The sequence below is a fragment of the Chromobacterium sp. Beijing genome (genome assembly GCF_021496765.1).
Taxonomy (GTDB): Bacteria; Pseudomonadota; Gammaproteobacteria; order Burkholderiales; family Chromobacteriaceae; genus Chromobacterium.
Genome location: NZ_CP053750.1, coordinates 110,450 through 168,120, shown reverse-complemented (window position 1 = coordinate 168,120; position 57,671 = coordinate 110,450). Strand labels below are relative to the sequence as shown.

Genomic DNA, 57,671 nt, shown 5'->3' with positions numbered 1-57,671 from the left:
ACACCGTGCGCGCATGGCCGCCCAGCTCCGATCCACGGCCGCCGTAACGCAGCGCCTGATAGGCGATGCCGCTGTCCGGCACGCCGCGCATCCGCTCCTTCACCGACTTCAGATCCCGCGGCAAGTCGCCGCTCAGCGGCAGCCGCAGCGGATACAAGCTGGTGAACCAGCCCACGGTGCGCGACACGTCCACGCCCGCCAGCCCGTCGCGGCCGTGGCCTTCCAGGTCCAGCACGCATTCCTCCGCGCCCGTCCATTGGCGCAAGGCCCGCGCCAGCGCGGCCAGCAGCAATTCCTCCGGACGCATCCGATAGGCCTCGCCCGCCTGCCGCAGCCAGCGTTCCGTCGTCGCCGCGTCCCATTGCAGCGACACCCGCGATTCCGCCGCCACCGTGTCTTCGCCCGCGCCGACGCCGGGCAGGGTCATCCCCGGCGCGTCCATCTCCCGCCAGTAGTCCAGCGTCGATTCCGGCAAGGCGTCCGCCCAGGCCCACAGCCGCTGCGACCACGCCTGGTACGACACCGTCTTGGCCGGCCACGACATCGCCTCGCCCCGGCTCAGCGCCGCGTAGGCCCGCCACAGGTCTGCCAGCAGAATCCGCCACGACACCCCGTCCACCGAGGCGTGATGCGCCAGCCACAGCAGGCGCCAGCCTTGCTCCAGCCGGTACAGCCGCGCCGCCCACAGGCCGGCGCCGTCCAGGCGCAGACCGGCCTGCAGTTCGGCCGCGTCGCGCTCCAGCACGGCCTCGGCGTCGGCCAGGCCGCGCAGCTCCACTATCTTCACTTCTGCCGGCGCGCCGGCGCCGCTTTCCTGAATCCAGCGCTCGCCGTCCCGCCGCCAGCCTATCCGCAGCGCGTCGTGCCGCTGCGCCACCGCCTGCAGCGCGCCAATCAGCGCCTCGGCGTCGAGCGGGCCGCTCAGGCCCAGATAAGCTCCCTGGCTGAACTGTTGCCAGTCCGTGCCCGGCCAATCCAGATACCAGGCCTGGATCGGGCCGGGCCTCACTTCGCCCCTCACCTCGCCCTGCTCCGCCGGCGCGCCGGCTTCTTCCGCCGCGCCGCTTTCCGCCGCCAGTTCGGCGATGGTCGGATAGCGGAACACTTGCTGCGGGCTGATGCGCAAGCCCCGCTCCGCCGCCCGCGACGCCATCTGTATGCTCAGGATGGAATCGCCGCCCAGCGCGAAGAAGTTGTCCCTCACCCCCACGCGCTCCAGCCCCAGCAGGCCTTGCCAGATCTCCACCAGCGCCGCCTCGGCCGCGTTCTCCGCCGCCGCCGCGCCCGCCTCGATCTGCGGCTCCGGCAGACGCTTGCGGTCCACTTTGCCGTTGGCGCTCAGCGGCACGCTGTCCAGCGCCATGATCGACGCCGGCAGCATGTATGGCGGCAGCCGCCGCGCCAGCGCGTCGCGAATCGCGGCGGTATCCAGGCTCGCGCCCGGCAGCAACAGCACATAGCCGGCGATGATCCGCCGCCCGTCGCGCTCGACCACCGAGGCCACGCCGCGCTCCACGCCCGGCGCCGCCGCCAGCGCGGCCTCGATTTCGCCGATCTCGATCCGGAAGCCGCCGATCTTGACCTGATCGTCCACTCGGCCCAGGAATTCCAGATTGCCGTCGGCAAGCACGCGCGCGCGGTCGCCGGTCCGGTACATCCGTTCGCCCGGCACAAAGGGATTGTCGACAAAGCGGTAGGCGCTGAGATCGGGCTGGCCCAGATAACCCAGCGCCACGCCCGCGCCGGCGATCCACAGATCGCCCGGCACGCCCACCGGCACCGCCTGCAGCGAGGAAGACAGCACATAGAGCCGCTGCCCCGGCAGATGGCGGCCGTAGGGCACGAAGGCGGCGTCGGGCGCCAGCCCCCGCGTGTCGTACCAGCACGACCAGATGGCCGCCTCGGTGGCGCCGCCCAGCGCCAGCACCTCCGGATCGGACGTCGCCGCCGCGCGGATCTGCGCGGGCAGCCCCACCGGCACGCGGTCGCCGCTCAACATCGCCAGCTTCAGCGAGGGCGGCAGCGCACGCCCGCTCTGCCGGCATTCCAGCAGCAGCAGCTCCATCACCGCCGGCACGGACTCCCAAACCGTCGCCCCCTCGCGCGCCATCAGATCCAGCCACGCCGCCGGCGCGATCGTCGACGACTCCGGCGCCAGCAAGACGGCGGCGCCCGCCGCGAACGCGCCGAAGAAATCGAATACCGACAGGTCGAAGCCCGCCGCCGACACGCACATCAAGCGGTCGGACGCGCCGATCTCATAACGGCGCAGGAAGACTTCCATCGTCAGCGCGGCCGCGCGGTGGCTGATCATCACGCCCTTGGGCTTGCCGGTGGAGCCCGAGGTGAACATCACATAGGCCAGATCGTCGGGCGCCGCCTCCGGCAGCGCGACCTCGGCCGGCGGCGTTTCGTCGATCAGGATCGCGCGCGCCGCGACGCCGTCCAGCAGCGACAGATGCTCGCGCGTCGTCAGCACATGACCGACCGTGGCCAGCAGATCGCGCAAGCGTCCCGGCGGCATCGCCGGGTCGGCCGGCACATAGGCGCAGCCGGCGCGCATCACGCCCGAGTAGGCGGCGACCGCGCGCGCGCTCCTCGGCAGCAGCACCGCCACCGGTTCGCGCCGCGCGCCCGCCGCCGCCACCGCCCTGGCGACGCGCAGCGTCTCGTCGGCCAGTTCGCGGTAGTTCATCGCCTCGTCCACGCCTATGATCGCCGGCGCCAGCGGCGTCAGCTCGGCGTGCCGCTCTATGCCGGCGTGCAGCAGATAGCCGTCGCCGACCGGCGGCGTCGCGTTCCAGTCGTGAATCAACCGGCGCGCCTCCGCCTCGTCCACCAGGCTCAGATCGCCCAGCCGCGCGTCCGGCTGCGCGGCGAGCTGGGCCAGCAGATGCAGGAAGCTCGCGCCCAGCCGGCCTATGCCCTCCTCGTCGTAGCGCGAGGCGTCGAAATCGACATAGAGCACGGTCTCCTCGCCCGGAATCAGTTGGCCGACCAGCGGATAATTGGTGCGCGTCTCGGCCGCCGCGAACTCGCTGACGTCGAAACCGGCGTCGCCTCGGGCCAACTGGCGGTCCACCGGATAGTTTTCCACCACGAACAGGCTGCTCAAGAGCTCGCCGCCCTCGTAGCCCGCCCAGCGCCGGATGTCGGTCAGCGAGGCGGCGCCCAGTCTGGCCCGTTCGCTCTGCTGTCCATGCAGTTGCTGCAGCCATTGCGACACGCGCGCGTCGTCGTCGATGCCGACGCGCACCGGCACCGTGTTGATGAACAGCCCCACCATCCGCTCGACGCCCGGCAGCGTCGCCGGCCGGCCGGACAGCGTGGTGCCGAACACCACCTCGCGCCCGCCGCCGGCGTAGCCCAGGGTCAGCGCCCAGGCGCCGGTCAACAGGCTGGCGCGGGTGACGCCGGCCCGCCGCGCGGCGCGGTCGACCTGCTCGTTCAGCCCCGCGTCGAACACGAAGGCGCGCCGGCCCTGGCCCCGCGCTCGCGCGCCGCGCGCCGGCGCGGCGAAGCCTATCGGCGTGGGCTCTTCTATGCCGGCCAGCACCTGTTGCCAGTACGCGGCCTGCTCGCTCTCGTCCCGCGCCGCCAGCCAATTGACGAAGGGCAGAAAACGGCTGCCCGGCAGCGGGGCCGCGTCGCCGGCGCCCAGCTCGGCGTAGCGGCCGATCACCTGCTTCAGGATCAAGGGCACCGACCAGCCGTCGACCACCGCGTGGTGGTAGCTCCACAGGAAGCGCCAAGTGTCGCCGGGTTCGCGGATCAGGGTGCCGCGCAGCAAGGGCCCGCGTTCCAGATCGAAGCCGCGTTGACGGTCCAGCTCGCGCAGCGCGTCGAAGCGGCTGACGCAGGCCTCGGCGGACAGCGCGCGCCAATCCAGCGTGTCCCAGTCCGGGTCCAGACGGGGATGGACGATTTGGACCGGGCTCTGCAACTGCCGCCAGCGGAAGGTGGTGCGCAGCGCGGCGTGCGCCGCCGCGACGTCGAACCAGGCTTGACGGAAGCGTTCCGCGTCGAAGACGCCGCTCATTTTCCAGTGCAGTTGTTCTATATAGAGCGGCGCGTCCTCGTCCGCGATGGAGTGAAACAGAATACCCTGCTGCAACGGCGTCACGCCGTACAAGGCCTCCAGCCCGGGATGCTCGCGCTCGATCGCGTCGATATCGCTCTGCTCCAGTTGGGCAAGCGGCAGGTCCGACGGCGTCAGGCCGCCCGACTGCGGCGACAGGCAATGCGCCAGCACCGCGTCCAGCTCGGCGCGGAAGCGCTCCGCCAGCGCCGTCATCGCGTCCGCCGCTTGCAGCGCCGCGTTGTACAACCAGTCCACCCGCAGCCGTCCTTCATGCACCTGCGCCACCACGTCCAGCGCGTAGCGCCGCCTCATCCCGCCCGAGCGCGCGCCGCCCGGCGGCTCGCCCAGCCAAGCCGCCTCCGGCGCGCCGCCTTCTTCCAGCCGCCATTGGCCCAGGTAGTTGAAGCACACCGTGCGCGCATGGCCGCCCAGCTCCGATCCACGGCCGCCGTAACGCAGCGCCTGGTAGGCGATGCCGCTGTCCGGCACGCAGCGCATCCGCTCCTTCACCGACTTCAGGTCCCGCGGCAAGTCGCCGCTCAGCGGCAGCCGCAGCGGATACAAGCTGGTGAACCAGCCCACGGTGCGCGACACGTCCACGCCCGCCAGTCCGTCGCGGCCGTGGCCTTCCAGGTCCAGCACGCATTCCTCCGCGCCCGTCCATTGGCGCAAGGCCCGCGCCAGCGCGGCCAGCAGCAATTCCTCCGGACGCATCCGATAGGCCTCGCCCGCCTGCCGCAGCCAGCGTTCGGTCGTCGCCGCGTCCCATTGCAGCGACACCCGCGATTCCGCCGCCACCGTGTCCTCGCCCGCGCCGACGCCGGGCAGGGTCATCCCCGGCGCGTCCATCTCCCGCCAGTAGTCCAGCGTCGATTCCGGCAAGCTGTCCGCCCAGGCCCACAGCCGCTGCGACCACGCCTGGTACGACACCGTCTTGGCCGGCCACGACATCGCCTCGCCCCGGCTCAGCGCCGCGTAGGCCCGCCACAGGTCTGCCAGCAGAATCCGCCACGACACCCCGTCCACCGAGGCGTGATGCGCCAGCCACAGCAGACGCCAGCCTTGCTCCAGCCGATATAGCCGCGCCGCCCACAGGCCGGCGCCGTCCAGGCGCAGACCGGCCTGCAGTTCGGCCGCGTCGCGCTCCAGCGCGGCCTCGGCGTCGGCCAGGCCGCGCAGGTCCACTATCTTCACTTCCGCCGGCGCGCCGGCGCCGCTTTCCTGAATCCAGCGCTCGCCGTCCCGCCGCCAGCCTATCCGCAGCGCGTCGTGCCGCTGCGCCACCGCCTGCAGCGCGCCGATCAGCGCTTCGGCGTCGAGCGGGCCGCTCAGGCCCAGATAAGCTCCCTGGCTGAACTGTTGCCAATCCGTGCCCGGCCAATCCAGATACCAGGCCTGGATCGGGCCGGGCCTCACTTCGCCCCTCACCTCGCCCTGCTCCGCCGGCGCGCCGGCTTCTTCCGCCGCGCCGCTTTCCGCCGCCAGCTCGGCAATGGTCGGATAGCGGAACACCTGCTGCGGGCTGATGCGCAAACCCCGCTCCGCCGCCCGCGACGCCATCTGTATGCTCAGGATGGAGTCGCCGCCCAGCGCGAAGAAGTTGTCCCTCACCCCCACGCGTTCCAGCCCCAGCAAGCCTTGCCAGATCTCCACCAGCGCCGCCTCGGCCGCGTTCTCCGCCGCCGCCGCGCCCGCCTCGATCTGCGGCTCCGGCAGGCGCTTGCGGTCCACCTTGCCGTTGGCGGACTGCGGCAAGGCGTCCAGCCACACCCAGGCGCGCGGCACCATATAGCCCGGCAGCCGCGTCTCCAGCCATGCCTGCACCGCCGCCGCGTCCGCGGCTTCGGCCGAATCTTGCCGCGCCACCAGATAGCCGACCAATTGCTTCTCGTCCGCGGCGCTGCGCCGCAGCGCGACGGCGCAGCCGCTCAAGCCGGGGTGATGGCCCAGCGTCGCCTCGATCTCGCCCAGCTCGATCCGGTAGCCGCGCAGCTTGATCTGCTCATCCACTCGGCCGAGGAACTCCAGCGCCCCGTCGCGCCGCCAGCGCACGCGGTCGCCGGTGCGATACCAGCGCCCGCCGTCCGGCGGCGGCGCCGCGACGAAGCGTTCCGCCGTCAAGTCGGCGCGGCCCAGATAGCCGAGCGCGAGCCCGTCGCCACCCGCCCACAATTCGCCGGGCACGCCGACCGGCACCAGCCGGCCGCCGGCGTCGACCACGCGCACCTCGGTATTGCCTATCGGCCGCCCAATCGGAATCGAACCGCGTTTCACGTCGCCGGCCGTCACCCGATGGCTGCAGGTGAAGGTGGTGTTTTCCGTCGGGCCGTAGCCGTTGATCAGCGCGACGCCCGGGCAGGCCTCGAGAAAGGCGCGGCAGCTCGCCACCGGCAGCGCGTCGCCGCCGGTCAGCAGTTCGCGCAGGCCGCCGAGCGCGGCCGGCTCCTCTTCCACCACCATGCGGAACAGGTCGGCGGTCAGCCACATCGTGGTGACGCCGTCGCGCGACGCCGCGTCCAGGAAGGGCATGCCGGGCTCGGCCAGCACCAGCCGCCCGCCGTTCAGCCAGCAGCCCCAGATTTCGAAGGTCGAGGCGTCAAAGCCCAGCGGCGATTGCTGCAGCATCACCGTCGACGCGTCCAAGCGCGCGTAGCCGCCGCCGACGGCGAGCCGGACCACCGCGCGATGCGGCACCGCCACGCCCTTGGGCCGCCCGGTGGAGCCCGAGGTGTACATCACATAAGCCAGGTCCTCCGCGCGCCGCGCCGCGGACGACACGGGCCGCGCGTCGCCGGCCTCGCAGTCGGCCAGGCTCAGCACCGGTCCGGCGTAATCGCCGAGCCAGCCGGCGTCCAGACCGTCGGCGACGATCATCAAGGCCGGCGCGGCGTCGGCCGTCATCGCGCTCAAGCGCGCGGCCGGATAAGTCGGATCCAGCGGCAGATAGGCGGCGCCCGCCTTCAGCGCCGCGAGGAAGGCGGCCAGCAGCCGCGGCGAGCGCTCGCCCGCCACGCCCACCACCGCGCCCGCCTCGACGCCGGCCGCGCGCAGCGCGCCGGCCGCGCGGTCCGACCACTGATCGAGCTCCGCGTAAGTCCAGCGCTCGCCGCCCTGTTCCAGCGCGACGCGTCCGGGATGGGCGGCCGCGCATTCGCGGAACAACGCGTCGATCGCGGCGTCCGCCCGATACGGCCGCTCATGCCGCCCCCATCCGCGCAGGCGCGCTTCTTCGGCCTCGGACAGGATGGGCAAGCCGCGCGCGTCCGCGTCCGGCGCGGCCAGCGCCGCGCGCAGCAGCGCCAGATAATGTTCGCCCAGCTGGCGGATGGTGGCCGCGTCGTACAGATCGGTGTTGTACTGCCACACCGCGAAAGTGCCGCGCTCGTCTCCCTCGATCGACAGATAAAGATCGAAGCGCGCGAACGGGCTGTCCAGATCGAAGGGCACGGCCGCGCCGCTCGCGGTGCGCACCGCCGGCAGGCGGACGTTCTGGAAGGCGAACACGGTCTGCGCCAGCTGCTCGTGCCGGGGGCCGCCGCGCGCGCGCAGCCGCTCCACGATGGCGTCCAGCGGCACGCCCTGGCGCGCGAAGGCCTGCGCGCTCGCGTCGCGGACCCGGTCCACCAGCGCGCCGAAGCTGTCGCCCTCGCCCACCTCGGTGGCCAGCGCCACCAGGTTGACGAAGTAGCCGGCGATGTCCTCCGCCGCCTGGAAAGGCCGGTTGGCCGCCGGCGTCAGCGTCAGCCCGCGCGCTTCGCCGGTGTAACGATGCTGCAGCAGCGCGAAGGCGCTGAACAAGGTGGTGAACAGCGTGGTGTTATGGCCGCGGGAGAACGCCGCCGCCGCATCCATGCACGCGGCCGGAATCTCGAAGCGCTCGGTGCCGCCGCGCCCGCTCAGCGCCGGCGGACGCGCGCGGTCGCCGCGTATCGCCGGCACCTCGTCCACCTCCGCCAGCGCCTCCGTCCAGGCGTCCAGTTGCGCGGCGTAGTCCGGCGACGCCATCCAGCGGCGCTGCCAGGCGGCATAGTCTCGATAACTGAGGCGGGGCGCCGAGGGCTCGGCCGCGTCCGGCGACGCGAGATAGGCGCTGAAATCGCGGATCAGCACGCTCATCGACCAGCGGTCGAAGATGGCGTGATGGATAGTCAGCACCAGCACCGCGGCGCGCTCGGGCGTCGAGAACAGATCGACGCGCCACATCGGCGCGCCGGCGGCGAAGGGCTGTCGCGCCAGTTCCGCGGCGCGCGCGCGCAAGGCGTCGTCGCCGTCCACCGCCCACGCTTGCAAGGCGACGAGCGGCTCGGGCAGCACCCGCTGCAGTTCCGGCTCGCCGTCGCTGAAGACGGTGCGCAGGATGTCGTGCCGGCGCGCGAGCGCCGCGAAGGCGCGGGCGACGGCCTCCTCATCGACGGCGTCCGCGAGTTCGATCGCCACCTGTTCGTTGTACATCGCCGGATCGCCCAGCCGCGTCGCCGCGACCAGACGGGCCTGCCCCGGCGACAGCGCCGCCGCGTCGCCGGCCTCGCCCGGCAGCGCCGGCGCCAGCGGCGCGGCGCGCGCGCCTTCGTCGTCGAGCACGCTCAGCAGCGCCTCCTTGGCCTCGCGCAGCCGCGCGACCAGCGCGGCGTCGAGCGCGCCCTGCGGCGCCTGTACCTGAAGCTGGTCGCCGCGACGATGCAGCGTGACGCCCGCGTCGGCAAGATCGGTCATGAGCCGTGCCATGGTCATAGCGTGATTTCCTCCGTGTCGGCGCCCGCGGCCGAATGTTGTTCCGTCACCAGCTTGCGCTCCAGTTGCGCCATCACCTGGTCGATCAGTTCGTCCAGCGAGGAGCCGTCGATCAGGTGCGAGATCGCGACGGACACCCCCAGCGCGCGCTCAAGCGCGTTGCGCAGTTCCGCACCGGTCAGCGAGTCCACGCCCAGATCCAGCAGCGAAGTCTGACGCGGCAAGGCGGCCGGGCTGGACAGCACCGCGCGCAATTCCGCGTCCAGATAGTCGGCGACCCGCGCGCGGCGCTCGCCGGCGGGACGGCCGCGCAGTTGGTCGAAAGACAGGGTCCGCGCATTCGCCGCCGGCGCGCGGCCGACCAGGCCTTCGATCAGCGGCGGCAGATCGGGCTGCGCCGCGATCCGCGCAAGATCGATCGCGGCCACCACCAGATGCGGCTCGCCGGTGAACGCCCGTTCCAGCGCGGCGAAGGCCTCGCCCTCGCTCAGCGGGTTCAGGCCGCCGGCGCGAATCCGTTCCGCCGTCTTCGCGTCGGCCGCGCCCATGCCGGCCGCCCACGATCCCCAGCCTATGGACAGCGCCGGCCGCGCGCGCAAGCGCCGCCGCTGCGCCAGCGCGTCGAGATAACCGTTGGCGGCGGCGTAGGCGGCCTGGCCGTGACGGCCGACCGCCGCGGAGATGGACGAATACAACAGGAAGAAGTCCAGCGGCTCGGCCTCGGTCAGCCGGTCCAGCAAGACCGCGCCGCCCACCTTGGCGCGCAGGGTCTCGGCGAAGGCCGCGGCGTCCAGCGCGTCCAGCGTCGCGTCGCGCACAATGCCCGCGCAGTGCGCGACGCCGCGTATCGGCCGGCCGGCCGCGGCGAGCGCCCCGCGCAAGGCGGCTTCGTCGGCGACGTCGGCGGCCGCCACGCGGACCTCGACGCCATCGCCGCGCAGACGGGCGCAAGCGGCCTGCGCCGCCGCGCCGGCTTCGCCGCCGCGGCTGATCAACAGCAGATGGCGCGCGCCGCGCCCGGCCAGCCAGCGCGCGGTGGCGAGGCCCAAGGCGCCGGTGCCGCCGGTCACCACATAGACGGCGTCGCCGTCCAGCGCGGGGAGCGCGCCGGCCGCGCCGGCGCCGGCGCGCCGCAGCCGCGGCGCCAGCACGGTGGCGCCGCGCACCGCCAATTGTTCCTCGGCGGCTTCATCGCCGAGCAAGGCCGCCAGCGCGTCGAAGGACGCCGGCGAACCGTCGATATCTATCGTGCCGCGCCAGCTCCGGCCCTGCTCCCGCCGCGCGACGCGCACCGCCGCGCTCAAGGCGGCGAGGACGGGATCGACCTCCTCCGCCGGCCCGGTGGCCGCCCCGCCGCGCGTGACAACCGTGATCGCCGCCGCCGACGGCGTCGCGGCGCGCTCTCGCGCCAGCGCGCTCAGCAAGGCGCCGCGGCGCGCGACGGCCGCCAGCGCGTCTTCGTCTCCGGCCGCGCGGTCGAAGGCGAGCACCAGGCCGGCGTCGCCCGCGCGGCGGATGGCGTCGATCTCGGCGGGCGCAATCGCGCAGCGCTCGCCGGCGGCTTCCAGCGCGCGCGCCACTTCCGCGCACAAGGCCGGATCGCCGGCGACGATGCGCTCGCCCGAGCGGCGCGCGCCGGCCGGGGCCGGCAGCGGCTGCCAGGCGATGCGGTACAGCGGCGACTCCGCCTGCGCCCGCCCTTCGTCCACCCAGTAAGGCTGGCGGTCAAATGCGTAGCTCGGCAGCCGCGCGACGCGGCGCCCGGCGCCGGCCGGCGCCGGCCAGTCGACCGGCAGGCCGGCCACATAGCGCCGCGCCAAAGCGTCCAGCCGCTCGGCCGGTTCGCGTCCCGCGTCCGCCGTCTCCGGCGACGCGTCGCGGCTGGGCGGCATCCCGCCGCACACGCCGCTGTGAACGGCGGCGTCCTCGCCGCGCGCGAAGCGGCTCAGCTCGCGCGCCATCCCTTCCGCGCTGACGGCCGTCAGCGCGAGCCGATGCGGGAAATGCGAGCGCGCCGCCCGCGAAGCGTGGCAGGCGGCCGCCCACGCCGCGGCGTCGAGCCCGGCCAGATGGGCGGCCAGCCGCGCCGCGTTGCCGCGCAGCGAGGCGTCGGATTTCGCGGAAACGACCAGCAATTGCGCGCCTTCGTCCGCGCCGGCCGCCGTTTCGCCGGCGGCCGCGCGCGGCGGCGCGAGCAGCACCGCGTGCGCATTGGTGCCGCTGAAGCCGAAGGAGCTGACCCCGGCGACGCAGGGCGCGCCGCCGGCGTCTATGCGTTCCGCGCCGAGCGCGAGGCGCAGCGGCAGCGTGTCCCAGTCGATGCCGCGGTTGGGCGTGCGCACATGCAGGGTGGCGGGCACCACGCCATGGCGCACCGTCAGCGCCGCCTTGATCAGCCCGGCAATCCCCGCCGCGCCTTCCAGATGGCCGAAATTGCTCTTGATCGAGCCCAGCAGCACGCGCTCCTCGCGGCCGCGGCCGGCGAACACGGAGGCCAGCGCCGCCGCCTCTATCGGATCGCCCAGCGCGGTGCCGGTGCCGTGCGCCTCGATATAATTCACCTGCGACGCGTCGATGCGCGCGGCGCGCAAGGCCGCCCGCACCAGCTCGCGCTGCGCGTGCTCGTTAGGCACCGTCAGGCCCGCGCTGCGGCCGTCGTGATTGACGGCCGAGCCGGCGATCAGCGCGTCTATGGTCCGCCCGGCGGCCTCGGCGTCGGCGAGCCGCTGCAGCACCACCACGCCGCAGCCCTCGCCGCGCACGAAGCCGTCCGCGCCGTCGTCGAAGGAGCGGCAGCGGCCGCTGGGCGACAGCATGTGCGCCCGGCATTCGGCGGCGGTGGACAACGGCGACAGCACCACATTGACGCCGCCGACGATGGCGATGTCGCACTCGCCGGCGCGCAGCGCGTTGCACGCCAGGTGCACGGCGACCAGCGACGACGAGCACGCGGTGTCTATCGTCAGCGTCGGCCCGTGCAGACCGAGCGCGTGCGACACGCGGCCCGCCAGCACGCTGGGCGCGTTGCCCGAGGCGGTGTAGAGGTCGACCTCCTCCGCCCGGCGGAAACGGTGCGCGTAGTCCTGATGCATGACGCCGGCGAACACCCCGGTGGCCGAGCCCTTCAGTTCCGCCGCCGTCATGCCGGCGCGCTCCACCGCCTCCCAAGCCACCTCGAGCAGCATGCGCTGCTGCGGATCCAGCATCGCCGCCTCGCGCGCCGAAATGCCGAAGAAGCCGGCGTCGAAGGAGGCGATGTCGTCCAAAAAGCTGCCGGTGCGGCAGTAGATGCGGCCGCTCGCGTCCGGGTCGGCGTCGAAGTAGCGCTCGACGTCCCAACGCTCGGCCGGCACCTCGCTCACGCCGTCCGCGCCGTCGAGCAGCCGCTGCCACAGCGCCTCCGGCGAGTCGACGCCGGCGAAACGGCAGCCCATGCCGACCACGGCGATGGGCGCGTGCCGGCGCTGTTCTGCGCCGTCCAGTTCGCGCTGCAGGCGTTCGATCTCGCGCAGCGCGTTCCGCATCAGCGCGGTCGTGTCGATCTGGCTCATCGCGCGTCCTTTCTATTCAATTCCTTCAGTTTCGCGGACAGCATTTCCACGATCTCCTCCTGCGACATCGCGACGTCCGCCGGCGCGTCGGGCTCGGCGGCGGGCGCGGCGGGCGTCGCCTCCGCCTCGGCCATGCCGAACACCGTCCGCGCCAGATGGTCCGCCAAGGCGGCTATGGTCGGATTCGAGAAAATCACCGTGGTCGGTATCGCGCGGCCGAAACGCTTTTCCAGCAGCACGCGCAGATCGGTGATCAGCAAGGAGTCCAGGTCGTAGTCGAACAGCGAGCGCTCGGGGTCCAGCGAGGCCAGCGGCGTGCCGGTCACCAGCGCGGCGTCCTCGGCCAGCAATTGGAACAGACGATGTCGTCTTTCCTCCGCCGGCAGCGCCAGCAGCTCGCTGACCGAGGAGGTGGAACCCGCGCCCGGCTGGGCGGTGGCGATGCCGGCGAAGCGGCTGGCCGGCACATGCGGCGGCCATTGCTCGATCAAGCGCCCCCAATCGATGGGCAGCAGCACGAGGTGGGCCGGCAGGTCCGCCCCCAGCGCGATCTCGAAAGTGGCGCGGCCGCATTCGGCCTCGATCTGGCCGATGCCCAGCTGCGCGAGCCGCCGCTTGGCGTTGGCGCTGGAGCGGGCCAGCATGCCCACGTCCTGCCACGGCCCCCAGGCGATGGACAGCGCGGGCAAGCCTTGCGCGCGGCGGCGCGCGGCCAGCGCGTCGAGGTAGGCGTTGGCCATCGCGTAGGTCGATTGCCCCGGCGCGCCGAAGGCGGCGGCGGCGGAGGAAAACAGCACGAAGTGTTCCAGCGGGTAAGCCTGGGTGCGCTCATGCAGCAGCCAGGCGCCGCGGGCCTTGCCGGCCAGGGTGGCGGCCAGCGAGGCCGGCGTGACGTCGCCGACCAGGCAGTCCTCCACCACGCCCGCCAGATGGCAGACGCCGCGCAGCGGCGGCATGGTCGCGTCGATCTCGGCCAGCAGCGCGTCGACGTCCGCCTCCGCCGCCACGTCGGCCTGCCACACCTTCACCTCCACGCCGTCGCGGCGCAGCGCGGCCAGCGCCGCCTCGGCCGCGGCGTCGGCCGGCCGGCGGCCGGTCAGCACCAAGGCGCGCGCGCCCAGCGCGGCCAGCCAGCTCGCGACGCGCAGGCCGAGTTCGCCCAGCCCGCCCGTGATCAGCCACGTGGCGTCCGCCGAGAGCGCGAGGTCCGCTCTGAGCGGCAGCGCGCGCTCGTCGAAGCGCGGCGCGGCGACCGCCTCGCCCTTGACCGCGACTTCGGTCTCGCGCTCGAAGTAATCCAGGCCGCGGCGGATCGCCCGCGCGTCGCCCGCGTGCAGCGCCAGCGTCTGCAGATGCGGCGTTTCCATCGCCACCGCGCGCGACAACGCCTGCAGCGGCGCCGAGGCCGGCTCGTCCGGCGCCAGCGCCAAGGCGATGCGGCAAGGCCGCTCGCGTCGCGCAGCCGTGGCGAACAGTTCCAGCGCCCCGGCGTAAACCGCCGGCGCCGGCGCGTCGCCGCGCGCCTCCAGCCCGCGGCAATCGACGATCAGGCCCGCCTTGTCGAAGGGAATATCGTTCACCGCCGCCACCACGACGGCCTCCTTGCCTTCGTCGCGCAGCATCGCCGCCAGCCCGGCCGCCGTATCCCCCGCTCCGCTCAGGATGGCGATGGTCGCCGGCAACTCGGCGGCCTCGCCGCCCGCCGCGTCGCGCCATTCCACCGCATAGCCCTCGCGCAGCGGTTCGACGCGCAGCAATTCATTGCGGGTCACCTCGCGCGACTCCAGGCCGGTCATTTCGAGCAGCACCTTGCCGGCGTCGAACAGGCTGGCCTGCCCCCGCTCGGCCGACGCGTGACAGCGCATCCCGGCGCCGGTCCGCCCGTGCAGCGCCAGCCGCGCGATGCGCGTCGGCACAAAAGCCTTGCTGCCCTCGGGCCGCGCGGCGGCGGCCACCAGTTGCAGCACCGAATCCAGCACCCCGGGGTGCAGCAACCAGCCGGCGTCGTCGGCGTCGTCCCGCATATCGCAAGACGCGTCGCCGTCCCCGACCACGATGTCCGACAGACGCCGGAAGGTCGGTCCCATCACCACGCTGCGCGCGCGCAGCCAGCTATCCATCAGCTCGGTGGAGATCGCTTCTCCGCGCACCGGCTCCGACGGCGCGGCGCCCGGCGCCTCGCCGGCGTCCACCCTGGCCGTCGCGTGGACGTCGGCGGACTCCAGCGTCAACACCGTGGCTTCGAAACCGTCGCCGTCGCGCACCAATTGCAGCTGGACCTTGCGCGCCGCGCCCGACGGAATCACCAGCGCGGCCGGGAAGCGCAGATCGCTCAGCACGCAGCCGTCCGAGCCGGTGAGCGCGCGCGCGCCGTCGGCCATCATCACCGCGAGCGCCGCGCCGGACACCACCACCTTGTCGTAAATCACGTGATCCTGCAGGAAGGGCAAGACGGCCACGCTCCATTCGGCGTCGAAGAAGGTCGCGCCCAAGGCCGGCGCGTCGGTGCGCCGTCCAAGGAAGGGCGTCGCGCCCGCCGCCAGGAAACGCGGCGCGCGGTCTATCCAGTGACGCTGGCGCTGGAAGGGATAGGTCGGCAGCGCCACCCGGTTGCCGTCGCGGTAATGCTGGGACAGCTCCAGCGTCAGGCCCGCGGTCCACAGCCGCGCCAGCGCGTCCGGCGAGGCCGGATCGAGCGAGACCATGCCGGCAGCGCCCGCGCCCAGCGCCGTGTCGCCGAAGTCCAGCACCCATTCCGCGCCGGCCGCTTCCAGCGCCTCGGCGGCGTCCGCCGCGCCTGGCGCCGTGCCCGCGCGGGCCAGTTCCTCGCGCACCGCCTCCGCGCTGTCCAGCGGCAGGCCCGAGACCGCGCTGATCCACAACAAGGACGGCGCGACGGCGCGCTCCGCGCGGCGCTGCCGCGCATCCTCAAGACTCAGCGCGCCCGCCGCGAAGGCCGCGGCGAACACGCCGCTCCCCGTCGCGCACACGCTGGCCGGCACGACGCCGCTCGCCTGCCACAGCTGCACGCGGGCCAATACCGCGTCCAGATCCTCGGCGCCGCCGAAGGCGAAGCTCAGTTCCGGCGCGCGCGCCGGAACTTCCGCCGCGATCGTCTCCGCACTCGGCTCGCCGGCAGCGAAGGCGCGCAGCGCGGCGATCAAGGCCTCGCGGGATTCGGCGCGGAACGCCGCGCGCTGCTCCCAATGCCGCCGCCCCAGCGCCGCCGTCAGGCAAACGTCTTCTATCCTCAGCTCGGGATGGCCGTCGAGAAAGTCCGCGTAGTCCGCGCACAGCGCGGGCAAGGCCTCGCCGCGCGCCGACAACAGCAAGAGCGGCGCGACGTCCGGCGCGCGCGGCGCGCGCGGCGGCGCCGCTTCTATGATCACGTGGGCATTGGTGCCGCCGATGCCGAAGGAGCTGACCCCGGCGCGCCGCTGCGGCGCGTCCCAAGGCGCGGTTTCCGTCGGCAGGTAGAAGCCGGCGTCGCCGCGCAGCGCGTCTATCGCGCGTTCCGCGCCGACGGCGGCCGGAATCCGCCCATGCTCCACCGCCAGCGCGGCCTTGATCAGCCCGCAAGCGCCCGCCGCCGCGTTCAGATGGCCGACGTTCGCCTTCAAGGTGCCCAACGCGCAGCGCGCGTCGGCGGCGGAACGCTGGCCCAGGGCCGCGCCCAGCGCCGCCAGTTCCACCTCGTCGCCGATCGCCGTGCCGGTGCCGTGCGTCTCCACATAGCCTATCGACGCGCCGTCCACCTCGCTGAGCGCCAGCGCCTGGCGGATCACGTCCTGCTGCCCGCGCCCGCCGGGCGCGGTGAAGCCCACCTTGGCCGCGCCGTCGTTGTTGACCGCGCCGCCGCGAATCACCGCCATGATGGGGTCGCCGTCGGCCAGCGCGTCCTCCAGGCGGCGCAGCACCACCACGCCCGCGCCGTTGCCGAAGACGGTGCCGCTGCTGTCTGTGGTGAACGGACGGCAGGCGCCGTCCGCGGACAGAATGCTGCCCTCCTCGTACACATGGCCCTGCCGCTGCGGCAAGGCGACGCTGACGCCGCCCGCCACCGCGAAGTCGCACTGGAAGCTCAGCAGTCCCTGCATCGCCTGAACCACGGCGACGAGGGAAGTCGAGCACGCGGTCTGCAAGCTGATGGCCGGGCCGCCGAAATCGAGCCGGTAGGCGACCTGGGTGGCCAGATAGTCCTTGTCCACGCCCACCCATTGCTGCAGATAGCGGTTGGGCGACGCGCGGTCCAGCCGGTCGCGCACGTGGTCGACGAGATAATCGACGCTGGCCGAGCCGGCCCAGACGCCGACGCGCGCGCCGCGCGCCGCGCCGTGACCGGCGCGCTCCAGCGCCTCGTGCACGCATTCAAGGAAAATCCGCTGCTGCGGGTCCATCGCCGCCGCCTGCGACGGCGGAATGCCGAAATAGGCCGCGTCGAATTGATCGACGCCGTCCAGCGGACCGCCGGCGCCGACGAAGCCGGGCTGGGCCAGCACCGTTTCCGGCACGCCCTCGCGGCGCGCCGCGTCCGCGCCGAAGCGTTCGATCGCGACCCGGCCGTCGGCTATCATCGACCAGAACTGTTCCAGGGTGCTGACGCCGGGCAGGCGGCAGCTCGCGCCGATGATCGCTACGGCGTCTACGGGTGTTGCATCAGTCATTACAAAGCCTCCTTGCGTGCGCGTACGCGCTGTCGATAGGCGCGCGCGCCGTCGACGTCCATCATTGGGGAAAGGTCCGCCTCGCCCGTATCGGCGCGCTCGGCGAGCGCCCGTATCGTGGCCAGCGAAAAGAAATCGACCAGCGGGGGCACCGCGACGCCGCGCGACGCCAGCAGCGCGCGCAGCCTCACGATGTGCATCGAGGTGGCGCCCGCGTCGAAGAAGCCCTGCCGCGGGTCTATCTCGACGCCGACCACCTCGGCGAAGGCGGCCAGCATCGTGGCCTCCAGCGAAGCGTCGCGCCGCGCCGCCGCGGCCGGCGTCGCCGGCGCGGGAGCCGGGGCCGCCAGCTCGGCGAGACGCGCGCGGTCCACCTTGCCGTTCGCCGTCAGCGGCAAGGCGTCCAGCACCATCACGTGATGCGGCTGCATATAGGCGGGCAGATGCAGCACCAGTTGGGTGCGCACGGCCGCGACCACGTCGCCTTGATGATCCGGCAGCGCCACCACGTGCAGCTGGATCACCGTCGCGTCCTTGCGCCGGGCCACCGAGGCCACGGCGCGCGCCAGGCAGCCGGCGCGCATCGCGGCCGCCTCGATCTCGCCCAGCTCGATCCGATAGCCCTGCACCTTGACCTGCCCGTCCATCCGTCCCAGCAGTTCAAGCTCGCCGTCCGGCTGCCAGCGCGCGAGATCGCCGGTGCGGTAGAGTCGCCGGCCCTCGGCGTCGATGAAGAAGCGGCGCTCGGTTTCCGCCTCGTTGCCCAGATAGGCGAGCGCGAGGCCGCGGCCGCCCAGCAGCAATTCGCCCACCACGCCGTCCGGCCGCTCCCGGCCGTCGGGCGCGCGCACGAAGCATTGCTGGTTGGACAGCGGCCGGCCGTAGGGAATCGACGCCAGCACGGCGTCCTCGGGCGCGATCGGATGCACCACCGACCAGATCGACACCTCGGTCGCCCCGCCCAGGCTGATCGGCCGCAGCGCCGGAAACGCGTCGCGCAGCCGCCCGGCCAGGCCGGGCGCGATCCAGTCGCCGCTCATCAGCGCCAGGCGCAGATGCGGCGAACGCGGCGCGGACACTTCCAGCATCAGTTCCAGCACCGCCGGCACGGAATTCCAGATGGTGACCCCGCCGTCGCTGAGCGCCTGGGCCATCGCGTCCGGATCGCGCGAGCGGGCCGGGAACACCACCTCGCCGCCGACCGCGAGCAGGCCGAAGATGTCGTAGACCGACAAATCAAAGGCCAGCGAGGACACGCACAGCGCGCGATCGGCCGGGCCGACCGCGAAGCGTTGGTTGATGTCGTCTATGGTGTTCGCCGCGGCCTCGTGCGCGATCAGCACGCCCTTCGGCCGCCCGGTGGAACCTGAGGTGAAGATCACATAGGCCGCGTCGCCGGCCTCGAGGTCCGCGGCCGGACCCGCGTCGCCGCGCGGCAGCGGCTGGTCCAGACGCAGCGCGGGCACCGGCAGCGCCGGGCCTGCCGCGCTCAGCAGCGCGAGACGGGCGCCGGCCTCGCCGAGCAGTTCTTCTATGCGCGCGGCCGGCCAAGACGGCTCTATCGGCAGATAGACCGCGCCCGCCATCACAATGCCCAGCAGCGCCGCCACCGCGCGCGGCCCCGGCGCGACGATGGCCGCCACCACCTCGCCGCGCTCCACGCCGCTTTGCCGCAGCGCGCCGGCGATGTCTTCCGCCTCGCGCAGCAGCGCGCCGTAGCTCAGCGTCGTCTCGCCCTGCCTGACCGCCACCGCCTCCGGCGCGATCCGCGCCTGCCGGACGATGGGGGTTTCCAGCCGGCGCGGCGCGCGCTCCGCCGCGGTGGCGTTGACCGCCGCGCGCCGCGCTGCCTGCTGCGGCGCGAGCCGGGCCAGCGTCGGCCGCTCCACGGCCGCGGCGTCCGTCGCCATCGTTTCCAGCGCGCCGAGGAAGACCTCGAACATCGCGTCCACCATGCCGTCGGGGAACAGCTGCGCGACGGACTCCCACATCAGCACCAACCTGTCGCCGCGCCGGCCCAGGATGGCGTGCAGCGACACCTGGGGCGTGGGATTGGCCATGTCGACCACGCGGCCGACGCCGTCCAGCAGGGCCAGATCGTCCGCCGGGTCGCCGGACAGCAGGCTGGTCAGCACCACCGGCATCAGCACGGGCGCGCCGTTGCGCCGGCTCAGCTCGCGCAGGATAGACACGCCGGAGCACCAGGGCGCGTCCAGATCGGCCCACACTTGCCGCTGCACCGCTTGGGCGAAGGCGGCGAACGAGGGGTGATGCTCGCTCAGCGACAGCAAGGTGTTGCTGGTGTAATCGCCTATCGCCAGCCCCGCCTGCTCCGCCCGCGTGTTGCAAGTCACGTTGAGCGTGAAGGCGTGCGCCGCCGTCCACAGCCGCAGCGTGTCGGCGAAGGCGGCGATGCACAGCGAAGTCAGCGTGACCCGAGCGCCTGCGCCCGCGCCGTCAGCGCCGCGGACAAGGCGGCGGGCAGCTCCCGGCGGCGGTTGGCGAAGCGCGGCTCGGCCACCTCGGCCAGCGCCATCTTCATCGGCAACTCCGGCGCCGGCGCGATGGCTTCGACCCGGCGCAGCCAGGCCTCGCGCTGCGCCTCGGTCGCCGCCGGCGGCGTCATCGGCGTGATGCATTGCGCGGGGGCCTCCTCGGCCGCGTCGCGCGCCAGCTCGGCCATCAGTTGCAGGAAGCTGCGCAGATCGCCGGCCAGCAGGCTGAGCCGCAGGTGCAGGATAGCCGCGCTCTCGGTCAGACGGGAGACGACGGCGAGCACGGGCGGGCCGTCGCGCTCGGCCAGGCTCTCGCGCGTCGCCTCCAGCCGTTCCGCCGCCTCCGCCGCGTCCAGCCCGCGCAAATCCTGCGGCGGCAGCAAGGGGTCGTAGGCCAGCGCGTCGAACGCGCCGCGCCCGTCCGCGCCCACCGTCATCCGCAAGGACGGGTGGCGGGCGACCAGCCGCGCGAGGCGCCGGCCCAGTTCCGGCGCGCGCGCGGCGTCTATCTCGAAATCCACGCGGATGTGCGGGGACACGCTGCCCAGCGGCACCCCGCCCTGCTGGCCTATCCAGTAAGCCTGCTGCATCTCGGACAGTTCGAACGCCTCCCCCGCCGCATAGCGGCGAGCCGCGGCCGGCGCCGCGGCGTCCAGGCGCGGGGCGTCGACGATTTCGCGCCGCAGTTGCCGGGCGGAGAGCGCGAACAGCGCCGCGAACGACAATTCCACGCCATGACGCGCGCGCGCGGCGGCGGCAAGCCGCGCGGCCGACAGCGAATCCAGCCCCAGATCGATCAGCCTGGCGTCGGGCGACGCGGCCGCGCCGGGCACGAAGCGCGCGATCTCGGCCAGAATCGCGTCGTCGGCCGCCTCGGCCGCGTCGTCGGCGACGATGCGCAGTTCGCCGCGCAGCAGCGCGTCGCGGGTGGCGCCGCGCCGGGTCTTGCCGCTGGAGGTGCGCAGGATGCTGCCGCGCCACAGCAGCGCGATGCGCGCCGGCGCCACGCCGTGCTCCCGCGCCAGCGCCGCGCGAATCACCGGCAGGATGTCACGGGCCTCCGCCTCCCCGCAGCCGCCGCGCACCTCGGCGCCGATCAGAATCCCTTCGCCGTCCTCGCCGTCGACGGCGGCGGCGAAGGCGCGCCCCTTCCGAATCGACGGATGGCAGGCCGACACGGTGTCTTCCAGATCGTGGCTGTAGACATTCCGGCCGCCGACGATGATCAAATCCTTCAAGCGGCTGGTGACGAACAGATCGCCCTCGTGCAGAAAGCCCAGATCGCCGGTTCTCAGCCATGCGCTGTCGCCGTCGGCCAGCCGCGCGCCGAAGATCTCGCGCGACTCCTCCGGGCGGCGCCAATAACTGTCGGCGACCGTGCTCCCGGTCACCCATATTTCGCCGACGGCGTCCGGCGCGCACGGCGCGCGCGTGTCCGGGTCCACGATGCGGACGCGCGTATCGATCAGGCTGACGCCGCAGGCCGCCAATTCGACGCCGTCCGTCTGCGGCGACACGCGGCCGCGCGCCAGCGCCTCCCGCGCGAAGCGCACGCCGCGCGTGCCCTCGCCGCAACGGCCGGCGGTCACCTTCAAGGTCGCCTCGGCCAGGCCGTAGCCCGGCACCACCACCGAAGAACGCAGCCCAAACGGCGCGAAGGCCGCCTCGAAGCGGCGCACCGTGTCGCAGCGCACCGGCTCCGCGCCGTTCAGCGCATAACGCAAGGACGACAAATCGGTGCCCGGCGCGAGATCGCCCGCGCGGTCCGCGCACAAGGCGTAGGCGAAATTCGGCGCGGCGGTGTGGGTGCCGCGCCGCGCGGCTATCGCGCGCAGCCAGGACATGGGCTGGGCGACGAATTTCTCCGGCGCCATCAGATAGGCGGGAAAGCCGCATTGCAAGGGGGTGAGAATGCCGTACACCAGGCCCATGTCGTGGAAGTACGGCAGCCAGCTGATCATCGCGCTGTCCGCGTCGTGCATCGCGCCGCGGTCAAGATCGTCTATCGTCGCCCACAGCCCGGTTTGCGTGACCACCACGCCCTGCGGCGTGCGCGTCGAACCCGAGGTGTACTGCAGCAGCGCCGGACTGGCGTCCTTCGCCGCCCGCAAAAAGGGCGCGGCGCGCTCGGCCTCGTCGGTGCGCATCCAGCGCAGGCCCGGCAAGGCGTCCCGCGCCTCCGCGCTCAGCGCGATGGCGGCGCCGCAGTCTTGAGCGATCGCCGCCATCGTGTCGCGGCCGTGACGCGGCGCCACCGGCACCGGGATCACGCCGGCCAGGCAGCAGCCGAAGAAGGCCGGAAGGAAATCGAGCGGCTCCTGATAGACCAGCATCACGCGCTCGCCGGCCTCGGTCGCTTGCGCCAGACGCGCGGCGATGCCGGACGCGCGTTCGCACAGCGCCGCATAGCTTAGCGCGAGCGCTTTCTCCGGATCGGCCGACGCGTAGGCGAGACGCTCGGGACTCGCCTCCGCCCGCCACAGCAACTGCCGGGCGATGCTAGGCGCTTCGCTATGCGGAAAAGCTTGATGAGGTCCGAACTTGTCGGCGGCGGGCGTCCGCCGAGATGCGACATCGGATGAGGAATACATTGCATGACCTCCATGTATCGACAACTGCTCCGGGTATGCCGGGCGCGCGCCCATCGAATCCACCCATATGGCATGGCTCGAGTCGTCGCGTCACCCCAATCGGGCCGGCTTGCGCCGTCGCCCTGTCACGCGCTCAGCCGCGACGAATGCCGCGACGATCGCGAGAACCTTAAATACAGGCCGGGCCGTAGCCCGCCCCATTCAAGAAGCAGCCATGCTGTTTTTGATATATTCCGCCCTATCGAAACCGTTTCTTCGACAGGTTGGCGAGGATCATCCCTTCGTTTTCACGTAAGGATGCGTGACGCGTGCGCGGCGGTTTGCCTAAGCAGCGTTTGAATCAAGAGAATAGAATTGCCAATGTGTCTCATGCGCCGTAATCGGACTTTCTTTTGAGATGATTCGATATCATTTCAGCGATCAAACCATTGCGAATCAGCATTGCTTTACGCTTTGCATTCCTATTTCCCCGTGTCGTCCAAAACCAGGAAAACGCAATGAATATTGACGCTCAAATTGTTTTCGTATAGATTTATTTGATCGCGTTAATTCTAAAAATCCCGCACAGGAAGAATTAAGCGTCAGCACTATACTGAAAGACCTCTAGGAAAAGCATCCCCCGAACTGCCAGTTACAACTTCAGCCGATTTACGGCTTATATTTTTTGAAACACGAATTTTCGCGGCAATATCAAAGATTTAAGCGCCGCGAACTGGCCTATAAAAATAGCGCCGAGGCCGATCAATTAAATTTCAATCGACCTGACAATTACGGCATAAACAACAGGCAATTGTTCAATTAATTGATCCAATACCGGAAAATCTTTTATTAAAGAAAATAAATATAAGGATGACGTTCGGTAACGAAACATCCGGCGCAGGCAGCATTGTCATAATGTTCGGACATCAACCAATGCTTATGACATATTAAATTTTCTTAATAATGCGATCTGGGCGGACAGGCGGAAGGATAGAGGGGGAAAGCGAACCGGGGCCGGATGGCGGGAAGAGAGTGTGAAGCGCCGCCTCAAGGACGAGGCGGCGCGGTTCCGCTTAAGGCGCGGACTGCGCGGAGACCTGGAGCGGCGGCTTACTCCGCGGCGGCGGTATCCCGCAGCAAGGCCGCCAGTCTGGCGATGCCGATCTCGATCCGCTCCGGCGAGGCATGGCTGAAATTCAGGCGCAGATAGCCCAGGTTCTGTTCCGGCTCGGGGAAGAAGGCCTCGCCCGGCATAAAGGCGACGTTCTGCTTCAAGGCCAGCGGCAGCAAGGCGCGGGTATCTCTCGTCCGCTTCAGCTTGAGCCAGAAAAACAGCCCGCCCCGCGGCAACTGCCAATCGGCCAGATCGCCGAAATGCCGCTGCAGCGAGTCCTGCATCGCGTCGCGGCCGGCGCGATACACCTCGCGCAAGTCCAACATCCGTTGCTCATGGCCGGGGTCGCTCAGCTGGCGGGCGATGAACCACTGCGCCGGGCGGTTGGTGTGCAGATCGGTCGCCTGCTTCAGCCGCATCAGATAGGGATACAGCTCCGGCGAGGCGATCAGGAAGCCGACGCGCAGCCCAGGCGCCAGGGTTTTGGAAAAGGAGCCGGAGTAAATCCACGGTGCGCGCTTCAAATGGCTGACCAGCGGCGCCGGCGCTTCGCCGTCGTAGCTGAGCGCGCGATAAGGATCGTCCTCGATCAAGGGCACGCCGGCGGCGTCGATGACGGCCGCCAGCGCCTGCCGGTCTTCGGCGCTGTAACAGCTGCCCGCCGGATTTTGAAAGCTGGGAATCAGATAAGAGCAGCGCGCCTGAGACTCGCTCAAGGCGGCGGCCAGCGCCTGCGGCTCCAGCCTGCCTTCCCGTTGCGCCACTGCGTGAACGCGGGCGCCGAACAGTTTGAAAGCCTGCAAGGCCGCTAGATAAGTCGGCCCTTCGGTCACCACCGGCGTGCCGGGATCGATGAACAGCTTGGCGCACAAATCGATGCTCTGCTGCGAGCCGGACAGCACCAACACCTGCTCTGCCTCGCAAGCGATGCCCATGCGCCGCGCCTGCTCCGCGATCAAGCCGCGCAATTCCGGCTCGCCCTCGCTGGCGCCGTATTGCGCCAGGCCCGCCGGCATATCGGTGAAATCGAGCTGCGGCAAGCATTGGCCGGCCGGCAGGCCGCCGGCGAAGGAAATCATCTGCGGCTGTTGCGCCGCCGCCAGGATTTCCCGGATCAGCGACCCGCTGAGCCGCTCGATGCGCTCAGAAAACATGGTACTCTGCATAAGCTTGTCCGCAACTTTCTTACTAATGTCAATAATATTGACTCAATCTACCGACCACAGCAGGTTCCGTCAACATGGCTGACCTATCTCCGTCCGACGACATGCGCGCCGCCATGGAAGCCTTCTTCCATGCCTACAAGGCTTTCACCGATAAACCGGATGAAATGCTGGCCAAACGCGGCCTGGCGCGCGTGCACCACCGCATCCTGTTCTTCGTCGCCCGCTACCCCGGCCTGTCGGTCAAGGACCTGCTGGCCGCGCTGGGCGTGACCAAGCAGGCCATCAATATGCCGCTGCGCCAACTGCTGGAAATGGCGCTGGTGCAAAGCGTGGCCGCCCAGCACGACAAACGGGTCAAACAACTGACGCTGACTTCGGAGGGACGCAAGCTGGAGGAAGCCTTGCACCGCGAGCAGCTGAAACTGCTGCAAACGGCGTTTGAGCAGACGGGGAAGCCGGCCACCGCTGGCTGGATGCAGATCAACCGCAGCCTGGCCTCGCACTCGCGCCCCGACGACGCGCCCTCGCGCGGCAAAGCTTGACCCTGTAGCCGCTTCATGGTTTGCAATGCGCTGGCGAGGCCCGTCCATCGCATTTTCCCGACCTACCGCGCCAGTCCGGCGCGCCGAGGAGCACGCCATGAATTGTCCCAGTTGCCAAGTCACCCTGCTGATGGGCGAACGTTTGTCCGTCGCCATCGATTACTGTCCGCAATGCCGCGGCGTCTGGCTGGCGCCCGGCCAGCTGGAACGCCTGCTGCAAACCCAGGCTCCGGCGGCCCCCGCCGCCGCTTACGCGCCGTCCGCGCACGGTCGCGGCCATGACGACGAACACCGTCGGGACAGCCGCCACGGAGGCCATCACGGCGGCAAGCATGGCTGGCTGCGCAAGCTGCTGGACTGATCCGTCCCCGGATACAAAAACGGCCCGGACTCATGTCCGGGCCGTCTTGCCCTGCTCTTGCTCGAAGGTTCAGTCTATGCGTTCGTAACGCACTTCCAGCACCTCGATGTCTTCGTCGCCGTCCGGCCCGCGAAACAGCACTGAATCGCCCTCGCGCGCCTTCAACAGCGTCCGCGCGATAGGCGAGATCCAGCTGATGCGGCCGCGCGCCAGATCGATCTCGTCCACGCCGACGATGCGCAGCAATTGCTCGCTGCCGTCGCCGCGCTCTATCAACACGGTGGCGGAGAAGAACACCTGATCGGTCGCTTCCCGGGTTTCCGGGTCCACCACCTCGGCGATTTCCAAGCGCTTGGTCAGAAAACGGATGCGGCGGTCGATCTCGCGCAAGCGGCGCTTGCCGTACAGATAGTCGCCGTTCTCGGAGCGGTCGCCGTTGCTGGCCGCCCAGTTCACGACCTGCACCATTTCCGGCCGCTCGCGGTTGACCAGATGATAAAGCTCGTCCTTCAGCCGCTGCCACCCGCCGGGCGTGATGTAGTTCTTGGTGGAAGCGGGCAGACGCCGCTCAACCGGAAGATCCTCTTCCGCCTCGTCGTTTTCCCTGGTAAACGCTTTGCTCATCTTCGTCCATCCATCCATGAAAAACGCCAGCATCAACGGCCGGCGGCGGGTTCCAACAAGGCCAGGCAATGCGGCAGCAGCCCCTTGGGCTTCAGCTTGATCCGCTGCAACTGCTCGCGATCCAGCCACTCCAGCGCGTAATGATTGTCCGGCCCCATCTTGGCCAGCTCCGGCCCGCCCAGCCTGAGCTCACCGGCGTGGCTGGCCGCCAGAAACACGTGTTCGACCCTGTCCTTGGCGTCCAGCACGCACAGGCTGCCGCCCAGACGGACGTTGAGCCCGGTTTCCTCGCGCGTCTCGCGCACGCAGGCGATGGCAGCCGTCTCGCGCCGCTTGATGCCGCCGCCCGGCAACACATAATAGTCCTTGCCGGGTTTGAGGCGATGCATCAGCAGGATGCGCCCGCCGTCGACGATGGCGATGGAAGCGCGCTCGCGTTTGCCGCTCGCAAGCGGAGCCGGCGCGGAGACCGGCGCCTCGCCACGCAAGCGCGTCCAGGCGCGGGCGGCCAGGCCCCACAATAGGGCGCGCACGCTCAGCGGTGAGCCTTGGCCGAAGCCTTCTTGAGCGGAGGCGCTTTCTTGCCGCCGGTGACGGTCAGATTGGACCACTTCATCACCGCGGCCACTTCAGCGGAGTTCAGTTCGTAGAACTGACCGCGCTTCAAGCGCGGAGGCAGGCCGATATTGCCGAAGCGCACGCGGATCAGCCGGCTGACGGTCAGGCCGAAGTGCTCGAACATGCGGCGCACTTCGCGGTTGCGGCCTTCCTTGATCACCACGTTGAACCATTGGTTGGCCGCCTCTTCCGGGCCGCCTTTCTGGAAGATGCGGTCAAAGCGCGCGTCGCCGTCTTCCAGCTCCACGCCGGCCACCATCTGCTTCATGATTTCCGGCGTCAGCTCGCCCAGCACCCGCACCGAGTACTCGCGCTCCACTTCGAAGCTGGGGTGCATCATGCGGTTGGCCAGTTCGCCGCTGGTGGTGATCAGCAGCAGGCCCGAGGTATTGACGTCCAGGCGGCCTATCGCCACCCAGCGGCTGGATTTGGCCTGCGGCAGGCGGTCGAACACGGTGACGCGGCCTTCCGGATCGTCGCGGCTGACGATTTCGCCTTCTTCCTTGTGATACATGATCACGCGCGGCAGGCGGTCCGGCCATTTCAGTTTGATCTGGTCGCCTTTGACCATCACGCGGTCGCGCGGGCCGACGCGGTCGCCCAGGCTGGCTTTCTTGCCGTTGACCGTGACCTGGCCGGCCTCGATCCACTCTTCCATTTCACGGCGCGAGCCGACGCCGGACGCCGCCAGCGCTTTTTGCAGCCGCACCGGCTCGATGTCGTCCAGGTCCACGCGGACTTCGCGCAGGCGCTTGGCCTTGTCCTTGATGTCCTGATTGGGGCTGCGCAAGCGCAGCTTCTTGGCCTTCTGCACCAATTGCGGCCTGCCGCCCTCCGGCTTGCCCTGACGCGGCTGAGCGCCGCCCTTTCCCGCGGCCGGCTGACCCGCCGGCGCGGCGGCGTTCTTGTTGCCGAAGCGGCGTTCGTGATCCAGGGCCACGTTGCCGTTGAAGTCGCCGTTGCTGTCGCGCTGGTAGGTCGGCTTGTTGCGGCCTTGCGCCTGCTGCATCTGCTGCTGTTCCTGCTCGCGGCGGCTCAGCTTGAACAGCGGCGTGCCTTCGTGCATCAGCGGGTTGCCGTAGGCGTCGCGCGCGGCGCGGCCGTTCTGCGGCGCGCGGCCCTTGCCGCCGTTGGCGCGGGCTTGGCCTTGCCGGGCGTTGGCCTCGGCCGGCTGGCCGTTGCGGTTCTTGATCATGCCGCCCTGGGTCTTGCCGCGCGGCTGAACGCCGCCGGTGCCCGGCTGGCGCGCTTGGGATGTTTCGCGACCTTTGACACGCGCCACCGGCTGGCGGGCGTGATTGCGTTGTCCTTTAGACATATGTGCTTTGCTCTTTCCGTGCGAGCAACCGGCAGAATGTCGATGTTATTCTGCGATGGGCTCGAAATTATCCGCCTCATCGTCGAGGGGGATGTCGTCTGTGGCCGCTGCCGGGCCTTGATCCCTAGGCATCGCCTCGGGCACTACCAGGCTTCCCAGCTCCGCCAACGGCGGCAGATCCTTGAGCGAGACAAAGCCCAGATCGTCCAGGAATTTTCGGGTAGTGGCATACAAGCCCGGCCTGCCGGGTACGTCCTTGTGGCCGATGACTTCGATCCAGCCGCGTTCCAGCAGAGTCTGCATCACGCCGGTGGACACCGATACGCCGCGTATCGCTTCGATATCGCCACGGGTCACAGGTTGTTTGTAGGCGATGATCGCCAAGGTTTCCATTACCGCGCGCGAGTATCGCGGCGGCTTTTCCGGGTTCAAGCGGTTCAAGTATGGCGTGAACTCCGCTCGGGCGCGAAAGCGCCATCCCGACGCCAATTTGACCAGTTCAACGCCCTTGCCCCTCCAGTCGCTCTGGATATCGTCAAGGATGTCGTTGATCAGCGCGGCTTTCACCTCTTCGGTGAACAGCTTTTTGAGCATGGCAACCGACAGAGGTTCCTGCGCGGTCAGTAACGCCGTCTCCAGCACGATCTTCAGATATTTTAGGTCGGTGATGGTGGACATTGAGCCGTGAAGCCGAAACACGTTTGCGCAGGAAACCGGACATTCTACATGAACTCTCCGTCCGGAGCTAAATTAATCCTTCCGCCATGTCGTCCCAGGCCGCCAGCGCGGTCAGGCTGTAACGTCGGAACGCCCGCCCGCCGTGCTCCATCGTTTCCAGCAACTGGCCGCCGCAGGCCTCCACCGTGCGCACCGCCGCCGGCCGGTCCGCCGGACAGACCAGCACCCAGTTGCCGTGCGCCGGCTTCTCGCCCAGCGTCTGTACGTATTGCAGCAGCACCCTGCCGTAGCCGTGACCGCGCCAGGCCGGCAGCACTTCGAAGGCGATGTGGCCGATGCGCTCCACGATCAGCGCGCTGTCGGCCAAGCGCTGGCGGATCGCGCCTATGATCTCGGTGCGGCCGTTGATCAGGAACCAGGTGCGGCACGGCACCCAGCCCTCGGGCAGCGCCCGCCCTTCGGCGTGTTCCAGCAATTGCCCAAGCCAGGCGTCGGGGTCCGCGCCGGCGCGGCGGTAATAGTCCAGCCCTTCCTCGTGGCAGGCCTGAAAAAAAGGCCGATAGGCTGGCAGATGTTTCTGGTCGGCCGCTTCGATGTGCATGGCATGCTCTCGCAATGGATACCTGTATCCTAATCGCTGCCGCGCCAACATCAAGTGCAAATCGGCGCGCGTCCGCCTCAGACCAGCGCAATCCTGACATAAATGGGCTGGTACGGCGCCTCCTGGCTGACCTTGACCATCCCCTCCTTCACCAGTTCCAGCACCGCGATGAAGTTGACCACCAGATGGGCGACGCCCTTGTCCGCGTCGAACAGCTCTTCGAAAGGCACGTACTCGCGGCCGTCCAGATAGCGCAGAATCCAGCTCATCTGCTCGCGCACCGACAGTTCGTCCTTCTCCACCTTGTGGTGGCGATGGTGGCGCGCGCGCGACAGAATCGCCATCCACGCCTGGCGCAGATCCACCGGGCTGACGTCGGGCAGCCGCTGCTCGGCGGACTGCTCGATCAAGACCGCCAGCCAGGCGAAGTCGCGGTCGGCCTGCGGCAGCTTGTCCAGCTCCAGCCCCGCCAGCTTCATCTGCTCGTATTCCAGCAGGCGGCGCACCAGCTCAGCCCGCGGATCGTCCGGCTCGCCCTCCTCGTCCAGCTGCGGCCTGGGCAGCAGCAAGCGCGACTTGATCTCGATCAGCAGCGCCGCCATCAGCAGGTATTCGGCGGCCAGTTCCAGACGCCCGTCGCGCATCGCGTCGATATAGGCCATGTACTGGACGGTGATGTCCGCCATCGGGATGTTCAGCACGTCCAGATTCTGTTTGCGGATCAGATAAAGCAGCAGGTCCAGCGGGCCTTCGAAGCTGTCCAGAATCACTTGCAACGCGTCCGGCGGGATGAACAAATCCTGCGGCACTTCCAGCACAGGCTGGCCGAACACGTGCGCGATCGGCACGCTGGGCGGCAATTCCGGCGCGGTCAGCTGAAAATCGTCGGCCGAAGACCGGGCTTCGGGAAGGGGGGCGTTGCTCATGGCGGCAAGGATACCAGCACTGGCAGGCGCCGTGGCGGAACTTGTCCGCCGCCGGGCCCGCCGCTCAAACGGCCGCGTCGGCGGGCAGCAGCTCGTCTATCTTGATTTCCACGAATTGATAATGCGCGGTCTGCTGCAATAAGCGCAGCGCGCGCACCCGGCACTCGCCGTCTGCGCCGCGCAGATGAAACGGCCGCATGGCCTGATACAGGCGGCCCGGCAACACCAGGATGCCGGAGTGGCGGAAATGGCGCTCGGCCTGCATGCGCAGCGCCGGCTCGAAACCGCCGGCCGCGTGGCTGGTGACGGCGGCGACTTCGACCGCCTGCGGCCGCTTGCCTATGAACTCTATCCCGCACTCGGTCTGCATGTCCTCGCCGCCGAAGCTGACCCAGCGCACCAGGCCCAGCTGCCAGCCGAAGCCCCGGCGGCGCAGCATCACCACCTCGCCGGCGCGCAAGGGCTGCCGCAAGGATTCGCCCTGCAGCAACAGGCCGGAAGCGCTGAGATTGCTGATCTGCAAACGGCAGGGCTCCAGTTCGCCGTCGGCCGGCTCGCCGGCGGCCAGCCGCCAGCAGCGCGGCAGCAGGCTGACCAGCTCTACGGTTTCGACGCTGAGCCGGCGCAGCCGGACATGGCGCCGGCGCGGCGGCGCGCCCCACTCCTGACGCAGACGCGCCAGCAGCCAGGCTTCGTGGCCGTCGTCCAGGCCCTGTCGCTGGCGCTGACGGCCCAATTCGTCCAGGCGCTCCAGCAAGCGGCCGGCGTCCAGCCGCCACCACACGCCGTCGCCGTCCAGGTCCAGTTCGGCGCAGAAGCGCGCCGGCCGGTCGGCGTCGGCGCGGAAGGCCAGCGCGCCGTCCTCGCCCAGCGGCTGATCCAGCTGCTCCACGCGCAGCAGGCCGGCGTGCTGCTCCAGCCATTGCAGCAGCAGGGCGATCTTGGCCGCCTCCAGCCGGTTGCTGGCGGTCATGCCCAACAACATCAGCCGGCGGTAGCTGAGCCCCGGCGCCGCCGCGCCGCCCTGCGCCTGCCGGCCCTCCCAGCCCTGGGCCAGCGCGTAGGCGTACAGACGGTGGCAATCGCGCCAGAAGCCCTTGTGCAGCGGCGCGTAGCTGCGCGCGTGCAGCGCCAGCAAATCGTAGCCGCTGGCCAGCGCCAGTTGCAGAGCCTCCAGCCGCGGGCGCGAACTGGAAAAACGGCCGGTCTCCTGCGCGCTGAACGTCTGGGCCAGCAGCTTGCACTGCTCATGCCATTGCCGCAGCACATGGCGGGCCGACTGCAAGGCCGCGCGCGCCTCCGGGGTGCAGGACAGATCCTGCCGCGCCGCGCCGCGCTCCAGCCGCGCCGCCAGCGCGGCCAACGGCGCTCTCAACGCCTGCAGCAGTTGCAGGCGTTCCGCCGGCGCCAAGGCCGAACGCCGCCATTGCGCCAGCCACTGGCCGGCCTTGTCCGCGGCGAGAGCGGCCGGCTGCGCCGCCAGCGCCTCCAGTTGCGCCTGGACCGCCTTGAGGTCGAGTGCCAGCCAAGGGCCATCCGGCAGGGCGTGAATCAGCGACAGTTCCATCATGACCAGGTCATAGCGAGAGAGAAGCCGCCGATGATACGCCCCGCCATGATTTTTGGCGCGGCATTATTGCCAGCGCAAAAAAATGCCCCGCGCTCGGCGGGGCATTGCTGCGGAAGCGGCGTTCGGCTTAAGCCGACAGCTCCAGCATCAGCTTGTTGATGCGCTTGACGAAGGCGGCCGGGTCTTCCAGCTTGCCGCCCTCCGCCAGCAGGGCCTGGTCGTACAGCACCTGGGCCAGATCGCCGGCGCGCGCCTCGTCGGCCTCCTCGGCCAATCGTTTCACCAGCACGTGCTCGGGGTTGATCTCCAGCGTGGGCTTGCTGGCTTCCACCGGCTGGCCCGCCGCTTTCAGCATGCGCTCCAGATGGGCGCTCATATCGTGCTCGCCGGCCACTAGGCAGGCCGGGCTCTCGGTCAGGCGGGCGGTGGCGCGCACTTCCTTGACGCGGTCGGCCAGGGCTTTCTGTACTTTCTCCACCACCGGCTTGGCGCTTTCCTCCACCTGCTTTTGCGCTTCCTTGTCGGCTTCGTCTTCCAGCGCGCCCAGATCCAGCGCGCCCTTGGCCACGGACTGCAGCGCCTTGCCGTCGAATTCGAACAGCGAACCTGCCACCCATTCGTCGACGCGGTCGGTCAGCAGCAGCACCTCGACGCCCTTCTTCTTGAACACTTCCAGATGCGGGCTGTTCTTGGCCGCGGCCAGAGTGTCGGCGGTGATGTAGTAGATCTTGTCCTGGCCTTCCTTCATCCGGCCGACGTAGTCGCCCAGCGTTACCGCCGGTTCGGCGCCTTCGGACGCGGTGGAGACGAAGCGCAGCAGCTTGGCGATGCGCTCCTTATTGGCCATGTCCTCGCCGACGCCCTCTTTCAGCACCTGGCCGAACTCTTGCCAGAACTCGGTGTATTTTTCCGGCTGATTGGCGGCGAGGTCTTCCAGCAGGCCCAGCACTTTCTTGACGCAGCCGTTGCGGATGGCGTCGATGTCCTTGCTTTCCTGCAGGATCTCGCGCGATACGTTCAGCGGCAGGTCGTTGCTGTCTATCACCCCGCGCACGAAGCGCAGGTAGTGCGGCATCAGCTTCTCGGTGTCTTCCATGATGAAGACGCGGCGCACATAGAGTTTGACGCCCTGCTTGCGCTCGCGGTCGAACAGATCGAAGGGCGCGCGCGACGGGATGTAGAGCAGTTCGGTATATTCCTGGCGGCCCTCGACGCGAGCGTGGCTCCAGGCCAGCGGGTCGGTGAAATCGTGGGCGACGTGCTTGTAGAATTCCTTGTACTGCTCTTCGCTGATCTCGCTCTTGCCGCGGGTCCACAGCGCGGAGGCGGAGTTGACCGCTTCCATTTCGTCGCTGACGATGACTTCGCCGTTTTCGCCGTAGCTATTGCCCTTTTTCATCTCGATCGGGATCGAGATGTGGTCGGAGTACTTGCGGACGATGCCTTTGAGCTTCCAGTCGTTCAGCAGCTCGTCCTCGCCCTCTTTCAGGTGCAGCACGATCTCGGTGCCGCGGCCGGCCTTCTCCACCTGTTCCAGCGTGTATTCGCCGGCGCCCTGGGATTCCCAGCGCGTGGCGGCGGCGTCGCCGGCGCGGCGGGTGGTCAGCGTGACCTTGTCCGCCACGATGAAGGCGGAGTAGAAGCCGACGCCGAACTGGCCGATCAGATTGGCGTCCCTTTTGGCGTCGCCGGACAGCTGCTCGAAAAAGGCCTTGGTGCCGGACTTGGCGATGGTGCCGATATTGGCGATGACTTCGTCGCGGCTCATGCCGATGCCGTTGTCGGCGATGGTCAGCGTGCGCGCCTCGGCGTCGTAGCCGATGGTGATCTTCAGCTCCGGCTCGTTTTCAAACAGCTCGGGCTTGGCCAGGCCTTCGAAGCGCAGCTTGTCGGCGGCGTCCGAGGCGTTGGAAATCAGTTCACGCAGGAAGATTTCCTTGTTGGAGTACAAGGAGTGGATCATCAGCTGCAGCAGCTGCTTGACTTCGGTCTGAAAACCCAGGGTTTCTTTCAATGCGCTCATGGTGACTTAAACAAGAGTTGGTCAACGATGCGCATCAGATAAGGGCTGTCCCGGGGTTTTCAATACCCCTGCCCGCAACCCAGGATCGTCGCCGCGCGAACATGAAAAAGCCCCGCGACGAAATCGCGGGGCGGTTTGGCCTTTGGACCCGCCGGGCGGGCTCAGGCGCGCTTGTCTTCGCGCAGGGCCGGCGGCAGCGCGAACACGGTGTTTTCCTCCACGCCGTCCAGTTCGCTGACGCTGTCCGCGCCGAAAGCCTTGATCTGGTCTATCACCGCCTGCACCAGCACTTCCGGCGCGCTGGCGCCGGCGGTGACGCCCACGCGCCGCTTGCCGACGAACCAGGCTTCCACCAGTTGGCCGGCGTTGTCCACCATATAGGCGTCCACGCCCTTGAGCGCGGCCACTTCGCGCAAGCGGTTGGAGTTGGAGCTGTTGGGCGATCCCACCACCACCACGATGTCGCACTCGTCGGCCAGCACCTTCACCGCGTCCTGCCGGTTTTGCGTGGCGTAGCAGATATCGTCTTTTTTCGGGCTGGAGATCTCGGGGAAGCGCGCTTTCAGCGCGGCGATGATGTCTCGGGTCTCGTCCACCGACAGCGTGGTCTGGCTGACGTAGGACAGCGCCGCCGGGTTGCGCACTTGCAGCTTGGCGACGTCGGCGACGTTTTCCACCAGATACATGCCGCCGTCCACCTGGCCCATGGTGCCCTCCACCTCGGGGTGGCCGGCGTGGCCTATCATGACGATCTCCATGCCAGCCTTGTTCATGCGCTTGACTTCGACATGCACTTTGGTGACCAGCGGACAGGTGGCGTCGAATACCTGCAGGCCCAGCAGCGCCGCCTCTTCGCGCACCGACAGCGGCACGCCGTGAGCGGAGTACACCAGGGTGCTGCCGCTGGGCACATCTTTCAATTCTTCGATGAACACCGCGCCCTTGGCGCGCAGGTTCTCCACGACAAAGCGGTTATGCACCACTTCGTGGCGCACGTAGATCGGCGCGCCGTAGAGTTCGATCGCCCGCTCGACGATGGCGATGGCCCGGTCCACCCCGGCGCAGAAGCCGCGCGGGTTGGCCAGCATGATGGTCTTCGTCATCACTCAATCCTTGCTCAAGCCGCGGCGCTCAGGCGCGCGGCTTTCTGAAACTGTCCAGCACCATCAAGGCGGCTCCCACGCAGATGAAGGAGTCCGCCAGATTGAAGGCCGGGTACGACCAGCTGCTGTAGTAATGCACCTGGATGAAATCGATCACATGGCCATGGACGATGCGGTCTATCACATTGCCGAGCGCGCCGCCCATGATGAAGGCCGCGGCCAGGTTCATCAGTCCGCTGAAGCGGTTCTTGAAGATATTCCAGCCCAGCCAGCCGGACACCGCGAAAGCCAGACCGGAAAACAGATACTTCTGCCAGCCGCCGGCGTCGTGCAGGAAGCTGAACGCCGCGCCCGGATTGTACAGCAAGGTAAACCCGAAAAAGCCGGGAATGATTTCCCGGACTTCGCCGTACTGGTAATTGCCGTTGAAATAGATCTTGGTCAATTGATCCAGCAGCACGATCACCGCGGCTAGCGCAAACCACTTCGGCCATTGCTTGGCCTTGGGCATAGTCATTGCAGATTCCATCAGACCTTTCCACGACGCGAAGCGGAACTCCGCGCACTCTATATCAAAGCGCCGGAAGCCCGGAACGCTGAGCGTTCCCATGCTTCCGGCCCGGCCGTGCCGCCGCGTCGTCGACGCGGATCAGGCGAAGCGGCGCGTCTCGCCCTTGCCGTCGATATTGTCCACGCAACGGCCGCACACCGCGCCGTGGCCGGCGTGGCTGCCGACGTCGGCGCGATAGTGCCAGCAGCGCTCGCACTTCTGCTCTGCGGACGACGCCACGCTGACGCGGGTTTGCTCGCCTGGCTTGACGCTGGCTTTAGAGACAATCAGCACGAACTTGAGTTCATCGCCCAAGGCGTTCAGCCACTGCGACAGCTCGCCGTCGGCCTCGATTTCGATTTCCGCCTGCAGCGAGGAGCCCAGCTGATCGGCGCTGCGCAGCGCTTCGATCTGCTTGTTGACCTGGGCGCGCAGCTCGCGGATGGCCTGCCACTTGGCGGACAAGGCCGCTTCGCGCTCGGCGGACTGGGCCGGGAACTCATGCCAGACGTGATACAGCGGCGATTCTTCCTCGCTGTCCACCAGCACGTTCCACGCCTCGTCGGCGGTGAAGCACAGGATGGGCGCCACCAGCAAAAGCAGGCTGCGGGTGATGTGGTACAGCGCGGTCTGAGCGCTGCGCCGCGCATGGCTGTCCGCCTTGGTGGTGTACAAACGGTCCTTGATCACGTCCAGGTAGAAGGCGCCCAGATCCTCGGAGCAATAACCCACCACTTCCTGCACCACATGGTGGAAGGCGTAGCGCGAGTACAGTTCGCCCGCCGCCTTTTCCTGCACTTCGCGCGCGCGCAGCAGCGCGTACTGGTCCAGTTCCACCATATTGGCCAGCGGCACGGCGTGTTCCAGCGGATCGAAATCCGACAGATTGGACAGCAGGAAGCGGATGGTGTTGCGCAGGCGGCGATAGCTTTCCGTCGTGCGCTTCAGGATTTCCTGCGACAGCGACATATCGCCGGAGTAGTCGGCGCTGGCCACCCAGAGGCGCAGGATGTCGGCGCCCAGGGTGCCGCAGATCTCTTCCGGCGCAATGCCGTTGCCGCGCGACTTGGACATCTTGTAGCCCTTGTCGTCCACGGTGAAACCGTGGGTCAGCAACTGCTTGTACGGCGCGCGGCCTATGGTGGCGCAACCGGTTTTCAGCGAGGACTGGAACCAGCCGCGATGCTGGTCGGAACCCTCCAGGTACAGGTCCGCCGGCCAGGCCAGTTCGGCGCGCTGCTTGAGCACGGCGAAATGGGTGGAGCCGGAATCGAACCACACGTCCAGGGTGTCGGACAGCTTGCGGTACTGCTCGGCCTCTTCGCCCAGCAACTCCTTGGCGTCCAGGCTGAACCAGGCTTCAATGCCCTGCTGCTCGATGCGCAACGCCACTTCTTCCAGCAATTGCGCCGTGCGCGGGTGCAGCTCGCCGCTTTCCTTGTGGATGAAGAAGGTCATCGGCACGCCCCAATTGCGCTGGCGCGACACACACCAGTCAGGGCTGTTCTTGATCATCGCGTCCAGGCGCGCGCGGCCCCAGGCCGGGAAGAACTCGGTGGCGTCCACCGCGCGCTGGCTGATGGAGCGCAGGGTCTCGCCGCCGTGGCCGGCCTTGTCCATGCCGATGAACCACTGCGGCGTGGCGCGGAAAATGATGGGGGTCTTGTGACGCCAGCAATGCGGGTAGCTGTGCTCCAGCTTGGCCTTGTGCACCAGCGCGCCGTGCTCTTCCAGCGTTTCGATGATGCGCGGATTGGCGTCCCAGACCAGCAGGCCGGCGAACAGCTCGGTGCCGGTCTTGTAACGGCCGTTGTCCGCCACCGGGTTGGCCACCGGCAGCTTGTAATGCAGGCCGGCCTGGAAGTCTTCCAGACCGTGGGCCGGCGCGGTGTGCACCAGGCCGGTGCCGGCGTCGGTGGTCACGTGATCGCCCAGGATCACCGGCACTTGGCGCGCGTAGAACGGGTGTTGCAGCTGCAAGAGCTCCAGCGCCCGGCCCTTGGCCTCGCCCAACACCTGGCCGCTCTCGACGCCGTAGCGCTTCAAGGCCGCCTCGGCCAGCTCCTTGGCCAGGATCAGCTTGCCCTTGGGCGTGTCCAGCAATTGATAAACCAGTTCGGCGCCGGCGGCGACGGCCTGGTTGGCGGGCAAGGTCCACGGCGTGGTGGTCCAGATCACCGCCATCGCGCCGGAGGCGTCGGCGCCGAAGGCTTCGCCCGCCTTGTCCGCGTCCACCACCTTGAAGCCGACGTCGATCGCCGGCGACAGCTTGTCCTCATACTCGACTTCGGCCTCGGCCAGCGAGGAGCCGCACTCGATGCACCAGTGCACCGGCTTCTCGCCCTTGGTCAGATAGCCGTTCTCGAAGATCTTGCCGAGGGTGCGCACAATGTCGGCCTCGGTCTTAAAATCCATGGTCAGATAGGGATTGTCCCAATCGCCCAGCACGCCCAGGCGGATGAAGCCCTTCTTCTGGCGCGCCACTTGCTCTTTCGCGTATTCGCGGCACAGCTCGCGGAATTTGGCGGCGGGAATGTCCTTGCCGTGCAGCTTCTCCACCATCAATTCGATGGGCAGGCCGTGACAGTCCCAGCCCGGCACATAGGGCGCGTCGAAACCGGCCAGCGTCTTGGAGCGGACGATGATGTCCTTCAGCACCTTGTTGACCGCGTGGCCCAGGTGGATGTCGTTGTTGGCGTACGGAGGGCCGTCGTGCAGGATGAACTTGGGACGGCCGGCGGAGAGCTTGCGCAGCTTCTCGTAGCGCTTCTCCTCCTGCCAGCGCTTGACCCAGGCCGGTTCGCGTTTGGCCAGATCCCCGCGCATGGCGAAGGGGGTATCCAGCAGGTTTACGGTTTTTCGATAATCGATGCTCATGCCTGCTCTCGCTGCAAACTTGTCAAATAGGTCTTGGCGCTGGCCGCGTCTTTTTCGATCTGAGCGATCAGCGCCGATAAATCATCATACCGCGCCTCGTCGCGCAGTTTCTTCAGGAATCGCACCGTCAGCCGCTGGCCGTAGAGATCGCCGGCGAAATCGAACAGATGCACTTCCAGTTTGTAGTCCGGGGTATCGCTGACCGTCGGGTTCAAACCCAGACTGGCCACGCCGCCCAGCACGCCGGCGTCGGTCTCCGCCTGCACCACGAACACGCCCTGCAAGGCCGGACGCAAATGCGGCAGATGGATGTTGGCCGTGGGGAAACCTATGGTACGGCCCAGTTTCTTGCCGTGCACCACGCGGCCGGAAATCTGGTACTCGCGCCCCAGCAGGCTTTCCGCGCCGCTCAAGTCGCCGGCGGCCAGCCGCTCGCGCACCAGGCTGCTGGACGCTCGCTCGCCCATGGCCAGCACCGTCGGCATCGCCTCGGTGACGAAATGGGGACAGGAGCTCAACATTTCGAAGTGGCCCTGCCGCTTGGCGCCGAACTGGAAGTCGTCGCCGATCAGCAAATACTTGGTCTGCAGGCCCTGCACCAGGACTTTGTCGATGAAGTCCTGCGCCGACATGCCGGCGAAACCGTGGTTGAAGCGATAGACGAACACATAGTCGACCAGGCCCAGCCGCTGCAAGAAAGCCAGTTTGTCGCGCAGCGTTGACAGGCGGCCGGGCGGCTTGTCGCGCGCGAAGAACTCCCGCGGATGGGGTTCAAAGGTCAACAGAGCCGTCGGCAAGCCGCGCGCGTCGGCTTCCAGCCGCAGGCGCTGCAGCATTTTCTGATGGCCAAGGTGCACGCCGTCGAAATTGCCGATGGTCAAGGCGCAGGCTGGCAGCTGATAACGCCGCGGATCTCCAAAAAATACCTGCATGTGCTGGTCTTATTGCGTCCTGAAAACCTTCGATTGTATCTGCCAGCCACGGATAGCGTCCAGACATGAAACGCAATTGGGGCGGCGACGGCGAAAGGAGCCCGCTCTCCGCCGCCCAATGCAAAAAGCCCCGCAAGATTGCGGGGCTTTTTGAACAGAGCGACTAATCGAGATTACTTCTTCTCAACCAGGGACTCTTTAACCGCGTCGATGGTCAGCTCAACGCGACGATCAGACTCGATGCATTCCTTGATAGCCAGGTTCTGCTTGGAACCTTTCTTCTGGTATTTCGGGAATTTGGCCTTGCACTCGGCGGTCATCTTGGCTTCAGCGGAGCCGCGACCTACGGAGGTCACTTTTTCAGCCGGAACGCCAGCAGCGATGAAGTAGCCTTTAACAGCGTCGGCGCGCTCTTGCGACAGACGGTTGTTGTAAGCGGCGGAACCCATGAAGTCGGTGTAGCCAGCAACTTCAACGGACTTCAGGTAGCCTTTGCCGGCGTTGGCTTTCAGCTTTTCAACCAGCGGGTCCAGTTCGTTCTTGGCGTCGGCGCGCAGCTTGGCCTTGTCGAAGTCGAACAGCACTTTAGCGGACAGGGTGACTTTTTCTTTTTCGGAAACCAGCACCGGCTTCGGAGCTTCGGCTACCGGCTTGGCAGCTTCACGGTCGCCACATTCAACCAGGCCGTCCTTGGCCTTGTCGAAGAAGTTGGTTCTCCAGCACTCGCCGTAGTTGTTGCGAGTCACGGATTCGGTGGACTGGTCAACGGCATAGCCAGGTTTAGCAGCAAAAGCGCTAGCGGAAACCAACAGAGCAGCAACCAGGGCGCTCAGTTTCAGCTGTTTAGTCATGTTATTCCCTCTTTAATCTATAAAATGGGTAGCAATGCGGGCTGACGCAAAGACCACACGAACAATTTTACTGCAAACAACAGGGTGATCTGCAAACTGTGTTTATGCAGTTAACCCGCACTATAGAAACGCTGCAATCCCATGTCAACTTGAGGCGCCACAGATTGCGAGCAATCCGTTGCAAAAAAACGTCAAAAAAAGCGTTTTTTTTCAGCCTCTGTCTCGCATAAGCCACACATTACACCGATGTGACGCGCCTACGAAACAGTGGCAGCGGGTTCAGCACGGTAGCCTGATAGTTTTCGCTAAAAGTATTGAAACCATCCAGCGAAGATTCCAGTGTCTTGCCGTCCTTGATGGCAAATGCATCAAAACCAACTTGCGCCATGGAATGCAGCAAGTCTTGCCAGACATCCCCGATCGCCCGCAGTTCCCCGCGATAGCCGTAGCGCTCGCGCAGCAAGCGCGCATGACTGTAGCCGCGCCCGTCGGTGAAGGCCGGAAAATCGACGGCGATCAGCTCCAGCTCTGGCAAATCGGCCAGTAGCCGCGCCGGATCGTCCTCCGGTCCCAGCCAGACGCCCACCCGCGCCGCATGGCTGCGCCAGAACGCGCGTCGTTCCAGCCAATCGGACAGCGGCACGATCACATTGCCGCCCGCGGCGGTTTCCGGCAACTGGCCGTTTTCATCCTGGCGCAGCAGATTCCAATCGTCGGGCCGGACTTGTCCCTGTTTAATGATGTTTGGCATACACCCGCTCCTTGAAGGGTTCGATGCCGATGCGGCGCACGGTTTCGATGAAGCGCTCGCCCGGACCGCGTTGCTCCAGATAGACGCTCATGATGGTGGTGAAGGCCTTGGGCACGTCGGCCTGGGCGAACGAGGGCCCGATCACCTTGCCTATGCTGGTGGCGCTGCCCTGGCTGCCGCCCAGCGTGATCTGGTACCACTCTTCCCCGTTTTTATCCACGCCCAGAATGCCGATATTGCCGATGTGATGGTGGCCGCAGGCATTCATGCAACCGGAGAAATTGCAGTCGATGTCGCCGAGGTCGTAGAGATAGTCCATGTCCTCGAAGGTTTGCTGGATGGCCTCGGCCACCGGAATCGAGCGCGCGTTGGCCAGCGAGCAGAAGTCGCCACCCGGACAGCAGATGATGTCGGTGAGCAGGCCGATATTGGGAGTGGCGAAGCCGTGCTGACGCGCCAGCTGCCACAAGGCGTGCAAATCCTTTTCCGGCACGTCCGGCAACACCAGGTTCTGTTCATGGGCGACGCGCAGTTCGCCGAATCCGAAGCGCTCGGACAATTCTGCCGCCGCGTCCATCTGTTCCGCGCTGATGTCGCCGGGCGGCACGCCGGCGCGTTTCAGCGACAGCACGACCGAGCGATAACCCGGCCGCTTGTGAGCGCGGGTATTGCGCTCCGCCCACCGGGCGAAGCCTTTGTCTTCTTCCAGCCAGGTCCGCAGCTCGGGCGGATTGGCCGGCAGCGTCTGATACGGCGGATCGGTGAAAAAGCTGGCGTAGTGCGCGACGTCCTCGTCGCGCAGCGTGGCCGGGCCGCCCTTGATATGCAGCCATTCGTCCTCCACCTTGGCGGCGAAGCCCTCCACCGTCATCGCCTTGACCAGGATCTTGATGCGCGCCTTGTATTTGTTGTCGCGGCGGCCGAAGCGGTTATAGACCCGCAGCACCGCGTCCAGATAGGTCAGCAGATGCGGGGTGGGCAGAAAATCCTTGACCACGTCGCCGACGATGGGCGTGCGCCCCAGTCCGCCGCCCACCATCACGCGGAAACCGACTTCGCCGGCCTCGTTGCGCACCACGTGCAGGCCGATGTCGTGCACGCGGGTGGCCGCGCGGTCTTCCACGCTGCCGGACACCGCGATCTTGAATTTGCGCGGCAGGAAGGTGAACTCGGGGTGCAGCGTGCTCCACTGACGGATGATCTCGCACCAGGGGCGCGGATCCAGCAGCTCGTCGCCGGCCACGCCGGCGAAAGCGTCCGTGGTGGTGTTGCGCACGCAGTTGCCGGAAGTCTGGATCGCGTGCATTTCCACCGTGGACAGCTCTTCCAGGATATCCGGCACCCGCGCCAGCTCCGGCCAGTTGAACTGGATGTTCTGGCGGGTGGTGAAATGGCCGTAGCCCTTGTCGTAGCGGCGGGCGATGTCGGCCAGCTTGCGCAGCTGGCCGCTGCGCAGATGGCCGTAGGGAATGGCGACGCGCAACATGGGCGCGTGGCGCTGCACGTACAGGCCGTTCATCAGCCGCAGCGGGCGAAACTCGTCCTCGCTCAGTTCGCCGGCCAGATAGCGCCGGGTCTGATCTCGAAACTGAACCACGCGCTCGCGCACGATGCGGTGATCGACTTCATCATATTGATACATGGTGCTCTTTCAGGCGGCGCTATGCCGGGCGTTTCAACGGGCTGGCCTTGACGTGCAGGCCGCATTCCTTGGAATCGGGGTTTTCCCACCACCAGCGGCCGGCGCGGACGTCCTCGCCCACCGAAATGGCCCGGGTACAGGGCGCGCAGCCGATGGAGGGGTAATGGCGGTCGTGCAGGGCGTTGTAGGGCACTTCGTGCGCGCGCAGATAGTCCCAGACCTCGCCCTCGCTCCAGTCCAGCAGCGGGCTGAACTTTTGCAGGCCGTTGTCGGCGTCGTATTCGCTGACCTGCAGATCCTGGCGCGTCGGCGACTGTTCGCGCCGCAGCCCGGTGATCCAGGCCGAACGCCCGGCCAGCGCGCGCCTTAGCGGCTCCAGCTTGCGCAGCTGGCAACAGGACTTGCGCGCGTCCACGCTGCGGTAAAAGCCGTTGATGCCGTGGAGGGCCACATACTGCTCCACCGCGGCGGACTGCGGAAAATACACGGCGACGGGGTGGCTGGGATAACGCTCTTCCACCCGCTGCATCAGGTCGTAGGTTTCCGCCGGCAGGCGGCCGGTGTCCAGGCTGAAGGCCGCGATGCCCAGGCCCAGGCGGGCGATCAGATCGGTCAGCACCATGTCCTCGGCGCCATAGCTGTTGGCCAGCACGGCGTCCGGATGCTCGGCCGCGATCGTCCTGAGGCAGGCGACGGTGGCGTCCAGTTTTGCTTCCAGGCTCATCAAAGGCTCCAGGCAGGAAATTTCATGACAATCCTACCCAAGCCGCTTATAAACCGAAAAGAATATTGTGTTAGTATTTAATTACTACAGGTTTTATAGAGGATGGCGTCGCATGAAGCTGCAACAACTGCGTTACTTGGTCGAGGTGGCCAAGCAAGGGCTGAACGTCTCGGAGGCCGCGGAAAAGCTGCACACCTCGCAACCGGGCATTTCCAAGCAAATCCGGCTGCTGGAGGACGAGCTGGGCATCCAGGTTTTCATCCGCAACGGCAAGCGGGTGGTCTCGGTGTCCGAGCCGGGTAAGGAGGTGCTGCGCATTTCCGAACGCATTCTGCGCGAAGCGCAGAATCTGAAACGGGTGGGCGACGAATTCTCCAAGGAGGCGGAAGGCGCGCTGACCATCGCCACCACGCACACTCAGGCGCGCTACGCGCTGCCGCCGGCCATCGCCGAGTTCGTTCGACGTTACCCCAAGGTGAGGCTGTCGATCAAGCAGGGCAGCCCCACCCAGATCTGCGAAATGGTGGTGTCCGGCGAAGCCGACCTCGCCATCGCCACCGAAGGCATCGCCTTGTATAAGGAATTGGCGATGCTGCCCTGCTATGAATGGAACCGCTCCATCGTGGTGCCGGAAGGGCACGAGCTGACCAAGCTGGATCGCCCGCTGACGCTGGCGGACATCGCACGCTACCCCATCGTCACCTACGACTTCGCCTTCGCCGGCCGCTCCAAGATCAACAAGGCCTTCGCCGATCAGGGCCTGGCGCCCAATGTGGTGCTGACCGCGATAGACACCGACGTGATCAAGACCTATGTCAGCCTGGGGCTGGGCATAGGCATCATCGCCAGCATGGCCTACGAGCCGGAACGCGATATCAATCTGCAGCTGCTGGACGCCGGCCATCTGTTCGAGCCGTCCACCACCAAGATCGGCATCCGCAAAGACGCCTATCTGCGCGGCTTCGCCTACACCTTCATCGAACTGTTCGCGCCCCATCTGCACCGGCGCGAAGTCGAAGCCGCGCTGCTGGCGCGCGACCCGGACAGCGAGGATTGAGCCGCTTCCGGCCAGGCAAAACAAAACGCCCCGATCTCGGGGCGTTTTCGCGTACAGGGGCGCCGGATCAGAGCGTCAGGCCGCCTGTCACCTCGATGGCCGCGCCGTTGATGTAGCTGGCCTCGTCGGACGCCAGGAAGGCGTAGACGTTGGCGATCTCGGTCGGGTCGGCCATGCGCCGCATCGGCACCTTGTCTTCCATCGCCTGGATCACTTTTTCCGGCATCGATTGCAGGATGGGAGTGGCGACAAAGCCCGGACACACCGCATTGGCGCGGATGCCCTTCTTGCCCAGCTCCTTGGCCCAGGTCTTGACGAAGCCGATGACGCCGAACTTGGACGCCGCGTAGTTGGTCTGGCCGAAGTTGCCGTAGACGCCCACCACCGAGGACGCGTTCAGGATCACGCCGCCGCCCTGCTCCACCATGGTGTCGATCACCGCGCGGGCACAGTTGTAAACGCCTTTCAGATTGATGTCGATCACCTTGTCGAACTGGTCTTCGGTCATTTTCATCAACTGGGCGTCCATGACGATGCCGGCGTTGTTGACCAGCACGTCGATGCGGCCGCGGCGGTTTTTCAGGTCGGCGACCATTTCGGCGATCTGGCCCTTATTGGTCACGTCCACCTTATAGCCTATGGCTTCGCCGCCGGCCTGCTGCAACTCCTCGACCACCGCGTTGACCGCGTCCAGATTGAGGTCGCAAACGGCGACGACTGCGCCTTCTTTGACGAATTTCTCGGCGGTCGCCTTGCCGATGCCGCTGGCGGCGCCGGTGATGATGGAGACTTTACCTTTCAAGCGCATGGATTTTCCTTACTGACTTTGTAGATGACAGGCAATCCGCCCGGAGGCCGGACTTACAACTCCACCATCGACCACCTATGGCCAAACACCTGTTTTTATTGGTTATTTTTTAAAGCAAAAAAGAAAAGCGGGAGTTTGTGCGCTGCAGCCATTGCAGCGCACAAGACGCACTGCAATATAGCGCACTGACTCCCGCCGGTAAAGCAACTGCTCTACAGGTCAGTTACCGCGTGTAACCGACCAAGAGCCGAGGCTTACTCCAGGCCCTTGCTGGCCAGATAGTCTTCGTAGTTGCCGGTGTAGTAGTCGTAACCGCCCTTGCCGTCCAGTTCCAGCACGTGCGTCGCCAGCGAGCTGACGAACTGACGATCGTGGGAAACGAAGACCAGGGTGCCCTTGTACTTCTCCAGCGCCATGTTCAGGGACTCGATCGATTCCATATCCATATGGTTGGTCGGTTCATCCATGATCATCACATTGGGTTTTTGCAGGATCAGCTTGCCGTACAGCATGCGTCCCTTCTCGCCGCCGGACAGCACGCGCACCGGCTTGCCCACTTCGTCGCCGCCGAACAACAGACGGCCCAGCGTGCCGCGGATCACCTGCTCGTCGTCGCCTTCCTGGCCCCATTCGCGCATCCATTCGGTCAGCGTCATATCGCTGTCGAAATCGGCTTCATGGTCCTGGGAGAAATAGCCGACCTGGGCTTTTTCCGCCCATTTGATCGAACCGCGGTCGGCGCTCAGGCCTTCGGCGAACGGCGCGTTGAAGGCGCCGGCCAGCAGCTTGACCAGCGAGGTCTTGCCCGCGCCGTTGGGGCCGATGACGGCCAGACGGGCGCCGGCTTCCAGGATCAGGCTCAGATCCTTGAACAGCACCTTGGCGTCGTAAGCCTTGTTCAGGTGATCCACCTCCACCGCCTGACGGTGCAGCTTGAACTTGTCGTCCATTTCAAAACGGATGAACGGGTTCTGACGGCTGGACGGCTTCACTTCCACCATTTCGGACTTCAGCTTGTCCACCTGCTTCAGTCGGCTGGTCGCCTGGCGCGCCTTGGATTTGTTGGCGGAGAAGCGGGCCACGAACTCCTGCAGTTCCTGGATGCGCTCCTTGGCCTTGCTGTTGGACGACAGCTGACGCTCCCTTGCCTGAGCCGACGCGATCATATAGTCGTCGTAGTTGCCCGGGTAGATGCGGATGGTGTTGTAGTCCAAGTCCGCCATATGGGTGCACACCGAGTTCAGGAAGTGACGGTCGTGCGAAATGATGATCATGGTGGCGTTGCGCTCGTTGAGCACGTGTTCCAGCCAGCGGATGGTGTTGATGTCCAGGTTGTTGGTCGGTTCGTCCAGCAACAGGATGTCCGGATTGGAGAACAGGGCTTGCGCCAGCAAGACGCGCAGCTTCCAGCCCGGCGCCACTTCGCTCATCGGGCCGGCGTGCTGTTCCACCGGAATGCCCACGCCCATCAGCAACTCGCCCGCGCGCGCCTCGGCGGTGTAGCCGTCGTATTCGGCGAACTTGGCTTCCAGTTCGGCCGCGTGCATATAGTCGTCTTCGCTGGCCTCCGGGTTGGCGTAGATGGCGTCGCGTTCGCTCATCGCAGCCCACATCTCGGTGTGGCCCATCATCACCACGTCGATGACGCGCTGATCTTCATAGGCGAACTGATCCTGACGCAGCTTACCCAGGCGCAGACCGTTCTCGATGGCCACCTCGCCGCTGGTCTGCTCCAGGTCGCCACCCAGAATCTTCATAAAAGTGGATTTGCCGGAACCGTTGGCGCCGATCAGGCCGTAACGGTTGCCTTCGCCAAATTTGACGGAAACCTTTTCGAACAAAGGTTTGACGCCAAACTGCATGGTAATGTTGCTTGTGGTAATCACGCTTAGGGATCCTTCAGCCAAATAGCCGTAAGTATCGGAAAAACGTGGGATTCTAGCACAGTGCCGGCGTTTTCCCGAGCCGTCCGTCACGGAAACGCCGCCTACCTTTTGCCAGCATCTGGAATTCCGCTACAATCGTAAGCCTTGTTTTCTATTCCCTGAGATAGGCTGAACTATGCTTACCGGCAGCTTGGTCGCCCTGGTCACCCCGATGTCCGCAGACGGCTCGGTGGACTACGAGGCACTGCGACGACTCGTCGATTTCCATATTGAGAATGGCACCGACGGCATTGTCGCGGTTGGCACCACGGGCGAATCCGCCACATTGAACGTGACCGAGCATATCGCCGTGGTCAAGGCGGTTGTCGAATACGCTGAAGGCCGCGTCAAAGTCGTCGCCGGCGCCGGCGGCAACTCCACGGCCGAAGCGATCGAGCTGAGCCACCTGTCCCAGGAGGTTGGCGCCGATTACGTGCTGTCCGTCGTGCCTTATTACAACAAGCCCACTCAGGAAGGTCTGTACCAGCATTTCAAAGCGATCGCCGACGCCAGCAAGCTGCCGGTCATTCTTTATAATGTGCCCGGCCGCACCGTTGCCGACATGAGCAACGACACCGCGCTGCGCCTGGCCGCCCACCCGAACATCGTCGGCCTGAAAGACGCCACCGGCGACATCGGCCGCGCCTGCGATCTGGTCATGCGCGTTCCGGACGGCTTCACCCTTTATTCCGGCGATGACGCCACCGGCATGGCCTTCATGCTGTGCGGCGGCCACGGCGTGATCTCGGTCACCGCCAACATCGCCCCCAAATCCATGAGCGAGCTGTGCAAAGCCGCCACCAGCGGCAACGCCAAGCTGGCTCGCGAGATCAACGACAAGCTGCAAGGCCTGCACAAGCAGCTGTTTATCGAACCCAACCCGATTCCGGCCAAGTGGGCGCTGACGCGGATGAACCGGATTCCCTCCGGCATCCGCCTGCCGCTGACTCCGCTCTCCCCCGACGCGCAAGCGGCCGTGGAAGCGGCGATGAAACAAGCCGACGTCCTTTAACCCTTCCCCTGCCGAAACGATGGGAGACCGCATGAAACGAACCGCGCCCGCCGCGATTCTGCTGGCAACTGGCATTATCGCCGGTTGCAGCTCGCAACAGCCGCTGACCAAAAAGCTGGACTACCAGTCCGACAAGCCCAAAACCGTCAACACTCTGGAAGTGCCGCCGGATCTGACCGCGCCGCAAGTCCAGAACAAATACACCATCCCAGGCGCCGCCAGCGCCGCCGCCCAGGGCGCCAAGACCGACGCGCCGGCGCAACAGCCGGCGGCCGGCAGCTCGGTCGCGCTGAACCAGCTGGACAACGTCAAGATGGAACGCGCCGGCACCCAGCGCTGGCTGGTGGTGTCGGGCAAGAGCCCGGAACAGCTGTGGCCCGCGCTGAAAGCCTTCTGGCAGGACAACGGCTTCGTGATCAAGAGCGAAGACCCGGCCGTGGGCGTGATGGAAACGGACTGGGCGGAAAACCGCGCCAAACTGCCCAACGACGGCCTGCGCAAGCTGCTGGAAACCGTCGGCCTCGGCAGCGTCTACTCCACCGGCGAGCGCGACAAGTTCCGCATTCGTCTGGAAAAGACCGCCAACGGCACGGAAGTTTACTTCTCCCACCGCGGCATGGAAGAAGTCTATGCCGACACCACCAAGACCAATACCATCTGGCAGCCGCGCGCCACCGACCCGGGCCTGGAAGCCGAGTTGCTGGGCCGCTTCATGATGAATCTGGGCATGGCGGAAGATAAAGCCCGCGAACAGGTCAAGCAGACGCTGAGCGCGCCGGCCAAGCCGCAAACCCCCATCGTAGACGGCCAGTTGCTGCTCAGCGACGAGTTCGACCGCGCTTGGCGCCGCGTCGGCCTGGCGCTGGACCGCGTCGGCCTGGTGGTCAGCGACCGCGACCGTTCCCAGGGCGTTTACTTCGTCAAACCGGCCAAGAGCGAAACCGACAAGAACGAGTCCGGCGGCTTCTGGTCCGGCCTCGCCTTCTGGAAGAGCGACGACGGCAAATCCGCCAAACCCACGGAGCAGGAATACCGCGTGCAGATCAAGGAAACCGCGCCCGGCTCCAGCACGGTGTCCATCCAGGACAAACAAGGCAAGCCGCTGTCGGACGCCTTCAGCAAGGCCGCGCTGTCCAAGCTGCAAACCGAGCTGCAATAAGACGCGAAATCAACGCGTCCCAAAAGATAAAGCCCGCTGTCGCGGGCTTTTCTTTGCGCCTTGTTTTCCCAATGGCCGGTCAATGAATCCGGCCATCCGTTATCAGGCGAAATGTAACGCTTTGTAGCGAACAGACAATTGTGTTGTTTTCATGTTGCAACACCCCTTGTTCCATTTGCTACAGATACAAAAAAACCGGCCATAGCCGGTTTTTTTGTCGCAGGCCAAGAATTACTTGGCAGCGGAAGCCTCAGCAGCCGGAGCGGAAGCAGCAGCCGGAGCGGAAGCTTCAGCAGCCGGAGCGGATGCCGGAGCGGCAGCCGGAGCGGATGCTTCAACAGCAGGAGCGGAAGCTTCAGCCGGAGCTTCAGCTTTCTTACCGCAAGCGGACAGGGCTACAGCCAGCAGGGCAGCAACGAGGAGCGACTGTTTCATTTTTTCATTACCTTTGAGGATAAGTTGAACAAGACGTCAGTTATCGCACGGTCTTCGAAATAAGCCGGGCGACTGAAAATCCATCAGTGCGCAAATTGTATCACGAAAAAAAAGGCTGTATAGGGGGCAAAATTCCAAAAAAACACCTTTGCCCATAATCCTCTTCCGCAAAGCAGCATAGCCACAAAAACGGGCGTTTACCCCTGTCGTTGAGGCCAGAATTTGTCGATATCACTTGCGCATCCGAACAATTTCTGTGGTTATTTTGCTACATTCGTCGCCAAATGCCAATAGCCTGCCAGGTATCCCTCGTACAAACATTCCTGCATGCCAGGCCCAAGCGCCGCGCCGGCAATGCTTCTGGCATTGGCGAAGGCGCGCCAAGCGGCGAAATCCTCTTCCGCGGCCTCCAGTTTCTCGCCGTTGCAATAGAAACTATCGCCGCAGAACAGGATCTGGCTCTTGCGGTCCAGTTCCAGTCCGCGCAATGTCGCTTCGCTCTCGAATTCGGCCTCGTCCAACTCCTCTTCCGGCGCGTCGTAAAATACATGCGCCTTGGGTTCGGTCAGATAGTGGCCCAGGAAGTCCCCCACCGCGGCCTTGTCCCAACGGATCTGCTCCAGCAGACGGCTGACCTGCTCCACCATCTCGTCGCCGATCCGCGCCGGGTCCTGCTGCAGCTTGAGCCCGGGATCGGCGTACACGCCTTCCGCGCAGATGCGGTCCTGCAGATGCACCAGGAATTGCGTCGCCAGTTCCTGCGCCGGCGGCGCGCGGAAGCCGATCGAATAAGTCATGCCCGGGTCCAGCGCCACGCCGTGATGCGCGCACTTGGGCGGCAGATAGAGCATGTCGCCGTGCTCCAGCACGAACTCCTGCTCGCAACGGAAGTCCTTCAGCACCCGGATCGGCGCGTCTTCGATGAAGTCGTCGTCGTGCTGGGTGGAGATCTGCCAGCGCTTGCGCCCGCCCACTTGCAAGAGGAACACGTCGTAGGCGTCGAAATGCGGCCCCACGGTGCCGCCCGGCGGCGCGTAGCTGATCATCAGATCGTCCAGCCGCGCGTAGGGAATGAAGTTGAAGCGCCACAGCAGCTCGTCGATATGCGGCAGATGCTGGTTGACCCCCTGCACCAGCAAGGTCCAGTCCGTCTCCGGTAACCGGCGGAAACGCGCCGGGCGGAACGGACCGCGCTCCAGGCTCCAGCGGCCGTTGCGGCATTCAATCAGACGCGACTCCGCGTCTTCGCGGGTCGCCAGTTGCGACAGCACCGAAAAATCCGCCAGCGGCCCCACCTCGGTCAGGGCGCCGCGGATCAGCAAAGGCTTCTTATGCCAGTACTCGGCGAGGAACTGTTCGGGCGACATCCCGCCCAGCAAAGTTGTTGTGTTCATGGCAGTTTCACGGGCTGAAACGCCCGGCAATGGTTTACAATATGGGATGCGCGCAATTGGCGGCGCATCTGAAAATCGTTTTCGATGGCCGGCTTGCGCCGCCATCCGCTTTATTTACCTTCCTTCACGGATCCGCACTCATGCAAATCTCCAAAAACACCGTCGTGACCCTCCACTACGAGATGTTCGACGCTGACAACAACCTCCTCGACAAGACCGAAGAGCCGATCAGCTATCTGCACGGTGGCTACGACGGCATCTTCCCGCTGGTGGAAGAAGCTTTGGAAGGCAAGGCCGTTGGCGACGCCATCGACGTCAAGATGACGCCGGACGACGCTTTCGGCGACCCGGAAGAAGAACTGATCCGCTTGGAAGACCTGGACGTGTTCCCGGCTGACGTCGAAGTCGGCATGATGTTCGAAGCCGACGATCCGGAAACCGGCGACGTGCTGCTGTTCCGCGTCACCGACATCGCCGACGGCAAGGCCGTGGTCGACGCCAACCACCCGCTGGCCGGCCAGAGCATCCGCTTCACCGCCAAGGTAGTGGAAATCCGCGCCGCCAGCGCCGATGAAGTCAGCCATGGTCACGCCCACGGCGAGCACGGCCACCACCATTGATCAGGCATCCGGCCCTGCCGGCACCGGCGTCATTGTAATGCTTTTGCCGGCGCGCCGGCCTGATTTCGACAAAGGCGGCCCATTGGGCCGCCTTTGTCATGCCTGAGCGCGAACGCTCCGGCGCTATCCCAAGCGCGTGCGCCGCCAGCGCCAACAACCCGCGGCCAGCACCAGCGCGCACACCGCCAGCCTCAGGCCGTACTCCTCATGGCTGCCCGGCTTGTACAACAGCCACAGCAGCTGCAGCGCCAAGGCCGGCAGCATCAGCGACTGCAGCCGCGCGCTCAAGCCCGCCGGCCATCCCCGAGGCCAGGCCCAGCGGCAAGCGGCGCTCATGGACGCCCATCCCAGCAAGGCGCCCACCGTCACATCCAGCGGCCAGTGCACGCCTATCGCCAAGCGCGACAGCATCACCAAGGCCACGGCCGCCGTCAGCAAGGCTCCGCGGCGCAAGACGCCTGAATAATAAAGAAAGCTCGCCAGCGTGGCGGATGCCATCGCATGGCCGGAGGGGAAAGAGCCGTTGCCGGGTAAATCGTCCAGCAATTGCACCGAGCCCGACGGCAGCGCCAACGGCGGTCGCGGCACGGCGAAGCCCGCCTTGAGCACGATGGCCAGAAACACGCCGACGCCGCAGCCCACCAACAAGGCCGGCAGCTTGTCCGGCCGCCGCCAGCTCAAGGCCAGCAGCAGGGCCAGCACCGTGGGCCAGTCGCCCAGCACGCTCAACAGACGCCAGAACGCGCCGGGCGCGACGCGGCCGGCCTCATGCAGGATCAGAAACAATTCTCGATTGAAATCCGGGGACACTGCCAGCAGGACAGCCAGCGGCGATAACAACAACGCCGGCCACAGCCGGCGCAGACAGGACAACTTAAACCACATCAGTCAGCTTTCATCGTTGCGAGGGTGATTCGATCCAGACCCGCCAGATCGACAATGGTTTCCACTTGCAGCAAACCCGCGTCGGCGAAAAGCCCGCGCACCGCCTCGCCCTGGTCGTAGCCGTGCTCGACGATCAAGCCGCCGCCCGGCGCCAGCCGTCGCGGCGCGTCGGCGGCGATGGCGCGCAGACAGTCCAGCCCATCGGCCTCGTCGGTCAGCGCCATCCGCGGCTCGAAACGCACATCCCCCTGCCCCAGGTGTTCGTCGTCGCGCTGTATATACGGCGGATTGGACACGATGAGATCGAAGACCGCGTCCTCGGGCAAGGCTTGATACCAGCTGCCCTGATAAAAATCGACGCGCGCGCCCAGGCGTTCCGCGTTGCCGCGCGCGATGGCCAGCGCCTCCGGCGACAGATCGACGGCGCAGACCCGCCATGCCGGCGCCTCCAGCGCCAGCGTCGCGGCGATGGCGCCGCTGCCGGTGCCCAGGTCGACAACGCGGGCGGCGCGGTCGCCAAACCTCTGCAAAGCCGCCTCGATCAAGTGCTCGGTTTCCGGCCGGGGATCAATACCTGCGGGCCCACGGTGAAATCGCGGCCGTAGAATTCTCGCCGGCCGATCAGATAGGCCACCGGCTCGCCGGCGGCGCGCCGGGCGGCCAGCCCGCGGAAACACGCCTCCTGTTCCGCGCTCAGCGTCTGTTCCGGGTAGGCCGCGATGCGGGCGTGAGTCAGCTCCGGCGCCGCCTGCTGCAATAGCATGCGGGCTTCCAGGCGGGGCAAGGGGTATAGGCGCAGCGCCTCGGCTATCGTCAGCATGGTCTTCACAACAGGAACAGGGTGGCGAGACCCAGGAAAATGAAAAAGCCGCCGGAGTCGGTGCAGGCGGTGATCAGCACGCTGGAGCCCAGCGCCGGGTCGCGGCCGGAGCGCTGCATCAGGCAGGGAATCAACACGCCCATGGTGGCGGCCAGCATCAGATTGAGCAGCATCGCGCCCAGCATCACCAGACCCAACGAAAAGCTGCCGTACAACAGCCAGGCCACGCTGCCTATCACCCCGCCCCACAGCACGCCGTTGATCATGCTGACTCGCAACTCCTTGCGCCACAAGCGCCAGGCCTGGCTCAGCTGCATCTGCCCCATGGCCAGCGCCCGCACGATCATGGTGATGGTTTGATTGCCGGAGTTGCCGCCGATGCCGGCGACGATGGGCATCAGCGCGGCCAGGGCCACCAATTGGGAAATGGAGTGTTCGAACACGCCGATCACCCGCGAGGCGATGAAGGCGGTGCACAGATTGATCGCCAGCCAGGCCCAGCGGTTCTTCACCGAATCGATCACCGGCGCGAACAGGTCTTCTTCCTCTTTCAAGCCGGCCAGATTCAGCACTTCGCTGTCGGATTCCTCCCGGATCACGTCCACCATCTCGTCCACGGTCAGCCGGCCGATCAGCTTGCCGGCCTCGTCCACCACCGGCGCGGTGATCAAGTCGTAGCGTTCGAAGGCCAGCGCCGCGTCGGCGGCGTCCTCGTCCGGGCTGAAGCTGACCAGCTCGGTGGCCATCACTTCGGCCACCAAGGCGTCGGGGTCGGACACCAGCAGTTTGCGGATGGACAGCACGCCCTTGAGCAGGCCCAAGTCGTCGATGACGAAGATTTTGTCGGTATGCGCCGGCAGTTCGTCGAAACGGCGCAGATAGCGCAGCACCACTTCGCAGCTGACGTCGGCGCGGATCTTGACCAGGTCGAAGTCCATCAGCGCGCCGACCTTGTCCTCGTCGTAGGACAGCGCGGATTGCAGCTGGGCGCGCTCTTCCTCGTCCAGGCCGCCCATCACTTCGTACACCACCTGGCGCGGCATGTCCGGCGCCAGTTCGGCCAGTTCGTCGGCGTCCAGTTGCTCGGCGGCGTTGACCAGCTCGCCGTGCTCCATCACTTCGATCAGCGATTCCCTGACCGCGTCGGACACTTCCAGCAGGATGGCGCCGTCGCGCGCGCCGCCCACCTGGTCCCAGACCAGCAGGCGGTCTTCCAGCGGCAAGGCTTCCAGGATATGGGCGACGTCGGCCGGGTGCAGCTGCTCCAGCTTCAGCCGCAGCGCTTCCAGATTGTAATGCGGGGCCAGCGGGTCCGTCGGCGGCTCGGACGCCTCCTGACGGGATACAAGATCTTCCAACTGCCGCTGGCGCTCGATCAGGCGCTGCACCAGGGCCAGGCTTTCTTGCAGACGATCGGCGGATTGTTGCTTGAAGGCAACCGTCATGCACGTCTCCTTCCGCCCAGATGGCGCGCGCGGCGCGGGCGGTCTGAGGCGGGCGTTATTCTCTAACGGTAAATCGGGATTGGATTACGGGGTAACTGGGTAAGTCCATTGCGTAGCCGCCATGCCTCGCGCATGGCGCACTCAAAGAAAGTCGCGATTGTAACATGCCGCCTGCGCCGCTCCAATCCGGCCCCCGGGCGCTCACGGCAGTTCCACATAGCCCATACGCCGCTGGATGATGCGGGTCTTGCGCGCCAGGCCCGGCGCGCCGCGATGGCTGTCGTAATAGCGCGGATTGGGCACCATCGCCGCCAGCTTGGCCGCCTGCGACGAAGACAGCCGCGCCGCGCTGGAGCGGTAGTAATAGCGCGAGGCCGCCTCCGCGCCGAAAACCCCGTTGCCCCACTCGATCACGTTCAGGTAAATCTCGAAAATGCGCCGCTTGTCCAACACCGTTTCCAGCATCACCGTGATCAAGGCTTCCTCCACCTTGCGCCACGGCGTCTTGCTGCTGGACAGGAACAAATTCTTGGCCAGCTGCTGGCTGATGGTGGAGCCGCCGGCGACGATCTTGCCCTTCTTCAGATTTTTTTCGAAAGCGGCCTCGATGCCGTCCCAATCGAAACCTTCGTGATCGACGAACTTGGCGTCTTCCGACGCGATCAGCGCGCGCTTCAGATTGGGCGAGATCTGCTCGTAACTCACCCATTTGTGGCGCAGCTCCGCCTCGGGGTCGTCCTGCTGCAGCTTGGCCAGCTGTTCGTTCATGAAGGCGCTGGCCGACGGATTGTGGCCGCGCCAATAAACGATATGGCCGAAGATCCACAGGTTATACAGCAGAAAGGCGGCCATCAGGGCCGCCAGTACTTTCAGGAAGAGACGCATCATCTGACTCGCGAAGCGAGCCCCCTCGCAGGGCAAGGGGGATTGGGATTCAAACCGCGGGAGGCGAAAGCGACGCCTTGTTGATGGGTCCGGACCCGCCGGACCCGGCGAGCGTCAGGCCAGCACTTCCCGCAGCATATTGGTCACCTTGCGGGTGGCCGGCTCCACGCCGCGCCAGATGGCGAAGGACTCCGCCGCCTGCTCCACCAGCATGCCCAGGCCGTCGGCCAGCATGCCGGCGTTTTCCGCCTGCGCGCGTTGCAAGAAGGGCGTCAGGCCCTTGCTGTACACCATGTCGTAAGCCAGGGTGCGCGCGGTGAACAGGCCGTAGGGGATGGGCGGCAATTCATTGCTGAGGCTGGTCGAGGTGGCGTTGATCACGATGTCGAAGCTGCGGCCCTTCAATTGCTCGTAGCCTATGGCCTCCACCTTGCCCCAGGGCGCGAAGTGATGCGCCAGCGCCTCGGCCTTGATCAGCGTGCGGTTGGCGATGGTCAAGGAGGCCGGCTTTTGCGCCAGGATGGGTTCCAGCACGCCGCGCACCGCGCCGCCCGCGCCCAGGATCAGCACCTTGGCGCCGGCGATCGGGTAGTCCAGATTGTCCACGATGTCGCGCACCAGGCCCACGCCGTCGGTGTTGTCGCCGTAGATCTTGCCGTCGCGGAAGCACAGGGTGTTGACCGCCTCCGCCGCGCGGGCGCGCTCGGTCAGCTCATTGGCGAAACGGTAGGCGTCGCCCTTGAACGGCAGCGTGATATTGAGGCCCTTGCCGCCGGCGGAGACAAACTCGGCCACCACTTCGTTGAAACGCCCCAGTTCGGCGAACAACTTGTCGTAAGCGATATCCTGGCCGGTGGCCGTCGCGAATTCGTTATGGATGAACGGCGACTGGCTGTGCGAAACAGGGTTGCCGATAACGGCGTAACGGTCGGTCATGAGTCAGCTTTCCAAGATTTGGCTATGTTTTCGGTATTCGGATAGAGAGTGGCTAACAAAGCCCCGGCGCCGCGTCGCGCTTGGCTTTGTTGGCGGCTCTCGTCGCGTCCGCGCCGCCCTGCCGGCGGCGCTATGACACTTTGCCGTGGAATACGCCAAACTTCAACCACGACGTCGCCGCGCCGGCCCCGGCTCAGCCTTGTTGCCAGGGCAGGCCGCGCGCTTTCCAGCCGCCCACGGTGTTGCGGTGGCCGTCGGCGTCCTTGTCGCCCTCAAACCCCTCCAGCACGTTGTAGGCTTCGGTGTAACCGGCGGCGGCGGCCATGCGCGCCGCTTCGTCCGAGCGCACGCCGGAACGGCACATCAGCATCAGCACGCCGTCCTTGGGCAGCATGTCCTGCAATTGCTCGATGAAACGCGGATTGGGCTGCATGCCGGGAAAGCTCCGCCACTCCAGCCGCTGGGCATAGGGCACCACGCCGACGAACTGCCATTCCGCCGCGCTGCGCACGTCCAGCAGCACCGCTTCCGGCATCGCCTGCTTCAGCTGGTGCGCTTCCTGCGGCGTCAAGGCGCCGCGATAGGGCAAGCCCTGTTCTTCCGCCCGGCGCCGCGCCTGTTGCAATAGCCGCGTCATCTGATCCATGCAAGCTCTCCCCGCGGCCCGGCCGCCTTGTCGAACCGCCGACACCCCTTGACGCTGCGCCGGCCGGCTCAGCGTCTTAGCGGGGTTTTGTCAGCCGCTCTCGTTACCTTATATACGGAATATACGGATTATCCATATCGACGAAGACGGCCGCAATGCCGTCAACGCCCTGTTTTGGTGCATAAGCCGAATCCAGGCACCACCCTGGTTCATTCAACTCCGCTAGCGCCCGGTTTTGGGCTATGACACAATGGAATCTCAGCGATTTCAAAGCTGGCACGCTTAATGCTTAAGAGCCTGCCATCCACTCATTCGCACATGATGCATGTAGCCTTTCAGGAGAAAACCATGGCGGTTGCAGACGTAGTCAAGCTGATTACCGAAAATGATGTCAAGTTCATCGACCTGCGCTTTACCGATACCCGCGGCAAAGAACAACACGTGTCGATTCCGGCCCATGTGCTGCTGGACGATCCGGACGCATGGTTCGAACACGGCCACGCTTTCGACGGTTCCTCGATCGCGGGCTGGAAAGGCATCCAGGCATCCGACATGCTGTTGATGGCCGACCCGGCCACCGC

Annotated in this window: 37 protein-coding genes and 1 pseudogene (2 of these 38 running past the window's edge); 7 read left to right on the top strand and 31 right to left on the bottom strand. The window is 66.8% G+C overall.

Annotated features, from left to right (window positions below; translation table 11 throughout):
- From HQN78_RS00780 to HQN78_RS00755, 6 genes are all read right to left on the bottom strand, one after another.
- Positions 1 to 8,794 carry the 5' portion of a non-ribosomal peptide synthetase gene (locus HQN78_RS00780; RefSeq protein ID WP_235087334.1) on the bottom strand. The gene continues 356 nt to the left of window position 1, outside the view, so only the first 8,794 of its 9,150 coding nucleotides appear in the window; its start codon is at positions 8,792 to 8,794; its stop codon lies off the left edge, out of view.
- A gap of 14 nt (positions 8,795 to 8,808) precedes the next feature.
- Positions 8,809 to 12,363 (bottom strand): SDR family NAD(P)-dependent oxidoreductase, encoded by a 3,555-nt coding sequence (locus HQN78_RS00775; RefSeq protein ID WP_235087331.1) that lies wholly within the window; start codon positions 12,361 to 12,363, stop codon positions 8,809 to 8,811.
- The gene (locus HQN78_RS00770) at positions 12,360 to 17,027 is read right to left on the bottom strand and encodes an SDR family NAD(P)-dependent oxidoreductase (protein WP_235087328.1); all 4,668 of its coding nucleotides are present in this window, start codon (positions 17,025 to 17,027) and stop codon (positions 12,360 to 12,362) included. Before HQN78_RS00770 ends, HQN78_RS00775 begins: the two co-directional genes overlap by 4 nt.
- Positions 17,027 to 19,381 carry an amino acid adenylation domain-containing protein gene (locus HQN78_RS00765; protein WP_235087324.1) on the bottom strand — a complete coding sequence of 785 codons (2,355 nt, stop codon included), beginning with the start codon at positions 19,379 to 19,381 and terminating at the stop codon, positions 17,027 to 17,029. The genes HQN78_RS00770 and HQN78_RS00765 overlap by 1 nt, the downstream gene beginning before the upstream one ends.
- Positions 19,382 to 19,452: 71 nt before the next feature.
- Positions 19,453 to 22,113 carry an AMP-binding protein gene (locus tag HQN78_RS00760; RefSeq protein ID WP_235087322.1) on the bottom strand — a complete coding sequence of 887 codons (2,661 nt, stop codon included), beginning with the start codon at positions 22,111 to 22,113 and terminating at the stop codon, positions 19,453 to 19,455.
- 1,089 nt (positions 22,114 to 23,202) lie between these two features.
- Positions 23,203 to 24,360: a PLP-dependent aminotransferase family protein gene (locus HQN78_RS00755; protein WP_227104407.1), complete on the bottom strand. Its 1,158-nt coding sequence runs from the start codon at positions 24,358 to 24,360 to the stop codon at positions 23,203 to 23,205.
- Positions 24,361 to 24,446: 86 nt separating this feature from the next.
- Here HQN78_RS00755 and HQN78_RS00750 point away from each other — a divergent pair, with 86 nt between their 5' ends.
- Positions 24,447 to 24,914 (top strand): MarR family winged helix-turn-helix transcriptional regulator, encoded by a 468-nt coding sequence (locus HQN78_RS00750; RefSeq protein ID WP_199225819.1) that lies wholly within the window; start codon positions 24,447 to 24,449, stop codon positions 24,912 to 24,914.
- A 97-nt stretch (positions 24,915 to 25,011) separates the two neighbouring features.
- Positions 25,012 to 25,275, top strand: coding sequence for a zf-TFIIB domain-containing protein (locus HQN78_RS00745; RefSeq protein ID WP_107798532.1), 264 nt, complete (start codon positions 25,012 to 25,014; stop codon positions 25,273 to 25,275).
- Positions 25,276 to 25,344: 69 nt separating this feature from the next.
- Here HQN78_RS00745 and greB read toward each other — a convergent pair whose 3' ends face one another.
- From greB to HQN78_RS00665, 16 genes are all read right to left on the bottom strand, one after another.
- A complete protein-coding gene (gene greB, locus HQN78_RS00740) occupies positions 25,345 to 25,899 on the bottom strand; it encodes a transcription elongation factor GreB (protein WP_107798531.1) in 555 nt (184 codons plus the stop codon).
- 32 nt (positions 25,900 to 25,931) lie between these two features.
- Positions 25,932 to 26,432: an NUDIX domain-containing protein gene (locus tag HQN78_RS00735; RefSeq protein WP_158274240.1), complete on the bottom strand. Its 501-nt coding sequence runs from the start codon at positions 26,430 to 26,432 to the stop codon at positions 25,932 to 25,934.
- Between the two features lie 2 nt (positions 26,433 to 26,434).
- Positions 26,435 to 27,583, bottom strand: coding sequence for a pseudouridine synthase (locus tag HQN78_RS00730; protein WP_370646624.1), 1,149 nt, complete (start codon positions 27,581 to 27,583; stop codon positions 26,435 to 26,437).
- Between the two features lie 297 nt (positions 27,584 to 27,880).
- Positions 27,881 to 28,513, bottom strand: a complete 633-nt coding sequence (scpB, locus tag HQN78_RS00725) for an SMC-Scp complex subunit ScpB (RefSeq protein ID WP_107798528.1) — start codon at positions 28,511 to 28,513, stop codon at positions 27,881 to 27,883.
- 67 nt (positions 28,514 to 28,580) lie between these two features.
- Positions 28,581 to 29,114, bottom strand: coding sequence for a GNAT family N-acetyltransferase (locus HQN78_RS00720; RefSeq protein ID WP_107798527.1), 534 nt, complete (start codon positions 29,112 to 29,114; stop codon positions 28,581 to 28,583).
- 77 nt (positions 29,115 to 29,191) lie between these two features.
- The gene (locus HQN78_RS00715) at positions 29,192 to 30,040 is read right to left on the bottom strand and encodes a ScpA family protein (RefSeq protein WP_107798526.1); all 849 of its coding nucleotides are present in this window, start codon (positions 30,038 to 30,040) and stop codon (positions 29,192 to 29,194) included.
- A gap of 64 nt (positions 30,041 to 30,104) precedes the next feature.
- Entirely contained in the window at positions 30,105 to 31,610 is a 1,506-nt protein-coding gene (locus tag HQN78_RS00710) for a hypothetical protein (protein ID WP_107798525.1), read from the bottom strand.
- Positions 31,611 to 31,737: 127 nt separating this feature from the next.
- A complete protein-coding gene (gene htpG / locus HQN78_RS00705; RefSeq protein ID WP_235087320.1) occupies positions 31,738 to 33,633 on the bottom strand; it encodes a molecular chaperone HtpG in 1,896 nt (631 codons plus the stop codon).
- Between the two features lie 161 nt (positions 33,634 to 33,794).
- On the bottom strand, positions 33,795 to 34,736 hold the full coding sequence (ispH, locus tag HQN78_RS00700) for a 4-hydroxy-3-methylbut-2-enyl diphosphate reductase (RefSeq protein WP_107798523.1): 942 nt from the start codon (positions 34,734 to 34,736) through the stop codon (positions 33,795 to 33,797).
- Positions 34,737 to 34,764: 28 nt separating this feature from the next.
- Entirely contained in the window at positions 34,765 to 35,253 is a 489-nt protein-coding gene (gene lspA / locus HQN78_RS00695; protein WP_048412579.1) for a signal peptidase II, read from the bottom strand.
- 132 nt (positions 35,254 to 35,385) lie between these two features.
- Positions 35,386 to 38,163, bottom strand: a complete 2,778-nt coding sequence (gene ileS / locus HQN78_RS00690; protein WP_235087318.1) for an isoleucine--tRNA ligase — start codon at positions 38,161 to 38,163, stop codon at positions 35,386 to 35,388.
- The gene (locus tag HQN78_RS00685; RefSeq protein WP_107798520.1) at positions 38,160 to 39,095 is read right to left on the bottom strand and encodes a bifunctional riboflavin kinase/FAD synthetase; all 936 of its coding nucleotides are present in this window, start codon (positions 39,093 to 39,095) and stop codon (positions 38,160 to 38,162) included. Before HQN78_RS00685 ends, ileS begins: the two co-directional genes overlap by 4 nt.
- A gap of 173 nt (positions 39,096 to 39,268) precedes the next feature.
- Positions 39,269 to 39,946, bottom strand: coding sequence for an OmpA family protein (locus HQN78_RS00680; protein WP_107798519.1), 678 nt, complete (start codon positions 39,944 to 39,946; stop codon positions 39,269 to 39,271).
- A gap of 238 nt (positions 39,947 to 40,184) precedes the next feature.
- On the bottom strand, positions 40,185 to 40,697 hold the full coding sequence (locus HQN78_RS00675; protein ID WP_227104416.1) for a DUF934 domain-containing protein: 513 nt from the start codon (positions 40,695 to 40,697) through the stop codon (positions 40,185 to 40,187).
- Positions 40,681 to 42,339 carry a nitrite/sulfite reductase gene (locus tag HQN78_RS00670; RefSeq protein WP_227104418.1) on the bottom strand — a complete coding sequence of 553 codons (1,659 nt, stop codon included), beginning with the start codon at positions 42,337 to 42,339 and terminating at the stop codon, positions 40,681 to 40,683. Before HQN78_RS00670 ends, HQN78_RS00675 begins: the two co-directional genes overlap by 17 nt.
- A 19-nt stretch (positions 42,340 to 42,358) precedes the next feature.
- Positions 42,359 to 43,063, bottom strand: coding sequence for a phosphoadenylyl-sulfate reductase (locus tag HQN78_RS00665; protein WP_107798516.1), 705 nt, complete (start codon positions 43,061 to 43,063; stop codon positions 42,359 to 42,361).
- Between the two features lie 112 nt (positions 43,064 to 43,175).
- Here HQN78_RS00665 and cysB point away from each other — a divergent pair, with 112 nt between their 5' ends.
- Positions 43,176 to 44,120 (top strand): HTH-type transcriptional regulator CysB, encoded by a 945-nt coding sequence (gene cysB, locus HQN78_RS00660; RefSeq protein WP_107798515.1) that lies wholly within the window; start codon positions 43,176 to 43,178, stop codon positions 44,118 to 44,120.
- Positions 44,121 to 44,187: 67 nt separating this feature from the next.
- Here cysB and fabG read toward each other — a convergent pair whose 3' ends face one another.
- Positions 44,188 to 44,928 carry a 3-oxoacyl-ACP reductase FabG gene (gene fabG / locus HQN78_RS00655; RefSeq protein ID WP_166451873.1) on the bottom strand — a complete coding sequence of 247 codons (741 nt, stop codon included), beginning with the start codon at positions 44,926 to 44,928 and terminating at the stop codon, positions 44,188 to 44,190.
- 254 nt (positions 44,929 to 45,182) lie between these two features.
- Positions 45,183 to 46,814 carry an ABC-F family ATPase gene (locus HQN78_RS00650; RefSeq protein ID WP_235087315.1) on the bottom strand — a complete coding sequence of 544 codons (1,632 nt, stop codon included), beginning with the start codon at positions 46,812 to 46,814 and terminating at the stop codon, positions 45,183 to 45,185.
- Between the two features lie 175 nt (positions 46,815 to 46,989).
- On the opposite strand from HQN78_RS00650, the gene dapA reads away from it, so the two are divergent.
- Both dapA and bamC read left to right on the top strand, forming a co-directional pair.
- The gene (gene dapA, locus HQN78_RS00645) at positions 46,990 to 47,865 is read left to right on the top strand and encodes a 4-hydroxy-tetrahydrodipicolinate synthase (protein WP_107798513.1); all 876 of its coding nucleotides are present in this window, start codon (positions 46,990 to 46,992) and stop codon (positions 47,863 to 47,865) included.
- Positions 47,866 to 47,896: 31 nt separating this feature from the next.
- Positions 47,897 to 49,024: an outer membrane protein assembly factor BamC gene (bamC, locus tag HQN78_RS00640; RefSeq protein ID WP_107798512.1), complete on the top strand. Its 1,128-nt coding sequence runs from the start codon at positions 47,897 to 47,899 to the stop codon at positions 49,022 to 49,024.
- A gap of 695 nt (positions 49,025 to 49,719) precedes the next feature.
- Here bamC and HQN78_RS00635 read toward each other — a convergent pair.
- The gene (locus HQN78_RS00635) at positions 49,720 to 50,853 is read right to left on the bottom strand and encodes a cupin domain-containing protein (protein ID WP_107798511.1); all 1,134 of its coding nucleotides are present in this window, start codon (positions 50,851 to 50,853) and stop codon (positions 49,720 to 49,722) included.
- Between the two features lie 140 nt (positions 50,854 to 50,993).
- Between HQN78_RS00635 and HQN78_RS00630 the strand changes: the two genes are divergently transcribed.
- Positions 50,994 to 51,473 carry a peptidylprolyl isomerase gene (locus tag HQN78_RS00630; protein WP_107798510.1) on the top strand — a complete coding sequence of 160 codons (480 nt, stop codon included), beginning with the start codon at positions 50,994 to 50,996 and terminating at the stop codon, positions 51,471 to 51,473.
- A 123-nt stretch (positions 51,474 to 51,596) separates the two neighbouring features.
- On the opposite strand, the gene HQN78_RS00625 is transcribed toward HQN78_RS00630, so the two are convergent.
- The 6 genes and pseudogenes from HQN78_RS00625 to HQN78_RS00600 all read right to left on the bottom strand — a co-directional run bounded on the left by HQN78_RS00625 (position 51,597) and on the right by HQN78_RS00600 (position 57,090).
- The gene (locus HQN78_RS00625; RefSeq protein WP_235087313.1) at positions 51,597 to 52,358 is read right to left on the bottom strand and encodes a phosphatase PAP2 family protein; all 762 of its coding nucleotides are present in this window, start codon (positions 52,356 to 52,358) and stop codon (positions 51,597 to 51,599) included.
- A pseudogene (prmC, locus tag HQN78_RS00620) lies at positions 52,358 to 53,175 on the bottom strand (peptide chain release factor N(5)-glutamine methyltransferase). Before prmC ends, HQN78_RS00625 begins: the two are co-directional and overlap by 1 nt.
- An 8-nt stretch (positions 53,176 to 53,183) precedes the next feature.
- Positions 53,184 to 54,623 (bottom strand): magnesium transporter, encoded by a 1,440-nt coding sequence (gene mgtE / locus HQN78_RS00615; protein WP_107798508.1) that lies wholly within the window; start codon positions 54,621 to 54,623, stop codon positions 53,184 to 53,186.
- Positions 54,624 to 54,824: 201 nt separating this feature from the next.
- Complete coding sequence (gene mtgA / locus HQN78_RS00610; RefSeq protein WP_199225817.1) at positions 54,825 to 55,511, bottom strand: monofunctional biosynthetic peptidoglycan transglycosylase; 687 nt, start codon at positions 55,509 to 55,511, stop codon at positions 54,825 to 54,827.
- 111 nt (positions 55,512 to 55,622) lie between these two features.
- Positions 55,623 to 56,444: a shikimate dehydrogenase gene (aroE, locus tag HQN78_RS00605; RefSeq protein WP_107798507.1), complete on the bottom strand. Its 822-nt coding sequence runs from the start codon at positions 56,442 to 56,444 to the stop codon at positions 55,623 to 55,625.
- A gap of 193 nt (positions 56,445 to 56,637) precedes the next feature.
- Positions 56,638 to 57,090 (bottom strand): rhodanese-like domain-containing protein, encoded by a 453-nt coding sequence (locus tag HQN78_RS00600; protein WP_107798506.1) that lies wholly within the window; start codon positions 57,088 to 57,090, stop codon positions 56,638 to 56,640.
- Between the two features lie 348 nt (positions 57,091 to 57,438).
- On the opposite strand from HQN78_RS00600, the gene glnA reads away from it, so the two are divergent.
- A protein-coding gene (gene glnA, locus HQN78_RS00595; protein ID WP_107798505.1) for a glutamate--ammonia ligase crosses the window boundary here: on the top strand, positions 57,439 to 57,671 show its beginning. It continues 1,186 nt past the right edge of the window; only the first 233 of its 1,419 coding nucleotides appear in the window; it begins with the start codon at positions 57,439 to 57,441; the stop codon falls past the right edge of the window.

What these genes read in the sequence shown, in the direction of transcription:
- HQN78_RS00775 (WP_235087331.1), bottom strand. Translation starts at nt 12,363, where the DNA reads ATGAGCCAGATCGACACGACCGCGCTGATGCGGAACGCGCTGCGCGAG.
- HQN78_RS00770 (WP_235087328.1), bottom strand. Translation starts at nt 17,027, where the DNA reads ATGACTGATGCAACACCCGTAGACGCCGTAGCGATCATCGGCGCGAGC.
- HQN78_RS00760 (WP_235087322.1), bottom strand. Translation starts at nt 22,113, where the DNA reads ATGTATTCCTCATCCGATGTCGCATCTCGGCGGACGCCCGCCGCCGAC.
- HQN78_RS00755 (WP_227104407.1), bottom strand. Translation starts at nt 24,360, where the DNA reads ATGTTTTCTGAGCGCATCGAGCGGCTCAGCGGGTCGCTGATCCGGGAA.
- HQN78_RS00750 (WP_199225819.1), top strand. Translation starts at nt 24,447, where the DNA reads ATGGCTGACCTATCTCCGTCCGACGACATGCGCGCCGCCATGGAAGCC.
- HQN78_RS00745 (WP_107798532.1), top strand. Translation starts at nt 25,012, where the DNA reads ATGAATTGTCCCAGTTGCCAAGTCACCCTGCTGATGGGCGAACGTTTG.
- greB (WP_107798531.1), bottom strand. Translation starts at nt 25,899, where the DNA reads ATGAGCAAAGCGTTTACCAGGGAAAACGACGAGGCGGAAGAGGATCTT.
- HQN78_RS00730 (WP_370646624.1), bottom strand. Translation starts at nt 27,583, where the DNA reads ATGCACGAAGGCACGCCGCTGTTCAAGCTGAGCCGCCGCGAGCAGGAA.
- scpB (WP_107798528.1), bottom strand. Translation starts at nt 28,513, where the DNA reads ATGTCCACCATCACCGACCTAAAATATCTGAAGATCGTGCTGGAGACG.
- HQN78_RS00720 (WP_107798527.1), bottom strand. Translation starts at nt 29,114, where the DNA reads ATGCACATCGAAGCGGCCGACCAGAAACATCTGCCAGCCTATCGGCCT.
- HQN78_RS00715 (WP_107798526.1), bottom strand. Translation starts at nt 30,040, where the DNA reads ATGAGCAACGCCCCCCTTCCCGAAGCCCGGTCTTCGGCCGACGATTTT.
- HQN78_RS00710 (WP_107798525.1), bottom strand. Translation starts at nt 31,610, where the DNA reads ATGATGGAACTGTCGCTGATTCACGCCCTGCCGGATGGCCCTTGGCTG.
- htpG (WP_235087320.1), bottom strand. Translation starts at nt 33,633, where the DNA reads ATGAGCGCATTGAAAGAAACCCTGGGTTTTCAGACCGAAGTCAAGCAG.
- ispH (WP_107798523.1), bottom strand. Translation starts at nt 34,736, where the DNA reads ATGACGAAGACCATCATGCTGGCCAACCCGCGCGGCTTCTGCGCCGGG.
- lspA (WP_048412579.1), bottom strand. Translation starts at nt 35,253, where the DNA reads ATGACTATGCCCAAGGCCAAGCAATGGCCGAAGTGGTTTGCGCTAGCC.
- ileS (WP_235087318.1), bottom strand. Translation starts at nt 38,163, where the DNA reads ATGAGCATCGATTATCGAAAAACCGTAAACCTGCTGGATACCCCCTTC.
- HQN78_RS00685 (WP_107798520.1), bottom strand. Translation starts at nt 39,095, where the DNA reads ATGCAGGTATTTTTTGGAGATCCGCGGCGTTATCAGCTGCCAGCCTGC.
- HQN78_RS00680 (WP_107798519.1), bottom strand. Translation starts at nt 39,946, where the DNA reads ATGACTAAACAGCTGAAACTGAGCGCCCTGGTTGCTGCTCTGTTGGTT.
- HQN78_RS00675 (WP_227104416.1), bottom strand. Translation starts at nt 40,697, where the DNA reads ATGCCAAACATCATTAAACAGGGACAAGTCCGGCCCGACGATTGGAAT.
- HQN78_RS00670 (WP_227104418.1), bottom strand. Translation starts at nt 42,339, where the DNA reads ATGTATCAATATGATGAAGTCGATCACCGCATCGTGCGCGAGCGCGTG.
- HQN78_RS00665 (WP_107798516.1), bottom strand. Translation starts at nt 43,063, where the DNA reads ATGAGCCTGGAAGCAAAACTGGACGCCACCGTCGCCTGCCTCAGGACG.
- cysB (WP_107798515.1), top strand. Translation starts at nt 43,176, where the DNA reads ATGAAGCTGCAACAACTGCGTTACTTGGTCGAGGTGGCCAAGCAAGGG.
- fabG (WP_166451873.1), bottom strand. Translation starts at nt 44,928, where the DNA reads ATGCGCTTGAAAGGTAAAGTCTCCATCATCACCGGCGCCGCCAGCGGC.
- dapA (WP_107798513.1), top strand. Translation starts at nt 46,990, where the DNA reads ATGCTTACCGGCAGCTTGGTCGCCCTGGTCACCCCGATGTCCGCAGAC.
- bamC (WP_107798512.1), top strand. Translation starts at nt 47,897, where the DNA reads ATGAAACGAACCGCGCCCGCCGCGATTCTGCTGGCAACTGGCATTATC.
- HQN78_RS00635 (WP_107798511.1), bottom strand. Translation starts at nt 50,853, where the DNA reads ATGAACACAACAACTTTGCTGGGCGGGATGTCGCCCGAACAGTTCCTC.
- HQN78_RS00630 (WP_107798510.1), top strand. Translation starts at nt 50,994, where the DNA reads ATGCAAATCTCCAAAAACACCGTCGTGACCCTCCACTACGAGATGTTC.
- HQN78_RS00625 (WP_235087313.1), bottom strand. Translation starts at nt 52,358, where the DNA reads ATGTGGTTTAAGTTGTCCTGTCTGCGCCGGCTGTGGCCGGCGTTGTTG.
- mgtE (WP_107798508.1), bottom strand. Translation starts at nt 54,623, where the DNA reads ATGACGGTTGCCTTCAAGCAACAATCCGCCGATCGTCTGCAAGAAAGC.
- mtgA (WP_199225817.1), bottom strand. Translation starts at nt 55,511, where the DNA reads ATGATGCGTCTCTTCCTGAAAGTACTGGCGGCCCTGATGGCCGCCTTT.
- aroE (WP_107798507.1), bottom strand. Translation starts at nt 56,444, where the DNA reads ATGACCGACCGTTACGCCGTTATCGGCAACCCTGTTTCGCACAGCCAG.
- HQN78_RS00600 (WP_107798506.1), bottom strand. Translation starts at nt 57,090, where the DNA reads ATGGATCAGATGACGCGGCTATTGCAACAGGCGCGGCGCCGGGCGGAA.